Here is a 47,615-nt window from a genome sequence, read left to right on the forward strand (position 1 = left end):
ACAACAAGACGCCAAGAGCGCCGCGAGCTGATCAGGAAGGCGGTACGAGAAGGCCGAGGCCGCCCAGACTTGCCCAGAGCGTTCTTGAGCAGTACAAGGCTCAGCTCGCCGAGGCTCGGCACGAGGCCGCGCGGCTGCGCCAGAGGCGCAGAGCAGGGCGCCGTTTCATCGCCGAGATGCGCGCGGAAGCGCCAGCGGCAGCGTGAGAGATCACGCCGCCGGTCACTCGCAGACGAGGCCGACCGCAAGGCCGCCGCTCAGGCGCTGCGTCAGACGTGGGCCGCCAGCTGGCCACCGACCTGCCGGCAAGCTCGTCGGCGAGTCCTCGAGACCACGCCCGGCAGTCGTAAACATCGAATCGCTCTCCCTCGATGACTCGATGGCAGCGCAGAGGCCGTCTCGATGACCGCCCACGGCTTTGCCGCGAGGCCCTCGCCGCCGCGCGTGAGCGCCTGGACGCGCGACCGACAACACGTCGGCCGTGACGCCGCCCTCGCCGGCGACCTGGCCGCGGTGACCGCGCTGCCGACCGCGAGGTCGCTGCGTCGGGTCCTGACCGACCCGGCGCAGGCCGGCACGCCAAGGCCGAGCTTGCGGGCCGTCTACAGCGGCCAGATCGGCGGCGGTTCCGCCGACCTGGTGGCCGGCCTGGTCCGCTCCCGCGGTCGGCCCGCGCGACCCGGTCGACCCCCGGACGAAAGCCGGGCCACCGCGGACCCGACCGCGGCGCAGAAGTCCGGTGAACCGACGACGTCGAGGACGAGCCGTCCCGGTTCGACCGACGTCGGCCCACCACCCTGTGCCGCGCCGCCCCAACGATCGCGGTTTCGGCCCGGCTAGGTGTTTTAGGGGTAGAAGTTTCGGCGGTTGGGCTAAGTTTGGCATTGAAAGGGTTTGCCGGTGCTTTAGACGTGCCTGGGATAGCTTAGTGGGATTCTGCCCTTTCTAAGCTGCTGCTGAGTGCTGGGAGCGATGGCGGCCGCCACTACGGCGGGTCCTGCTGAGCGACTCAGTAGAAGTAGTGCTTGGCCAGTTCCTGGCGAAGCTCTACGAGCTGCCAGATGCACCTGAACCTGACGGACCCCGAGGTCCCTGCGGATCATGTGCAGGTGGGTGACGAGGTCAACGGCTCCATCGCGGACCGCATCGAGGACGCCAGCTGCCGCACGGTCGGCTGACGCCTCACCACGTACGAAGGTCTCTAGTTGGGCCGTGCAGAGATTCCTGGGCTGGACCCCAGACCCCAAGAACACTTCGGGCCCAAATACAGAGCAGGGAACCCAGATGGCGGAGCTTTACGATCCGGCCGGAGGAGATCCGGGACGTTGGAGAACTTTGCGGTCCAGGCGTATTGCCGACGCGGCCTCGCGCGAGTATAGCCTGGTACGGTCACCGTGGCCGGTCGGCATTGCCAAGGTGGAGGGTCTTCCTCGGCCATGAACGAGCTGCTGAAGTTCGAGGACGGCACCCTGGGTCTCGCCCTCAACCTCGAGGAGCGCGAGATCGGTGCGGTCGTCCCCGGCGAGTTCAGCGGCATCGAGGAGGGCCAGCCATCACGCGTACCGGTGAGGTCCCTCTCCGTCGGCGTCGGCGAGGGCTACCTCGGCTTGCGCTGTCGACCCGCTCGGCAACCCGATCGACGTCTCGGCGAGATCGAGACCAGCGGCCGACGCGCGCTTGAGCTGCAGGCCCCGCGTCATGGCCCGTAAGTCGGTGCATCGAGCCGATGGAGACGGGCTACAAGGCCGTCGACGGTGATGACCTGATCGGCCGTGGCCAGCGTCAGCTGATCATCGGTGACCGTCAGACCGGCAAGACCGCCCTGGCCGTCGACATCATCAACCAGCGACAACTGCGCACTGGCGACCCGTCGCTGAGGTCCGCTGCGCTCCACGTCGCCATCGGTCAGGACGCTCCACCATCGCTCGTGCGTGCGTGGTGCGCTCGAAGAGGCCGGTGCCCTGAGTAGCACGAGACCATCGTCGCTCGCCCCGGCGTCCGGACCCGGCCGAAGCTTCAAGTACCTGGCGCCGTACACCGGCCTCGGCCATCGGCCAGCAGTGGATGTAATGAGGGCACAGCACGTCCTCATCTTCGACGACCTTCCGAAGCAGGCCGACGCCTACCGCGCCGTGCTCCCTGCTGCTCCGCCGCATCTCGCCGGGGCGCGAGGCCTACCCGGCAGTGACGCCTTCTACCTCGCACTCGCGTCTCTCTCCTCGAGGCGCTGCGCGAAGCCTCTCGACGAGCTGGGCGCCGGTTCGATGACGGGTCTGCCGATCGTCGAGACGAAGGCCAACGACGTCTCCCGCGTTCATCCCGACCGCCAACGTCATCTCCATCACCGACGGTCAGTGCTTCCCGGAGTCCGACCTCTTCAACGCCGGTCAGCGCGCGCGCGCTGAACGTCGGTATCTCGGTCTCCTGGAGTCGCGGCTCCGCCCAGCACAGGCGATGCGTCAGGTTCCGGGCCGACTCATGTCTCGACCTGGCCCAGTACCGCGAGCTGGAGGCGTTCGCCGCCTTCGGTTCCGACCTGGACGCCGCGTCGAAGGTCCGTAGCTGGAGCGCGGTCAGCGCCTGGTCGAGCTGCTCAAGCAGGCTCAGTACCAGCCGATGGCCACCGAGGGACCAGGTCGTCTCCATCTGGGCCGGTACCAACGGCAAGATGGACGAGGCTCCGGTCGTCGACATCCGGTCGCTTCGAGCGTGAGCTGCCATGCTCGACTACCTGCAACCGCAAGCGAGCAGGGCCCTGATGACCTCCATCATGAGTGTGGCGCCAAGATGTCGAACGACACGATCCAGGCCATCGATCGACGCGGTCGCGGAGTTCAAGAAGCAGCCTCGAGACCTCGGACGCAGCGCTCTCGGCGAGGACGCCCGCCGCCGCCGGTAAGTGACGACGGAAGGGACCGACTCATGGGAGCCCAGCTCCGGTCTACAAAGCGTCGCATCCGGTCCGTCACGGCGACCAAGAAGATCACCGCGATGGAGATGATCGCCGCCTCGCGCGTCGTCAAGGCGCAGCGCGGGTGCGCACGCCGTACGCGACCGAGCTGACGCGCGCGGTCACGGCGGTGACCGGGTCGGAACACCGGGCACCCGCTCGACGACGGAGGCGGAGAACGCAGCGATCCGCGCCGCGTGCGCTGCTGCTCACCAGCGACCGCGGTCCCGGCCCGGCGCCTTCAACTCAAACGCGATCAAGGCCGCGGAGCAGCTCCTACCGAGCGGCTCCGGGCCGAGGGCAGGAGGTCGACACGTACATCGTCGGCCGCCGTGGCCCGGGCCCTACAACTTCCGCGAGACGCAGGTCGCGGAGTCATGGGTCGGGTTTCACCGACGAGCCCACGTACGCGACGCCAAGACGGTCGCGGGCCCGTTGATCGAGGTTATCGAGAAGGGAGACGGCGCGAGCGGCGTGGATGAACTCCACATCGTCTACACCGAGTTCGTCTCGATGGTGACGCAGACGGCGCATCGACGGCCGTCTGCTGCCGCTCAGCCTCCGGAGCCGAGTCGCGGAGAGAGTCCTCGTCCAAGGACGAGATCCTTCCGCTGTACGACTTCGAGCCGTCGGCGGAGGACGTCCTCGACGCCCTGCTGCCGCGCTACGTCGAGAGCCGTATCTACAACGCGATGCTCCAGTCGGCTGCCTCCAAGCACGCCGCCACGCGCCGCGCGATGAAGTCGGCGACCGACAACGCGGGAGAGCTGATCAACACGCTCTCCCGATCTTGCCAACGCGGCCCGCCAGGCCGAAATCACCCAGGAAATCAGCGAGATCGTCGGCGGCGCCAGCGCCCTGGCCGACGCGACCGCGGGAGTGACAAGTAATGACGACCACTGTTGAGACGGCCGCTGCCACGGGCCGCGTCGCCCGGGTGATCGGGCCCGGCCGCCGACGTGGAGTTCCCGTCGGCGCGATGCCGGACATCTACAACGCCCTGCACGTCGAGGTCAACGACCCGGCGGAGGATCGGCAAGAAGAAGACTCCTGACGCTCGAGGTCGCCCAGCACCTCGGTGACGGCTTCCTGGTCCGCGCGATCTCCCAGCGCGGCAGCCCACCGACGGTCTGGTCCCGCCGCCCCGGTCACCGACACGGGTGCCTCCATCACCAGCGCCGGTCGGCGACTTCACCAAGGGGCAAGGTGTTCAACACCCTCGGCGACGTGCTGAACGTCGACGAGCAGTACACCGGTGAGCTGCATCCACCATTCACCGCAAGGCGCCGAACTTCGACGAGCTCGAGTCGAAGACCGAGATGTTCGAGACCGGCGTCGCGTCATCGACCTTCACCCCGTACGTCAAGGGTGGAAAGATCGGCTCTTGTTCGGTGGTGCCGGGCGTCGGCAAGACGGTGCTCATCCAGGAGATGATCTACCGCGTCGCCAACAACCACGACGGTGTTCCGTGTTCGCCGGTGTCGGCGAGCGCACCCGTGAGGGCAACGACCTCATCGAGGAAATGGCCGACTCCGGGCGTCATCGACAAGACCGCGCTGGTTCGGTCAGATGGACGAGCCGCCGGGCACCCGTCTGCGCGTGGCCCTCGCGGGTCTGACCATGGCGGAGTACTTCCGCGATGTGCAGAAGCAGGACGTGCTGTTCTTCATCGACAACATCTTCCGCTTCACGCAGGCCGGTTCCGAGGTCTCGACCCTGCTGGGTCGCATGCCCTCGGCCGTGGGTTACCAGCCGAGTCCCGGGCCGGACGAGATGGGTCTCCCAGGGAGCGCATCACGTCGACCCGTGGTCACTCGATCACGTCGATGCAGGCCATTTACGTGCCCGCGGACGACCTGACCGACCCGGCCCCGGCGACGACCTTCGCCCACCTCGACGCGACGACGGTTCTCTCCCGTCCGATCTCCGAGAAGGGCATCTACCCGGCCGTGGACCCGCTGGACTCCACGTCCTGCATCCTGGACCCCGCTACATCGCGGCGGGACCACTACAACACGGCCATGTGTGTCAAGACGGTCCTGCAGAAGTACAAGGACCTTCAGGACATCATCGCGATCCTCGGTATCGACGAGCTCGGCGAGAGGACAAGCTCACCGTCCACCGCGCCCGTCGCGTGGAGCGCTTCCTCTCGCAGAACACCCACGTCGCCAAGCAGTTCACCGGCGTCGACGGGTCGGACGTCCCGCTGGACGAGTCGATCGCGGCCTTCAACGCGATCATCGACGGCGAGTACGACCACTTCCCGGAGCAGGCGTTCTTCCTGTGCGGTGGCATCGAGGACCTCAAGGCCAACGCCAACGGGAGCTCGGCGTCTCCTGAAGGCCGGTGACGCAGTCGCTGACTTGTGGCTGACTCTTTGACGGGGGCGGGTGTCCCGCCCCCGTCGTACGCCCACTAGACTTTGACTCCAACACCCGGCAGCGGAGTGCCGCCGGGTGGTGACCCGAGAGCCCACCTTGGCTGCTGAGCTGCACGTCGAGCTTCGTCGCCGCGGACCGCAGTGTCTGGTCCGGCGAGGCCACCCTGGTCGTCGCGCGCACCACGTCCGGCGACATCGGCGTCATGCCCGGTCACCAGCCGCTGCTCGGTGTGCTGGAGTCGGGCCCGGTGACGATCCGTACGACCGACGGCGAGACGGTCGTGGCTGCTGTCCACGGCGGTTTCATCTCCGTTCGCGGACAACAAGCTGTCGCTGCTGGCTGGGCGAGATCGCCGAGCTGTCGGACGAGATCGACGTCCAGCGTGCGGAGCGGGCACTGACCGCGCCGTCGGACGCGGACGCGTCCGCCGAGCGGCGCGCCGATGTCCGTCTGCGTGCGGTGGCGGCCCGCTGACCCCAGCGAGCCCTGCTGACGGGCCTCAGCCGCGGCCCAGGCCGGAGATGACCTCCGGACCGGGTCGCGGCTGAGGCGATCCATCACTGTTTTTGCTGTTCCGTTATCAGGCGTTTGAATCCGTCGCGAAGCGAGGAGGTCGGTGCAGATGGTCCTCGTTCTCGTGCTGTGCGTAGTCGCGGTCGTCGTACTCGTATTGCTGGGGCTCTTCGTCTTCAGCCTGCGGCGGCGGCTGATCCAGCGGGTCCGGCGGGACGTTCGACTGCTCCCTGCGGTGGGACGCGCCTGGGCCGGACGCGGAGGACACCTCCGGCAAGGGGCTGGTGGCGGGACGCCCGCTACAACGGTGACCGCATCGAGTGGTTCCGCGTCTTCTCCTACGCGCCCCGGCCGCGGCGGATCCCTCGAACGGGCCGCCATCGAGGTCACCGGGCGGCGGGCCCCGAGGCGAGGAGGAGCTGGCGCTGCTGTCCGACGCGATCGTCCTCGCCTGTACGCATCGTGGCTCCCGGCTCGAACTCGCGATGAGCGAGGATGCGCTGACCGGCTTTCCTGTGGCGTGGCTGGAGGCAGGCTCCGCCGGGGCAGCGGGTCAATGTGGCGGCGGAAGCTTCGGGTGCGTGCGCTTCTCTGGCAGCTCGCGCCCCTGAAAGGCATGCGCTTCGCGCAGCACTGCATCTCTTGCGCGGGGAACTGTGCGACCAGCACCGGACCCGCAGATCCCCTTGAGACATGAAGAAGCCGGGCTGGGTGGGGGCGTTCCACCAGCCCGGCTTTCGGCTTTGACGGGGTGAGCGTTACTTCAGGCCGGAGTCGATCGCCGAAACCAGCTCACCGTTGGCCGTGTCGCCGGAGAACTCCCAGAAGAACGCGCCGCCCAGGTTCTGCTGACTTCGCCCAGCTCATCTTCGCGCCGATCGTCGCCGGGGGTGTCGTAGCGCCACCAGTCGGACCGCAGTACGCGTACGCCGTGCCGGCCGACCGTGCCGTTCGGCGGGGCACTTTGGTCTTGAGTTCCTTGTAGTCGCTCGATGCCCTGCTCGTACGTGCCGGCGGCGGGACCCGTCGCCGTGCCGCCCGGGCTCCTTCTGCGTGACGCCCGTCCAGCCGCGGCCCGTAGAAGCCGATGCCCGAGCAGGAGCTTCGCGGCCGGGCACGCCCATGGGCCTTCAGCTTGGCGATCGCGTCGGCCGAGTCGAAGCCGGCCTGCGGGATGCCAGCGTACGAGGTGAGCGGGGAGTGCGGGGCGCGTCGGACCCCTGCGCGTCCCAGGCGCCGAAGAAGTCGTAGGTCATCGACGTTGTACCAGTCCAGGGACTGGGCGGCGCCCGCGTAGTCGGTCGTCGTCGAGTCTTGCCGCCCGCCGAGCCGTCGGCGGTGATGGCGGACGGTGACCAGCGTTGTTGGCGCCGAACTGGTCGAACGCAGCGCGCGCGTGAGCCCCTTGCAGCGCGGCGGGACCCGGAGGTGTCGCAGGTCAGGCCGCAGGCGTTCGGGTACTCCCAGTCGATGTCGATGCCGTCGAAGACGTCGGCCCAGCGCGGGTTCCTCGACCAGGTTGTAGCAGGGACTAGGGCGAACGCGGCCGGGTTCTGTCGCCGTCTCGACCGAAGCCGCCCGGACCAGGTCCAGCCGCCGAACGACCACAGGGATCTTGAGGTTGGGGTGTTGGCCTTCAGCTGGCGGAGCTGGTTGAACGCTGCCGCGCAGTTCCTGGTCCCAGGTGTCGGCGACGCCGGAGACGGGTTGGTCGCCGCGGTGTAGGCCATGTCCGTCGTCGGCGTAGGTGTCGCCCATCGTGCACTTGCCGCCCTGGACGTTGCCGAAGGCAGTAGTTGATGTGGGTGACCTTGGCCGCCGGGCCCGACGTCTCCAGGTTCTTCGGGAAGTACTGGCGGCCGTAGACGCCCCAGTCGGTGAAGTAGCCCAGCTTGACCTTGTCACCGGTGCCCGGGTTGCCCGGGGTCGGTGCCGCCGCCAGTGGTGTGGACCTTGACCGCGCCGGAGGCGGACCCGTCTGGTCGGCCGTGTCGCGGGCCTGGACCGTGTACGAGTAGTCGGTGCCCCGCGGTCGGCCCGAAGTGTCGGTGTGTACGTGGTGCCCGGTGACCGTGGCGACCTTGGCGCCGTCGCGCAGCACGTCGTAGTTCTTGATGCCCTTGTCGTCGGTGGCGGCCGGCCAGGAGGAGACTTCGCCGAGGTGTCGGTGATGGCGGACGCGGTCGGGAGTGCCCGGGCGCGGTGACCGCGTCGCCGGGCACGTCGCCGCCGTCGCAGGAAGGCGCCGTTGAGCTTGCAACCGCTGGGGGCGCGCCGGCGCGGAGCCGTTGAAGCCGAAAAGGAGACCGAGGCGCCGCGAAAACGTCCCGTTCCAGGAGAAGGTTCTTCGCGGTCAGTGGTCGGCGGAGTTGGTGACGGTCGCGTCCCAGGCCGACGTCACTGTCGTGCCGGACGGAAGTCACTCGACGGTCCACGAACTGACCGCCGTGGTACCGGAGTTCTTGATCGTCCACTTGCCCTCGAAGCCGCTGCCCCAGTCCTGGGTCTTGGCGTACGTGGCGGTGACGGCGGTGGCCTCGGCGGCCGCGTGGGAGGGAGTGGCGAGGCCGACCAGTGCGGCGGCGGGCAGCAGGAGGGTGGTCAGAGCGGCGGTGGTTCTGTGCCGAAGAGTCGCTGTCTGGGTACGTCGGTTGAGCGCATCGGGGTGCTCCTCAGTTCAGGGTCCCGTGATGGGGGTGGATCCCTGCGACGCCCATGAGCACCGGAGTGGGGAATGTGCTCACCGCAGTGCGGCGAGAATAGAAAGGTCTGGACCATCGGTCAAGGTCTAAACCAATTACGGGTTTCGGCCAGCCTTCGGGAACGCCTGGAGCCCCAACTCCTGGGCCAGCACCGCGGCTTGCGCTCGGCTGCGCAGATCGAGAGCTTGCCGAGGGGGCGGCTGACGTGGGTCTTCACCGTCGCCTCCCGCCATGTCGAGGCGCCCGGCGATCTCGGCGTTGGACAACCCTGCCCAGGCACGACAGGACCTCGCGCTCGCGGCGCGTGAGCGTCTCCAACTCCGGCGGAGCGGACGGTGGTTCGGGCTGCTGCGGGGACGCGGCGAACTCCGCGATCAGCCGGCGGGTCACGGCCGGCGCGATCAGGCCCTCGCCGCGCGCCACCGATCCGTACGCCCGCGATCAGGTCCTTCGCGTCCGGTGTTCTTGAGCAGGAACGGACGCCCCCGCCCGCAGCGCCCGAACGTACTCGTCGAGGTCGAAGGTGGTGATGCACCAGGACGTCCGCGAGACCCTCGCCGACCACCACGCGGGTGGCCGAAACGCCGTCCGGACGCGGCATCTGCATCCATCGCGGGACCACGTCGGGCCGGAGCTCGCGAGCCACGCGCCACCGCGCGCTCGCCGTCCTCCACCTCACCGACCACCTCGATGTCGGGCGCGCTGTTCGGGATGAGCGCCAGGGCCGGAGCGGACGGCGGCCTGGTCCTCGGCGACGAGCACACGGATCACGTGGACTCCCCTTTCCGGTACGGGGTTCTCCAGCGGCAGGACGGCGCACCCGCCACGCCTCTCCCCGGCCGCACCGCCGGGTTCCGCGCCCAGCGGGCCGCCTCGAAAGGTGCCGCCGAGCAGCGCCGTGCGCTCGCGCATGCCGACGAGCCCGGCGCCCAGGGCAGGTGCCCGCGGCGCCGTCCCGGTCACCGTACGGGCTGGTGACCCGGACCTCGATCCGGTCGTCCGAGCAGGCGACGACGACCGGGACCCGGCCCGCCGAGGCGTGCTTGAGGGCGTTCGTGAGCGACTCCTGCACGATGCGGTAGGCGGCGGCTCGACCGGCGCGGGCGAGGCCGGTGGCGGTCCCGGTCAGGGGTGAGGGCGGCGTCGAGCGCCGTTCGTGCAGGGCGTGCTCGACCAGCGCGGCGAGACCGTCCAGAGGTGGGCGCGGCGACCGGCTCCGATGTCGCCGCTCGAATCGCGCAGGATGCCACGATGAGCCGGCGCATCGGCCAACCCGTCGACGCTGTTCTCGCGGATCGTCTCCAGCGCGGTACGGGTCGTCGCCGCGTCGTCGATGGACAGCGCGGCGGTGGGTGGATCGCGATCGCGAAGGTGGTTCGCGACCATGTCACGTACAGCTCGCGCGCCATCCGGGCCCGCTCCGCCGTCACCGCCTGGAGTGCGGTCCATCTCGGCCAGCGGCGCGGTCTGCTCGGCCGTAGCCGCTCCGCCGCGGCCGCCTTTCCGGTGGTTGCGCACCAGGACGCCGGTGGTCGCGGGCGCGAACGTGATCAGTCCGACGGCGACCCCCGATCAGCAGCGCCTCGGGCTGCCGCCACGCGGCGAGGTGCCCAGCGTCGAGCCGACGGTCAGCCCAGCCCGCTGCCGACGGGATGCGGCGGGCCGCGGCCGGGGACCCGTACAGGACGGCCGCGTACACCAGGTCCGTGTACATCGGGACCGTCGCCAGACTGCCCTGGGTGCACTGGTCGGCGGCGAGCACGACGGTGCCGGCGCACAGCGCGAACCACGGCCGGGTCGCGCCGCAGCAGCTCCAGGCCCGCCATGGCGGCCAGCGGCACCAGCAGCCACGAGCCGTTGAACAGCCGCCCCGGGTTCGATGCCCGACGAGGCCCACAGGGACCAGGCCGCGCGGTCCGACCGCGCGGCGATCGGACGTCGTCGCGGTGCGGTGGGCGAGGCGGGGGCGGCTGCATGACTCCATCAACACGTCCGCGGTGCGCCGGGCGCGCAGTGCCCGCGGGACGAAACACACGGGTCCCCGCTACATCGAAGGATGCAGTCGGGTTCGTCTCCTGCGACGCGACGATCACGCGGCGTTCGGCGGGGACGCTGGAAGCGGAGAACGAGGAGCCCACCGTGATCGTCACGCTGATCGTCATCTGCGAGGTCGCCTTCACAGGTGCTGCTGGCGGGGGACTCGCGCTGCGCTACTGGGCGAAGATGCCGCGGGCGGGCGTCGCGGTGCTGCTGTGCGAAGCGCCTCCTGGAGGTGCTGCTCTTCGTCGTCACCGCCATCGACCTCAAGAACGGCGCCGAACCCGACTGGAAGCACGGCCTGGCCGCCGTCTACATCGGCTACTCCATCGCGCTCGGCCACTACACGATCAAGTGGGTCGACGTCCGCGTCGCCCACCGCTGGGCTGAGCGGCCCGCCCCGACGACGCCCCGGTACGCAGATCCCACGCGATCCATGCAAGTGATGGCATGGCCGCGCGCTGTGGATCGTCTGCGTCGGCCATCGCACCAATCGGGCTGCTGCAGCGCTCATCTGGTACGTCGAGCAGCGGCTCGACCGAAGCTCTCCATCGTGGCGATGGCAGCGATAAAGATGCTGTTCGTGATCGCCATCAACCTGGTCATCGCGCTGTCTACGCTGTTCATTACGAAAGAAAGAGACGCCGGCCGGGTAAAGCAGTCCGGACGCAGGATGAAGGTGCCTAGCGCTCCCGCCCGGCACCCGCAGCACGTCCCGACATCGCTCCTTGTTGTGCCGTGCGGGCCAGGATGAACAGGAGGGTCGGAGGCGGACGGTACGTCGCCGTGAGGGGTTCATCGTGTCGCCGTGGACCTCGAGCGCCGCCCGTGGAGCGCTCGGCCCGCCGGACCACCGTGCACGCCTGGTGCAGCGCCGCGCCGGCGGTGCCGCCCGGCAGGATGAAGGAGCGCAGCTTCTCCAGCTCGGCGTTGAAGCGGTCGCAGTCCGCCTCCAGCTTGTCGACGTAGAACTGCTCCACGCGCAGCGGCAGGTACTCGGGCTCGGCGACGACCGGGGTGGAGAGGTCGGCGCCGACGTCGAACAGGGTCGTTCTGGACGCGCGTCAGCACCGTCACGACCTCCTCCGCCAGGCCGCCGAGGGCGATCGCCGTGCCGAAGGGACCGCGTTGGCCCTCGTTGGCGTCCGCGTACGCCGAGATCCGCGAATCCGGTCTTGGCGGTTGCGGCTCGGTGTCGCCCAGGGCGGTGGTGCCCTTGTCTCCGGTACGGGTGTAGATGCGCGTCCAGGGTTGACCATGCAGCCAGCTGCAGCGCGCCCGCCTTGCGGAAGACACGTGTGCCCACTCGTCACGGCGCAGAAAGCGCCGCGAGCTGCGAGCGCGAACTCACGGAACCCGTAGAGCATGGTTGTTGCGGTCGCGCTCGCCCGCGTACGCGTCCCGCATCGCGTCGACGAGATAGCGCGGACCGGCATGACGTGCGAGAGGACGTCCAGCCAGCCGGGCGCGAGCGCGCCATCGGCAGCATCAGGCCCGACAGCAGCATCGACGGCACGCGATCGCGTTGATGACGGGACCGAACTCCTGCGGCGTGGCGACCCGGAGCGCCAGCGCGCTACGACAGCGAGGCGAGCGAGACCGTCAGCAGGGCGACGAAGCCGAAGCCGATCAGGATCCCCGGCGAGCGGCGCCTGCAGCCCCATCGCCAGCGCGGCCAGCACCAGCAGCACGGCCCTGGAAGAGGAGAGCGCGGTGGTCGCGCAGCACGGCCGAGCAGCAGCGCGAGCCGGCTGACCGGCGTGACGCGCATCCGCTCCACGACGCCGTTGTTCTTCCTCCAGGATCACCGAGAACCCGGCGAACGAGGCCTCGAACAGGCCGAGTTGGAGCAGCAGCCCGGGCACCAGGACCTGCCAGGAGCTGCCCGCGGCGCTCAGCGGCAGATCGGTCAGCAGCGGCCCGAAGAAGAGCAGGTACAGCAGCGGCATCAGATGCTGAAGAGGATCTGGAACTTGGAGGGAGAGGGTCTGCGGGCGTACCGCCCAAGATCAGCAGGGTGTCCGTGGTCAGGGTCCTCATGCCGCTCACACCGCCACCGGGGTCGTGGCGCGCAGGGTCCGCGGCCGGTGATCGCCAGGAAGGTCTCCTGTACGGCGTCGCGTCGATCGACCCGCCGCCGCGCGCGAGCTTAGAGGGCGCTCGGTGCCGGCCGGCGGCGACGACTGGTCCACGACTGACGATCCGGTCTCGCGAGGGCGTCCGCCTCGTCCAGGTAGTGCGTGGTCGGGAAGACCGTCGTGCCGTGCTCGTCGCGCAGCCAGGCGCAACCAGGTCCCACAGGGCGGCGCGGCTGCCGGGGGTCGAGCGCGCGCCGTCGGCTCAGTCCAGGAAGAGGACCCGCAGTGCGAGCCTGAGTGGCGATGTCGAGGCTGTGGCGCCGCCGGCCGCCGGAGAGCGCGGCCGATCCTGCGGTCCAGGAGGCCGGTCAGGAGGCTGAGGTCGGCCGCCAGCTCCCTCCGGCGCGGTCGGCCGACTGAGTCCGTGCCCCGGCTGGTAGAGGCGGCCCTGGGTGACCAGCTCCTGCGCGCACCGAGACAGCCTCGCCGACGCCGCCGGACTGGGCGACGTACCGACCGCGCGGCGCACCCTCGACCGGGGTCCGGTCGCGAGGTCGTGGCCCGCGACGGTGGCCGCGCCGCGCCGGTGACGCCAGCAGGGTCGTGAGCATCCGCAGGGTCGTGGTCTTGCCCGCGCCGTTCGGGCCGAGGAAGCCGCGAGGATCTCGCCGGCCCCGACGCGCAGGTCGATGCCGCGGACCGCCTCGACGGGGGCCGCGCCTGGTGGAAGGTCCCGCGAGCCCGGACGTGCTGATGACTGCCATGCGGACCAGAAAACAGAGTCACTTAAATCTTTGCAACGTCCCCAAAAACTAAGTGAAGCCAGCGAACGGCCAGGATCGACCCCATGGCAGAAGGGCTCAGGGAGCGGAAGAAGCGGGCAGACCAGGCAGTACATCTCGGACGTGGCGACCGGGGCTCTTCCTGGAGCGCGCTTCGACGCGGTGACCGTCGCGGAGGCGGTCGTGACGCCGCCGACGTCTCCGTGAACACCGTCTACAACTACTTCCCGGCCAAGTGAGGACCTGTTCCTCGACCAGCTCCGGCGTCGTCGACCGGATGTCGCGCTGGTCCGCGGCCGCGACGCGCGGAGTCCGCGGCGGCCGCGGTCCTGCGCGAACTGCGCGGCGAGGTCGAGGCGGTCCCCGCGCGTCGGCCTGATGGACGGCTACCAGCAGTTCATGCGGTGCTGCACGACGCGCCCCACGCTCAGGTCCCGGATGGGCGGCTGTCCCAGGAGGTCCTGGAGAACATCGAGGCGACCCTGCGCGAGGAGGTCGGCGCCGACCCGGCCGACACCCTGCCGGCCCTTGGTCGCCGGCCAGATCAACTGGGTGCACCAGACCGTCATGGGGAGAGATCGGGCTGCCGCATGATGGCGGGCGGCAGGCCCGCCGAGGTCTCCCGCGAGATGCTCGGCCTGCTCGACGAGATCGAGGGAACCCTGAGTGGCAGCAGGCTCAACTACGCCGTACGCGGCGCCTGATGACCCAACCCGGTGTGATGTCCGTCATTCGAGACGTGACGCGCGCATCTCTAAGCGGTCACACACGGCATCACGGACGCTAGGGTCCTCGCAAAAGAGCAACGTGTAGCGGGTAAGCGGTTAAGGGAGTCGCACGTGGCAGCGGAAGCTCGCCGTCATCGGAGCCGGTCCCATGGGATCCGGTACTCGCCCAGGTCTCTCCGCCCAGGCGGGCTGGGACGTCGTCCTGCGCGACGTCACCGACGAAGCCCTCCGGCGCGGTACCTGACGGGCATCCAGGCGCCGTACGACGTAGGATCGTTGAGCAAGGGAAGCTCGCCGCCGAGGACGCCGAGGCAGCACTCGCCCGCATCACGCGACCGCGGTCTGGGACCGCCAGTCGCCGACGCCCGACTTATCGTCGTCGAGGGCCGTCTTCGAGAAGCTCGAGGTCAAGCACGAATCTTCCGCACGCTCGGCAAGATCGTGCGGGACGACACGGTGCTCGCGTCGAACACCTCCGCCATCCCGATCACCAAGGTCGCGGCCGTCACCGAGCGCAGCCCGCGCGGTCCGTCGGCGCGCACTTCTTCTCGCCCGTGCCGATGATGCAGCTGTGCGAGCTGCGTCCGCGGGCTACAAGACGAGCGACGAAACCCTCGCCACCGCACGGGAGTTCGCCGAGTCCGTCGGCAGACACGCATCGCCGCCAGCCGCAGACGTGGCCGGCTTCGTCGCCCACCCGTCTCATCTCCGCCCTCGTCGTCGAGTGCGCCGCGAAGCGCTGTACGGAGTCGGGCGTCGCCGCACCGCCGAGGACATCGACATCGCCTGCAAGCTCGGCTTCGGACGCGCGATGGGCCCGCTGGCCACCGCCGACCCGCTGACCGGCGTCGACATCCCTGCTCCACGCGACCGGGAACGTCAACGGAGCCTGCAGGACGAGAAGTTCTGCGCCGCCGGAGCTGCGATGCACTTCGGATGGCTGACGCCAGCGACATCGGGCGCAAAAGAGCGGAAGCAAGGGTTCTGCCAAAGCACGGCTGAATCGTGCACGCCTGACGCCATGTCACCCGTGAATTCGCATCGGTTCGCTGACAGACGGCAACTTCTGGCCCCTCCACGGCCAGTCAGTTGCAGTGACATACCAGATCCACGCGGATACCTTCGTCACTATTTGATTGCACGAGCGCATATGCACATCAGGGGCGACCACGTCGGAGACTGCCGTCAGCCGCCTCGACGTCCGCAGCGCGGCGGACGCCCGTACGGTCCCTGCACACCGCCGTCGACGACTGGCACTCGGTGACCCTGGCGCTCGACCGCAATCCGAACTCGACTCTGTGGGACGCGACGGGGCTCGGCGTCATCATGGGCGCCCACCGGCGTGCCGGGCGCCTGCGGACGCCGGCTCGTGCTGCGCGGGGTGCCGCCCCAGATGCAGCGCCTCCTCGTGGCGACCCGGCTGCACCGGATCCTGGCCATCAGGCGGCATCGGCACGTCGAGTCGCTGCCACGCGTCCTGACCCGAGCCGCCGCGCGTCCGGCAAAAGGGTTCGCAACGGCGGAAGGGCAAAGCGGACCACAACGGCCCACAGGGGAATGAGCCGTTCATTCCTGTGGGAAGCGCTCACAATCCTCGCGAGACTGTGACGGCGGGCGGGGCGGTACCCCGGGTGTTCGTAGATACTTGGTGAAGGTCTTCCCAGGGGTTCGGTCGCCCGCGGTACGACACCCGATGCGCGGGCACGGACCAGAAGCGACAGCGCAGTGTGCACAGGCCCGGGAGGGGCAAAGCGGCACACCACGCTTTTTGGGGGCTTTGACCATGGACCCGGTGAACCGACCGGAAGATTTCAGCCAGGACCGGCACGACGACGTCGTCTGCCGCCGGTGGCCCTGCCAGCGTCCGCCGCGCGATCCGCTCACACCCGACTTCGGCACAGCGCGCGCCCGCGTCGCACGCACCGTGCGGCTCGTGTCCGGCGACTACCTCCCTGACCGTCAGCCTGTCGACGGCAGCGAGATCGAACCCTGCCCGCCGGGCGAGCGCGGCCGGCCCGTCAAGTACGACGCCACCGAGGCGCATCGAGGCGCGCGCGCGCCGCCCGCTTCGATGCCGCCCGGGCCGCTTCTGCCGACTCCCGCTCCTGGGCGGCAGGGAGGAACCGCGAGGCGGCTCGTCCGGCTCACTCGCGCGCGGCCGTTCCGTCCGGCTCACCGGCCGGCGTCCGGCTCCGGACGCACCGCGCTGCTCGACCAGATAGCAGAGGACTGCACTCGACGTCGCGCCCGACGGCGTGGTCCGGCTCTCCGGCCACCCGCCGCTCCGCGGCGGCGTCCTGTACGACCTCTTCCGGCGCGGTCTACAACGCACCACTGCACCGCCCGACCGCACCCTGCTGCTCGAACTCTCGTCCACGAGATCGGCGCCGTCGTCGACACCTGGACGACCTGGGTTCAGCGGCGCCGCTCGACGAACTCCTCGAAGCGACGCCCGGGTGCGCCCTTCCTGCTGTCCGCGACGCCCGACGTCGCCGCGCCGTCAAACTCCACGTGGAGGTCTTCCTCGGCGGGCTCGGCCGCGGCAGCAGCCTCGAACTCCTGGAGCGGGCCGTCGGCCGCGTCCTCACCGACGGAGGCGCAGTGGGCCGGCGACCTCTGGTTCGAGGTCAGGGGCTGCCGCTGCGCTTCGCCCAGGCCGGTGCCCTGCTGCGCCAGCGCGACCTGCTGCGCGCCGACCCGGGCGCCTTCGACGAGTACGGCTACTACGGGGCCTGAGGCGCACCGATCGACGCCCTTCGACGCCGCCGACGGGCACGACGTGCCGCTGCCCTCGCTCGCCGACGGGGCCGCGCCCCGCCGCGCTGCTCGCGTCCCGGCTGAGCAGGTCGGCCCGCCGCCTGCGGTTCGCCGTCGCGCTGGGCGGCGAGATCCCGCACCAGGCGCACCCTGCCCGCGCTCGTCGGCGACACGCACGCCGACGCGGCCCTCCGAGCTCGTCGCCGGCGCACTGGTCACCGCGGTCGGCGGCCGCTACCGGCTCGCCTCCCGGAGTGCAGACCCAACTGGGGCCGTGGGCTACGCCGACGACACGGTCGGGTACGCGGACGCCGCCCGGCACTACGCCTGGTGGGCCGGTCACCCGTCGGTCGGGCCCGAGCGGGTCGCCGCCGAGTCCGATGCCGTACTGGCCGCTCCTGGCCTCGTGCCGTCCACGACGCCGCCCGTCGACGGCAGGACCAGCGCGTCCGTGGAGCTGGCCAGGAGCGGCCGCGCCCGCCGCCGCCGGGCTCGCCTGGAGCGCCTGGGAGCAGGCGCTGCGGGCAGGAGGCCACCCGGCTGGCGGTGAGGTCCCCAGAGCCTATTTCCACCACGAGTTGGGCATCCTCCGCTGCTCGGCGGGCAGCTCGACGGGCCCCACTTGCGAGCTGGAGGCCTCCATCGGCCTGCACGCGCGGCGCCCTCGCCGACAAGCGCGGCACGATCGCCGGACGCCCGCGCGCTCGCCTGGTCGCGGACCCATCGGGCGCGCTGCCCGGCAGGCGCACGGCCGCAGGCGAGGAAGTCCCGGACGCGATGTACGAGGTGCAGTCGCCGCCCGGTGGCGTGCCCGCCGCGTACGCCCTGCCCGAACCGCCGCGCGAGCCGGACACGCTGGTGACCCGGCAGGCCCACCCAGGCCCCGCCGACCGTCGTCGGCGGCCGCGCCCTCGCACAAGTCGGTCGTCACCGGCGCAGCGTCGTCGCGGCCGGCGCCGGGCGCTGCTCGCCGCGGTGCTCGGCACGGTCGTCACGCTCGGCGCCGTCGAACAAACGACGGGCGATCGTCCGACAGGTCGGCACGAACCCGTCGGCGTCGGCGGGGGAGAACGGCGGGGGCTCGGCGCGGACAAGGCCGACCAGGGCGGTGGCGGCGGTTCGTCGTCGTCGAAGCCGACCGACCCCGGCCAGGACATCCCCGGCACGGCGGACGGTCGGCGCATCGACCGGCTCCAGCGGTGAGCCGTCGGACGACCCGAGCGGCTCGAAGTCGCCAGTTAAGCCGACAGAAGTCATGACCGACGACCAAACCGCCCACCACGAAGCCGCCCCACCACGAAGCCGCCGACGACCAAGCCGCCGACGGCAAGCCGCCGACGTCCGAGCCGCCGACGACCCGCCGACGTCCGAGCCGCCGACGACGCCGCCGGAGACGACCCCGGACACGTCCGACTCGGCGAGCGCGCGGTCTCCGACGGGGACCAGCGCCACCAGCACCGCCACCGTCATGTAGGAGGCCCCGTCCAGGGTGACAGGCTGTGTCGATCAGCGGCTCCGCCGCGGGGCGCAAGCAACCCACGAAATGCCGCAGACGCATCTGCTCATGGACCGAGCAGATGCGTCTGCGGCTGGCTCTAATGGCTGAGCGCGCAGTTCCCCCGCGCCCCTGACGGGGCGCGGCCGGCCGAATGGCCGGGAAACGGTACAGGTCAGAACAAGCGGGCTTGTCGTCCTCGATGCGCCATCTGTCGTAGTCGAGGACGGCGCGGCCAAATGCCCAGGGTCGGTGGCGAGGGACGCGTGCCTGCTGGCGATCTCCTGGGCGGCGAAGATGCCGCGGACCGGCGCGAGGTGCGGATCGCGGTTCAACAGCTCCAGGTAGCGCGTGAGTTGCTCGACGCCGTCGATCTCGCCCCGGCGCTTGATCTCGACGGCGACGGTCTGCCCGTCGGCGTCGCGGCTTTGAAGATGTCTGACCGGACCGATCGCCGTCATGTACTCGCGGCGGATCAGCAGTAGCCTCGCCGAACGTCTCGATGGTCGGCGAGCAGCTCCTGAGTGCGCTTCCCGCCGTCCTTGATGAGACCCGGATCGACGCCGAGTTCGTGCGAGGAATCGTGGAGGATTTCCTCCATCGTGATGATGAGTTTCTCGCCCCTTTGTTGATGACGGTCACGTGCCTCGTCGTCGCCGGCGCCCTCCTTCAAGGTGCACGGCGGGGACATCCAGTTGAGGGCTTGTAAGGCCCGGTCGTCCGCGTGGATGGAGACGCTGCCGTCCGCCTTCACGAGGATCAGGCGCGGGGCCGACGGCGAATGGGCGTTGAGGCGGCCCGCGTAGTCCACGGGCAACAGACGATGACAAGACGCATGGTCGGCAACGCTACTCGACACCCTCGGTCCACGCACTTCGCCCCAGTAGGCCCCCGTTCGTTATTGACGGTTGTGTGCGAACCATGCGCTCCACGCCCTATTTGCCGCCCGGACGCGTTGCATACCGTAGAGAAACGGGAGGTCGCGACGCGTGCACGCTGCACGTGTTCGATGGGCGGTGCGTTTCGCGGTCTCCCGGCCTGTCCCGTCAGCGCTTCCTGGCGGGGGTGCGAAGGAAGCATGTCGCTCGACGTCTCACCGGCACTGTTGGAACAGGCCGAGGCGAGGCGAAAGGTCGACGAAAGGTGACTTCTGTCGACTGCGTCCGGACACCTCCCTGCCCTTACGCCTGGGAGATGATCCGCTCCCTGAGAGTGGCGAAGCCCGGGCTGAGAAAGGTCGACGGCGGAGGGTTCGCCGACAACCAGACGCCGCCGCCGGACGAGCAGGCACGCGGGCGGTGCTGCGTGCGCTCGCGGCGACGCGATACGCGGCGCGCTGCGGCGCGGCACTTCGGTGTTCGGCTGGCGTTCAGAACTGCCACCCGGGTGGCGGTGCTTCCCGCTTCGACCCGGCGGTGGACGACGACACGCTGGCCCGCTTCACCTCGGTCCGCAACCAGCTGCTCAATCCAGTCGCCCGAGCTGCGCGACTGCTGACGGCTGATGCCGTGGTTCGGCTTGCCGGCCGCCCGTACGCGGGAGGTGCATCTGTACTGGCGGCAGGCACCGAATGGCGGCGCCGGAGCGGCCTCTCGGCGATCAGCGGAGTTGGGGCGGGACCTCGGCTCCCCAGGCGGCGCACGTTCTCCTCCGTCGCCGCGAGATCGCCGGGCCTTCGACGAGCAGCGCGAACCGCGTGATGCCGGTCCCGCTCCCGCCGTGGTGGCGAAGCCGATCCGCGCAGGGCAGTCACGACCGGGCTGGAGGCCGCACAGCGGCTCCGCGTGCGCGAGGGGTCCGCATCGCCCAGGGCGCGTCCGTCGACCGTGACGTGGGCCGTCCAGGCCCTGCTTCAGCTGGCCAGCCCGGCATCGCCTTCAGGAGCGCCTCCGGCCGCCTCCGCGTGCGGTCACCGATCTGGGCGACACCGGCGGACACGTGCGGCGCGGCGATGATCTCGTCCGGCGTGCGCCCGGCCTCCGCGCGCGCAGCGCGCGCCACAGAGGCGACCATCTCCCGCCTTCTCCGCGTCCCCGACGTGCATGCCGAGCGGCATCGGCGGGCCGCTCGGCGGCGAGGCCTGACGCTCTTCGGCGACGTGCGGGCGACGACGACCTCCAGGACCCTCTCGGTGTCGGTGCCGCCGTTCGCGCCTCGGCGGGGCGCGGCACGACCGGGTCCGTGCCGGAAGGCGAGCCGCTCAGCCCTCGGCTCGCCACGTAGTCGCGCAGCCAGCGCAGCGGCAGGTCGAAGCAGTTCGGGAACCTGCTCGTACACACTCCCGCCCGCGCCGAAGACCTCCAGGTCCACCCGGGGCGCCGCGCCCCCACGCCCAGCGAAGCGCCCGCCGGACGTCAGGTGCAGCAGCGCCGCCTGCTCGCGCGAGGGCCACCGGGTGCGCGGTCCGGCGGCACGCTGACCGCCGTGCCGACCCGGACGCGTGCGGGTGCGGCCGACGTAACGCGGCCAGCGTGATCGGCCGACGCACGTGCCCGTACGGCACGAAGTGATGCTCGGCGAGCCACACCGAGTCCAGGCCGGCCTCCTCGGCGACCTCCGCCGACCGCACCGCACGGTGCAGTGCCTCCCCCTGGCCCTGACCCTGAACTGGGCGGCCAGTACAAACGTCCCTACGCGCATCGCCTCCTGCCTTCCTTGAGGGCCCGACGCGGCACTTCCCGAAGGCATTAACGGCTGGCAAGTGCCAAGGACACGGCTGGGCATGCAGATTGGCAGACTTTTACGGAGAACACATGCCGGGTGCGCGCGCGATGACCGCGTCGGGTACAGTCGGCCTCGGCGTACGCTGGTGGTGACCCCTACCCCGTAGAGACACTCGTGAGGTGAGCCGTGTCCCCCAGCGTCGCAACCGCCCCCCAGGGCGGCGGATCGTCCAGCAGCGGCAGCGACGACGAGGGGCGGCGCTACGGCGGGGTTCCAGTCCGCCGAGAGCTGGCAGGGCGAGCAGTGGAGCGCGGCACGTGGCGGGCGCCAGCGCGGCCGGCAAGCACCTATCGCTGCCCCGGGCTGCGACCAGGAGATCGGCCCTGGGGGTCGCCCACGTCGTCGCCTGGCCCGAGTACGGCGGCGTGGACGACCGGCGGCACTGGCACAAGGCGTGCTGGAACGCGAAGGGACCGCCGCACCACGAAGGTGCAGCGGTCCAGGAACGCGCCCCGGTACTGACCGGGCAACCGCCCTACACGTCGCGGTTGTTGAGCGTGAGGAAGGCGCCGCCGAGCGCCACGCCCGTCACGGCGATCATGATCCACAGCGGGTCCCAGCCGGTCGGGCCCGAAACCGGCGGTGCCGAGTTGTCGTAGAGCACGGCGAGCTGGCTGGGCACCGAGTACTCCAGCAGGGCCTGCTGGAGGTCCTTGAGCGACCTGAGAACATGAAGATCGCGAGGACGAGCGGGCAGCAGCACCACGCCGATCATGATGGTGATCGCGCCCGCCGAGTGCCGCACCAGCGTGCCGACGGCCAGCCCGAGCAGGCCGAGCAGCGCCACGAACAGGCCGACGCCGACGGTCGCCTCTGAACCACTGGGAGCCGGCCGGCGAGTCCATCGCCCAGGATGCCCACTCTGGAGCGCGCTGACGAGCGCCGCGAACACGGTGGTCAGGACGAAGACCAGCGCGAAGAAGACGATCGCCTTCGCCGCGAGCACCCGGCTGCGGGCTGGAGCAGGCCGTCAGCGTCGTGCGGATCATGCCGGTGCCGTACTCCGACGCGATGGTCAGGACGCCGAGCGTGATCACGCAGATGGTGCCGAGGAGGACGCCGAAGAAGCCGAAGCTGAGCACCTCGTCGCCGCTCGGCGTCACGGTGTCGGCGGCGGAGACGACCGCGGCCGAGGCCAGGCCGATGCCGACCATGAGCACGATCATCACGCCGAGCGTCCACATCGTGGAGCGCACGGAACGGATCTTCGTCCACTTCGGAGGCGAGCGCGCGTCCTCGAGCGGGCGCGGCGCACCGGGATCGGCGAGGCGTACCTGGGGCCGGTGCCGCCGGTAGCCGGGCGCCGCCAGGGGCCGCTGCGGCGGCGTAGGGCGTGCGGCGTACCTATCGGGCGTCCTTGTCCATGGTCGTGCCGCCGCGCGCGGCGGCGGCGGCGCCGCGTACGTGGGTTCTGGTCCGCGGCCTGCGGCATCCGCGCCGTGGCTGAGGCATCGGGCCGCGGCTGCACTCTGGGGCGGCGGCGGGGCGTACCTTTCAGCCCGGCTGGCTCCCGACCCGGCACCGGGCGCATCCGCTGCGGCGGCATCATGCCCGGCGGCACCTGCTCGCGCAGACCCGCGCGCTGGTCGATGGTGGAGTGGTAGTCGACCGCGCCCTGCGTCATCCGCATGTACGCCTCCTCCAGCGAGGCCTGGTGCGAGAGCTCCCACAGGCGGACGTCCGACTCGTGCGCGAGGTCGCTGATCCGCGGCAGCGGCAGCCCGGTCACCCGCAGTGCGCCGTCCTGCTCGGGCAGCACCTGGCCGCCGGCCCGGTCAGCGCGACGCTCAGCTTCCGCGCTGCTGCGGCTCGGAGTCCGGGTGCGGACCCGGGCGAAGCCCGCCGAGTTGTGCGCGATGAAGTCCTCGACGCATCATGTCGGCGAGCAGCTGGCCGCGCCCGATGACGATCAGGTGCTCGGCGGTGAGGGCCATCTCGCTCATCAGGTGCGAGGAGACGAAGACCGTCCGGCCCTCGGCCGCGAGCGACTTCATCAGGTTCCTGACCCAGAGGATGCCCTCGGGGGTCGAGCCCGTTGACCGGCTCGTCGAAGAGCAGCACCTGCGGGTCGCCGAGGAGCGCGGCGGCGATGCCGAGCCGCTGCTCCCATGCCCAGCGAGAACCCCTTCGAGCGGCGTCTCGCGACCTCCTGCAGACCGACCACACCGAGCACTCCGTCGAGCCCGGCGGGCCGGGATGCCGGCGAGCTGGGCCAGGCTCAGCAGATGGCTGCGTGCGGTCCGCCCGCCGTGCACGGCCTTCGCGTCGAGCAGCGCGCCGACCTGGCGTCGGCGCGTTCGGGAGCTTGCTGTACGGGTAGCGCCACCGATGGTCACGTGACCGGAGGTCGGCTGGTCGAGGCCGAGGATCATGCGCACGTCGTCGACTTGCCCGGAACCGTTGGGTCCGAGGAAGCCGGTGACGGTCCCCGCCGCACCTGGAAGGAAAGCGTTGTACACGGCCGTCTTCGCGCCGTAGCGCTTCGTCAGGCCGACTGCCTCGATCATTCTCCGCACCCATCGGAAGTTCTGAACGGTTTCGAAAGGTTCGACAAGGTTCAGGACGTCGGGGGCACACGCCCCCGTAAGGGTTAGAGGGTATCCGAGCGCCGACGGTTCCGGCCAAGAGTGAGTAAAGGGTTCCGGTGCCCTACCGGGGCGGCGGCAGCGAGTCGTCCAGCGGCGGCAGGTCGTCGTACGGACGCGGCTGCGCGGAGTCGTCGGCGTACGGCAGGAACTCGGTCTGCGGCAGCACCCAGCCCTCTCGCCGAAGATCAGAGTGCCCCTGCTCGCGCAGCCGGCGGTCGGCGCCCGCGGCGGCGACCCAGCTCGTCGCGTCGGGGCCGAGCAGGTCCATCAGCCGCGGCGAGTCCTTTCCAGAGGGAGTCGAGCAGCCCGACTGGTCGCCCCGCCGGGCCGCGGCCGCTCGGTCACCGGGTCGGCGAGGACGCCGTGCGCTGAAGTAGATGTAATGCGCCGCTCAGCCGCTCCCCGGACGGCATGGTCATCTCGAAGTCGCCGCCGGGCAGTATCGCCCGCCGGTAGTCCGGGAACTCCGTGTCGTCGACCGCCTTGAGCTGCGTGGCGTCCAGCCACGTCACCACTCAGCTGCGTCTCCCGCCTCGCGGTCCACGTACAGGGGTGCCCGGGACGTAGCCGGCCGGGCTGATGTGCCCTGAGCAGCCGACCGCGATCCCGCGCACCCGCACCGGCACCATCGGCACCGCGGCCGGGATGCCGAGCCGGGTCAGCTTGTGCGTGACCTGGCCCGGGGGACGCGTTCGAGCCGACCGCGATCACCGGGTGGCGGCGGCCGGTGGCGGCCTGCCCGCGGTCCACGAGGGCCTCGTCGAGGCGGCGCTGGGCGGCCTCCTCGACGTACCACTCGCCGGAGCCGCTGGGGGGCGCACGTCCAGCTCAGGAGCTTCGTCGTCGACGAGCAGGACGGTACGGGTGCGGGACGTCCGGGATAGGTCAGGGGCTGCCTGGCCGGTACGTCGTCAAGGCCCAGCGCCGCCAGGCTTCGGTCCTCAGTCCTCACGATGGTGCCCTCCGGGGATGGTCACGCGGTGCGGGGACGGCCTTCCACGGGAACAGGTACCCGCGCGGCGCGTTCGTTGCCCTTCTCCTGGCGGGTTGATCGGTGCGGATCGGGGGAAAGTAGCCATTCACCCGTGGGGAGGCCGGGCAAGTCCGGTACGGGGAGGGAGTTGGGGCCGATGGTGAGGTGGCGACGGAGGGCGGGCGGGCACCCCAGGTACCGGACGTCCGTTCGCAGGTGGATCGCGGGCCGCACCGTCCACGCGCTGCTGCTGATGACGCTGACCGCCCTCGCGGCGCTGTCCGCCGTCATCGCGGTGGTCTGGACGCTGACCGAGCACCTCGCCGCGCTCGGTCGGCGAGCGGTTCGGGGACCAGGAGGCGCTGCTCGACCTGGGACTGTCGGTGCTGCGCGCAGCGTCGCACGGACAGCCTCAGCCCGAACCGGACAGCACCGCCCACCAGGTCCCTGGTTCACGGTCGTGCCTCGGTGACCGGCGCGCTCCGCGCCCGCCGTGCTCCCTCGGCTTCGTGCTGATCAAGATGTTCGCGCTGCGCCCGTTCGTCTGGCGGCGGCGCGCCTCCATCTCGCACGCCTGGTCCGCCGACTTCCCCGGGTACTCGCGCGCCCACGCGACCAGCAGCGACGCGATCATCGCGATCCGCTTCTACAACCGCTTCGACAACCTCTCCGTCGTCGACCTGCACGCCCGCGCCCATCTGCGCTACCTCGAACGCTCGCCGCACGACGGCAGCCTCGTCATCTACAAGAAGTGGCTCAAGGTCCTCGACGAGAAGGGCGAGGCGGCCGACGAGCGCTGCTGGCTCGCCGTCGAGCGCGGCGCGCCCTTCACCGTGTGGATCCCGGTCGAGGCGCCGGTGACCGAGCTGCCCTTCGACCGCATCCAGGGCAGGACCTGACGCGGTCGACCGGGAGTGGAGCTGATGGTGCGGCTGACGGCGCGCACGGTCGGGCTCGGCACGGAGGTCGCCGACGAGCGCTGGTTCACGGTCGGGCCCGAGGACTTCGAACTGGGCCGTTTCGTGCCCTGAGCCCGACCTGGACCGGGACGTGTGGGAGTGGGACGGCTGGCGATCGCTGACGAGCTGCTGCCCGACCCGGGCGTCAGGCGTCCCGCTTCTTCAGCAGCACGTACCCGACCAGCAGTGCCGCCGCCACCCACACCAGCAGGATCGCGAGGCCGCCCCACGGGCCGTACGGGGGCGTCGTCGTTGGGTGGGGAGACCACCTGCATGACCTGAGGCCCGCCTGGTCGGGAAGTACTGGGCCACCTTCTTCGTCGCCGAGACGCTGCCGAGGATCGGTGAGACGAGGAAGAAGAACGGCATGAGGATGCCGAGCGAGAGCATCGGGGGAGCGGAGCATCGCCGCGACGCCCATGGAGAACATCGCGATCAGCGTCATGTGATCGGCGGCGCCGAGGACCGCGCGCGCAGCACGCTCTGGGGCGCCGAGGTCGGTCCGGTGGTCGCCGAGCATCAGCTGGCCGAGGAAGAACGCCGCGAAGCTCGTGACCAGGGCCACGACGAGCGCGAGCAGCGCGGCGACCGCGACCTTCGAGGAAGAGGAACGTGGCGCGCTGCGGCACCGCGGCGAGCGAGGTGCGGATCATGCCCGTGCTGTACTCGCTCGCGACCACCAGGACCCCGAAGACGATCATCGCCAGCTGGCCGAGGGTGAGGCCGGAGAAGGAGATGAACGTCGGGTCGAAGGTCAGCTTGTCCGCGGTGGAGAGGTTCTTGAACTCGTTCTTCGACAGGGCGCTGATCAGCATGCCGAGCCCGACGGAGACGATCACGGCGAGGCTGAGCGTGAGGGCCGTCGAGTTCACCGACTTGATCTTGGTCCACTCGGACCGGAGGACCTGGGCCGCGGCCATCTCAGACGCCCCTCTTGTTGCCGTTGCTGCCGTTGTCGCCCTTGCCCTGCTGCCAGGAGGCTCCCCAGCCCTGCTGCGGCTGCTGTTGCGGTGGCGCCGCCGTCGGCGGAGAGCTGGCGTCCGAGTGTGCGTGGTACTCGACCGACTCCGCCGTCAGCTGCATGAACGCCTCCTCAGGGACGCCTGCTGAGGACTCAGCTCGTGCAGGACGAGCTGATGCCCCGCGGCCAGCTCGCCCAGTTCCTCGGGAGTGGCCGTCGATCTCCAGCGTGCCGTTCCCGGCCTCGACGACCGTGATCCCGGCCGTGTGCAGGGACGTCGAGCAGCCGCTCGCGCTGCGGCGAGCGCAGCCGTACGTAGCTCCGGGAGTTCTGCCGGATGAAGTCCGCCATCGAGGTGTCGGCGAGCAGCCGGCCCTGGCCGATGACGACCAGGTGGTCCGCGGTGAGGGCCATCTCGCTCATCAGGTGCGAGGACACGAAGACCGTGCGGCCGGCCGCCGCTAGGGACTTCATCAGATTGCGGATCCAGTGGATGCCCTCCGGGTCGAGTCTCCGTTGACCGGCTCGTCGAACATCAGGATCCGCGGGTCGCCGAGGAGCGCGCCCGCGATGCCGAGGCGCTGCCCCATGCCGAGCGAGAAGCTCTTGGCCTTCTTCCGGGACACCGCGGTGAGCCCCACCGTGTCCAGGACCTCGGTCACCCGGCCCCTGGGGGATCCCGTTCGACTGGGCCAGACAGAGGAGGTGGTTGTAGGCGCTGCGACCGCCGTGCATCGCCTTCGCGTCGAGGAGCGCGCCGATGTAGCGGAGGGGGTCCTTCAGCTGGGCGTAGTGCTTGCCGTCGATCCGCACCGAGCCCGCGGTCGGGCTATGAGGCCCAGCATCATCCGCATCGTGGTGGACTTGCCCGCGCCGTTCGGGCCCAGGAAGCCGGTCACGATGCCCGGCTGCACGGTGAACGTCAGATTGTTGACGGCCGTCTTCTCGCCGTACCGCTCGGTCAGCCCCTCGGAGCTCGATCATGCGGCAACGCTAAAACGGGCAAAAAGCCCCCCTGCCACTTGGGGCAGGGGGGCTTCGGGCCGCCGGGGAACGGGTGTCAGCGGGACTGCTGAGCCGGCACCCCGCGCGAGATCGGCTCGTCCTCGGCCGGCGCACCCGCGGCGGCGACCGCCGCACCGGTGAGCGTGGCCAGCATCTCGCGCACGTTCGTGAGCTGGGCGTTGATCGAGTCGCGCCGGTTCGTCAGCGCCGCCAGCTCGCGCTCGGACTCCGAGCGGATGCGGTCGGCCTTGGCGTTCGCGTCGGCCACGATGTCCCTCGGCCTGGCGCTGGGCCGTCTCCACCGTCTGGCGGGCGCGGCGCTCGGCGTCGGTGCGCAGCTTCTCGGCCTCCAGGCGGAGCTGCTCCGCACGGTGCTCGATCTCCGCGAGACGCTTCTCGGCCTTGGCCTGACGCGAGGCCAGGTCGCGCTCGGACTGCTCGCGGCGCTTGGGCCAGGTTCGTCTCGAAGTCCGCGGCGGCCTGGGCGGCCTTGGCGCGCGTCTCCTCGAAGAGCGCGTCCGCCTCCTCGCGCTTGGACTGCGCGTCCTTCTGCGCCTCGGTGCGCAGCGAGGTCGCCTCGCCCTTGGCCTTCTCGACGATCCGGACGCCCTCGTCCTCGGCCTTGGCCTTGCGCTCCCGCGGCGAACGACTCCGCGTCGTTGCGCACCTGCTGGGCCGCCGACTCGGCGAGCTCTCGGTGCTGCTCGGCGGCCCGGCGGGCCTCCTCGCGCAGGTCCTGGCCTCCTCGGCGAGGCGGAGGATCTTCTCGACGCTGCGCCCAGGCCGGCGTACGACGGCTCCGCGTCGTTCACCTGGGCCTGGGCGTTCTGCGTCTCGAGGTGGAGTTCCTCGATGCGCTTTTCCAGAGCAGTGATTCGAGCAAGAGCGCTGTCACGGTCGGAGACGAGCTTGGAGATTCGTTCGTCCACCTGAGCGCGGTCGTACCCACGCCGCACAAGCTCGAAGCCGTAGGGGAAGTGTCGCTCATGGGGTTCCTGTCGAATGAGACCGGTGAGGTGATAGGGGGAATCCTAGGGGGCCAAGCGGCGTGTCATCGAGCAGATGCCCGTTTGATCTGGAGAATGACACCCCTTTGAGTGGCGTAACGGCGGAGTGCTTGCCAGAAGAAGGGCCGAAGGTCCTAAACAAGCACGACAGTTGTCCTCCTGGCTAGCCCTCTGCCCCTTGCCACCCGAACGTGTGGCCCCCGCTGTGGCGCCCGCCTTGACGCCGCCGTCTTGCCCCCGCCACCGGACGGTGTCGAAAGACTCCAACGCCTCCAGCACGTCCTGGACACGGAGATCTCCGCGTTGATGTCCTCGCGACGCCTGACCAGGACGCCCAGCTCGCGCTGACCCTTTTCGATCATGGAACTGGCCTCGGCCTCCGCATCGGCCCTGAGCTTTTCCGCCTCGCGCGTGAGCTCGGCCTTTTTCTGCTCGGCTTCCTGAGCGCACCCTCGGCCTTTTTCACGGCGGCGATACGGACCTTGCCGGCCTCCGAATTGGCGCGTCGTTCAGCAGGTCCTTGGCCTTGGTCTGCGCCTCGGTGAAGCTGCTCCTCCGCGGCCTTGACCAGCGCGTCGCACCGCTCGCCCGCGTTCTTCATGGCCTCCGCCGATTCGCGGCGCGCGCGCTCGTGCAGTTCCTCGATCTCGCCGGTGATCCGGTCGCGCAGCTCCTCGGCCCGCTCCCTTATCTGCGTCGCGTCCCGGCGGGAGCGCCGACGAGCAGCCTCGTCCGCGTCCGTCCTGGCCTCTCTCCACCCGCGCGTTGCCCTCGACGGTGCCCTCGGCGACCAGGCGGTCCGCCTCGCTGCGGGCCGCACCGACCATGGTGTCGGCCTGCGCCTCCGCGTCCGCCGCGTCTTCTGTGCCGACTCCTGCGCCTGCGGGTCCGCTTGTCGGCCCGGCCGCGGACTCCGTGATCAGCTTGTCGACCTGCTCAGCGGCCTCCGTACGCGCGCTTGTTGGCGTCCTTGCGGGCTCTGTCCAGCGTGCGCTCCGCCTCGTCCCGCGCGCGTCGACGCGATCCGGTCGGCCTCCTGGGCGGCCTCCGCCTTGACCCGCTCGGACTCCGTGCGGATCCGCTCGGCGCGTTGCTGCGGCGGAGCCGACCGTCTCGGCGGCCTCGGCGCGCAGCCGCTCGCGTCCCCGGTCGCGTCCGAGATCAGCTTCTCGCCTTGGCCACGGACTCGGCACGGACCCGCTCCGCCTCGGTCCGGGTGTCGGTCGTCAACTGCTCGGCGGCGGCCGCCGATTCGGCGTCGCAGCCGCTCGGCCTCCGCGGTCGCGGCGGAGACCAGCTCCTCGGCCTTCGCGGTCGACTCGGCGCGGACCCGCTCCGCCTCGCGTTCGTCTCCGTCGTCAGCCGCTCGGCCTCGGACGTCGCCTCGGTGATCAGGGTGTCGGCCTGCGCCGCGGCGTCGGACCCGGATCCGGTTGGCGTCCTCGCGGGCCTCGGCACGGGTGCGCGAGGCGTCCTGGTCGGCGCCCGTGCGCAGGTCGGCGGCCTTCGGTGCGGACCCGCTGGGCGTGCTCGGACGCGTCGGTGCGCAGCCGCTCGGACTCGGCGATCGCCTCCGAAACGGTGCGCTCCGCACGGACTTGGCGGCCTCCGACTCGGCGGCGGCCTCACTCCCGTACGCGATTGGCGTCCTCGGTCGCCCGCTCGCGCTCCGCGTACGCGTCGGAGCGGACCCGGTCCGCCTCCCTCCTGCGCCTCCTGCGCTTGTGCGCTCCCGCCGCGTGCTCGGCGGCCGAGCGCAGCCCGGCGATCTCCTCCTGGGCCTGCTCCTGGAGCCCGGACACGGAGTCGCGGACCTGCTGCGCGGTCTGCTCGGCGGTGGCGACCATCTCGGTCGCCCGCCGGTCGGCCTCCTCGACCAGCCGCGTCGCCTCGGTCTGTGCCTCGTCGACCCGGGCGCGCGCCACGCGCGAGCAGCTCCTCGCTCTGCTCGCGGGCGCCCGCGCGCGCTCCTGGTCGGCCTCATGGCGCGCGGCTGCCCGAGCGTCTCCTCGGCCTCGCGACGGCGCCGGGTGGCCTCCTCCTGCGCGGCTGCCAGCTCCTCCGCGGCCTCCGCGTAGATCCGCTCGGCCGCGGCCTGCGCCTCGGCGCGGGATCCGGTCGGCGGACTCCTGCGCCTCCGTCTTGAGCCGCTCCGCCTCGGTGGCGGCCTCGGTCCGCAGCCGGATCGCGACGTTCTCCGCCTCGGAACGGGTCGTCGACGCGTCCGAAGCGGCCTCGTGCGCAGCCGCTCGCGCCTCCGTCTCGGCCTGCGCCTGCAGCGTCCGACGCGCTCGGCGGCCCGTGCGCAGCCGGTCGGCCTCGTCGGCCGCCTCGCGGCGCAGCCGCTCACCCTCGGCGCGCGCGTCGTCCAGCGTCGTCTCGGACGCCGTGAGCCGCTCCTCGGCCTCCGGGTGCAGCCGGGTCAGCTCGCGGCCGCCTCGTCCCGCCGGGCGCTTATGGCCCCGCTCGGTCTCCTCCCTGAGGGACTGCGCGGCACGCCCGCGTCGGCCTTGGTGGCCTCGGCCTGCTCCTCGGCCTCGGCGCGGTGCCGCTCGGCCTCCGCACGCGTGCGCTCCAGGGTCTCCTCGGCCTGCTTGCGCAGCGACGTGGCGCGCTCGATGGCCTCGGTGCGGACCCGCTCGACTCCGTCGACGCCGCACCGCGCAGCTCGTCGGCGTCCGACCCTTCGCCTTGGCGAGGAGCTGCTCGGCGGTGCTGGCCGCCTCCTCGATCTGCTGGACGGCTCGCGGCGGGCCTCGGCCCGGGATCCGCTCGCCCTCCTCGACGGCCTCGGCCCGCGCAGCTGCTCGGCCTCGCCGCGCAGCCGGCGCGCTCCTCCCTGCAGCTCGACCGTCTTGGCGCGGTAATTCTGGTGTCGTCGCTTCGCCGTGCCCGCGAGCTGCTCGGCGATGCCGGCGCCCCGGAGCGCAGCCGGTCGGCCTCCGCCTCGGCCTCGGCGCGGATCCGCTCGCCTCCTCGGCGGCGGCCCGCGTCGTCGACTGGGCCTCCTCCGGAGGCCTTGTTCAGCACGTCCTCGGCGCTGCGGGCGTCTGGGCGAGCTCGGGCCCGCGGTCTCCTCGGCCGGGACCGTGTACGGGCCTTCTCCGCGGCCTCCGCGATCACCTGTCGGCCTCGGCGCGCGTGCGTGGCGACGCCTGCTCGGCCTCCGACTTCGCGGCCTCGGCCTCCTGGTCGCCCCGCCGACCAGGCGGGCGACCTGCTCCTTGGCGGTCCGGCTGCGCTGCTCGTTCGCGGACTCGGCGCGCCGCAGCTGCTTGGCCGCGTCATCCTTGGCGGCCGCGAGCACCTTGTCGGCCTCGGCACGCGCTCGCGCAGCGCGGTCGTCCGCCTCGGCATGCGCTGCCCGGCGGCCCGGCTCGAGCTCGTGGACCGGCGGCGCGCGGCGTCCGGCTCGGCGGTGCGTCGACGTGCGGACCTGCTCCGCGTGGTCGGTGGCCTCCTGCGCCTGGGCGGACGCGGCGTTCAGCAGCCGCTCGGCGTCCTGTGCGCGCGCGCGGCAGGAGCGCCTCGGGCCTCGCGCGGGCGGCGCTCCGCCTCGGCGCCGACGCCGGCGGCTGGCCTCGGCGGCGACCCGGGCGGCCTCGCGCGCGGGCGGCGGCCAAGGCCTGGTCGGCCTCGGCACGGGACTCGCTCGAGCAGCCGGCGGGCCTGCTGCTCGGTGCGGGCGCGCAGCTGCTCGGCCCACTGCACGTTCTCGTTCACGTGCGTCTCGACCGTCGGCGGCGCTCGGCCAGCTCCTGGTCGAGCTGCTGGCGCCGGCTGGCCGCCCCGTGTGCAGCTCGGTCGGCCGCGATGCTGCTCGGCGTGCTCCTGGAGGATCCGCTGCGCCCGCGCACGGGCCTCGCGCAGCTCGCGCTCGGCGTCGGCGCGCAGCTGGTCGGCCTGGATCTGGGCGTTCCGCAGCAGCTGCTCGGCCTGGTAGCCGATGTCAGCCCCGTCACTAGGCAGGCCGGGACGCGAGGCTGCGGCGCGCCTCGTGCAGCTGGCGCGCAACACCTCCACCTGGTAGCCCAGGTCCTCGCGTGCCGACGCCTTCTGCCGGTCTTTCAGCCGGTCCATCTCGGCTTCGAACCGCGAGAGGTGGTCGGTCTCAGCCGGCCGCCGGCTCGTCCTGGCGTTCGTAGCCCCGCACTGCGCGGTCCCATCCGTCCCCTGGTCGCGAACTCTGCCTTACGAGCCCCGTCCGTCCGCCGAACGGGGCCCCCGGGGAATGGTGTCAGATCGGACACCCAGACGGCGCTGTCGGCACCTCCGCCGTTTGCCGTCCGACTGCCGCGGCGCGTCCCCGATCCCCGGCCCCCAGCCCACGACTGCCCGCTTGGAGGCGGGCAGTCGCGCCCCAACGCTACCGGCCCTGAGTATGTGGAGGTCAGTGCCCGCGAGCCCTGGGGTGCGACGGTGACGAGCTCGGTCAGCACGCCGTGGCAGTCGCGGGGTGCAGGAACGTGATCCGCGAGCCCATCGAGCCGCCGCGCTCGTCGTACCAGGACCCGCGCACGCCCTTGGTCGCGGACGGCCGCCGCGTCGCGCGTCGACGTCCGCGGTGCCGAAGGCGATGTGGTGCGACGCCCTCGCCGTTCTTGGCCAGCCACTTGCGCGACCGCGGAGTCCCCGCGGGTCGGGCTCGCAGCAGCTGGAGGTAGGAGGCGCCGCCGTCGCGACGTCTCGTTGATCTTGAGCATGGCTTCGCGACGCCCTGCTCCTCGTTGATCCTCGGTGAACACCTGGAAGCCGTAGGTGGTTGGGTAGATCTCGACGGTCTTGTCGAGGTCGAAGCAGGCGATCCCGATGTGGTCGATTCGCGTGAGCATGCTGACAGTGCAGCGCGATCCATCGAGTGAGTTACGCAACGTGCGCGCCGATCACACCATCGTGCCGATGACGTGCGAGGGGTACCGCTCAGTACGTGACGAGTAAACCCTCGTTCACTCCGCAGTCCCCCAGGCTGGAAGGGGCCGTGCCTCATGTCTAGGAACGACCGGTACCACCTCAGTGATCGTCGCTGGGGCGCGGACGCCCATGGGCCGTCTGCTCGGCTCGCTCAGAGTCTTCTCCGGAGCCGACCTCGGCGGCTTCGCCATCAAGGCCGCGCATCGACCGTGCGGGGATCGGCGGCGACCAGGTGCAGTACGTGATCATGGGCCAGGTGCTGCAGGCCGGGGCAGGGCAGATCCCCGGCACGTCAGGCCGCCGTCAAGGCCGGCATCGATGCACGTCCCGGCGCTCACCATCAACAAGGTGTGCCTGTCCGGCCTCGACGCCATCGCGCTCGCCGACCAGCTCATCCGTGCCGGCGAGTTCGACGTCGTCGTCGCCGGCGCCAGGGTCCATGACCAACGCCCCGCACCTGCTGCCGAAGTCCCGCGACGGCTTCAAGTACGGCGCGGTCGAGATGCTCGACGCGATGGCGTACGACGGGTCTGACCGACTCCTTCGAGGGACATCCCATGGGCGCCTCGACGGAGAAGCACAACACCCGCCTCGGGCATCGCCCGCCCCGAGCAGGACGAGAGTCGCCGCCCTCTCCCACCAGCGGGCCGCGGCCGCGCAGAAGAACGGCCTGTTCGAGGCCGAGGTCACGCCCGTCGAGATCCCGCAGCGCAAGGGCGATCCTGTCCTGCTTCAGCAAGGACGAGGGCATCCGCGCCGAGACGACCGCCGAGTCAGCTCGGCAAGCTGCGCCCGGCGTTCGCCAGCGCCGGCACGATCACCGCGGGCACCTCGTCGCAGATCTCGACGGCGCCGCCGCCGTGGTCGTGATGAGCAAGGCCAAGGCGCAGGAGCTCGGCCTTCGACTGATCGCCGAGATCGCGCGCGCACGGGAACGTGGCGGGCCCGGACAACTCCTCCAGTCCCAGCCGTCGAACGCGATCCAGCACGCCCTGAAGAAGGAGGGCATCGGCGTCGAGGACCTCGACCCTCATCGAGATCAACGAGGCCTTCGCGGCGGTCGCCGTGCAGTCGACGAAGCGACCCTCGGGTGTCCTCGGGAAAGGTGAACGTCAACGGCGGCGCCATTGCCCTGGGTCACCCGATCGGGATGTCCGGCGCCCGTATCATGCTGCACCTCGCTCTCGAACTGAAGCGGCGGGCGGCGGCATCGGCGCGGCCGCGCTGTGCAGGTGGCGGCGGCCAGTGACGCGCTCGTGGTGTGGCACCCGGCGTAGCCGACCCGCGGTGGCTGTGGATTGTGGCTTGAGCGAACGGAGCTGTGATGCAGTGACGTCCCCCACGCTGGTCGCCCAGGCGAGGGAGGGCAGGCCGCGGGCCGTGGCCCGGCTGATCTCGCCCGTGGAGGGGCGTCCCCGCAGCTGCGTGAGCGTCATGGCCGCGCTGGCGCCGCTGACGGAGAAGCGCGTGTACGTGGTCGGGCTCACCGGGTCGCCCGGCGTCGGCAAGTCGACGTCGACGTCGGCCCTGAGGAGCGCCACCGGCAGGCCGGGAAGCGGGTCGGCGTGCTCGCCGTCGACTCCGTCCTCGCCGTTCAGCGGCGGCGCCCTGCTGGCGACCGGGTGCGGATGTCGAGCACGCCTCCGACCCCGGCGTCTACATCCGCTCGATGGCCACCTGCGGCCACCTCGGCGGTCTCACCTGGGCCGCGCCGCAGGCGATCCGGGTGCTCGACGCGGCGGGCTGCGACGTCGTCCTCGTCGAGACCGTGGGCGTCGGCCAGTCCGAGGTCGAGATCGCCTCGCAGGCGGACACCAGCGTCGTGCTCCTCGCGCCCGGCATGGGCGACGGGATCCAGGCCGCCAAGGCGGGATCCTGGAGATCGGCGACGTGTAGCGTGGTCAACAAGGCGGGACCGGGACGGCGCGGACGCCACCGCCCTGCGAGCTCAACCACATGCTGGGGCTCGGCGAGTCCCGCGGCCCTCGGGCGACTGGCGGCCGCCGATCGTGAAGACCGTCGCGGCGCGCGGCGAGGGCATCGACGAGGTCGTCGAGGCGCTGGAGAAGCACCGCGCGTGGATGGAGGAGCGCGGCGTGCTCGCGGAGCGCCGGGCGGCGCAGGCGCCCGCGAGGTCGAGACGATCGCCGTGACCGCGCTGCGCGAGCGCATCGGCGACCTCCGGCGACCGCCGGCTCGGCGCGCTGGCCGAGCGGATCGTGGCCGGTGAGCTCGATCCCTACCGGGCGGCGTGACGAGCTGGTGGAGGGCCTCACCGGTTCCTGACCCCCTGTCCCCGGCCGCAACCCTGTTACGGTGTGGCTCATGTCTTTCTCCGTGCATAGAGAACTCCGGTGCGTCGACGCCCTGTTGAGCTCTCCACGCATGCTTCGTTCCGAGGAAACCCACCATGTACGCCGCCGTGTTAGCGGACCCTCGTACGCCCTGCGCACCTTTGGCGCCGCCCCGATCGGGCGCCTCTCGTACGGGACCGTCGCCCTCTTCCCTGATGCTCGCCGTGACCGCCGCCACCGCTTTCTACGCCGTCGCGGGCGCGGTCATGGCGCTCACGGCGCCGCCAGCGTGCTCCTGTCACCGCTGCGCGCCCTGTTCATCGACCGCTACGCGGCGCGCGCGCGCTGCCCCCGATGGCTTGTCGTACGCGCGCCGCTCGCGGTCTTCGCCACGGTCGCCTGGCGCCCTGGGGGCGCTGGGCTATGCTCGTGGCGCCTCGCCCTGCCGACCGGGGCGTTCACCCCGCTGCTCGGGCCCACGATGCGCACCCGTGTGGGGCCGGCTGCTGTCCGACCGGCGGCCGCTGCAGGGGTCTACAGCCTCGACGGGGTCGCCGAGGAACCGCTCCTGGTGTGGTCCGCTGCTCGTCGGGGTGCTGGTGCTGTGGGCGCCGGCCGCCTTCGGCGTCGCCCTGCGGGGCTCGTGGCCGTCGGCACGCTGGCGTTCGTCGCGTCGCCCGCGGTGGCGGGGGTGGCGCCGGTGCCGAGGTCCGGGCGGCGGCGGCGTCCGCGGAAGATCGCGTGACCTGCGCCAGCCCGTGGTCGTGACCCGCGTCCGGGACCGCGCTGGGGCGCGGCCGATCTGCCTTTCGTCCTCGCGTTCGCGGAGGGGCAGCGCGGCGCTCGGCGGCGGGATCCTGGCGGCGCTCTCGGCGGGCAGCGCGGTGGGCGGACTGCTCAGCGGCGCGCCGTCGACTGGCGCGGCCCGGGCCCAGTGCCCGGCTGCCGTTTCCTGGCCGCGGGTCTGGCGGCGCGCTCGGCGGCGCGGCGCTCGCGCGCCCGCTGCCCGCGCGCTGGCCCTGGCGGCGGCGTGCGTGGGCCATCTTCGTCGCCGCGCCGGCCCTGACCACGGCGTACCTGATCGCGGACGGAGTCGGTGGGACGGCGGCTTTCCGCAATGCAGGCTGCATGGTCCAACACGTCCCCGAACGCGGGCAGTTCGGCGAGGGCACGGCAGAGTGCGCCTGGTGGGCTTTCACGTACCCGGCTACCCGCTCTGCTTTCGCGGCGGCGGCCCTGGCCGCTGGCGACGGCACTGCTCGAAGGGCGGCGAAGATCACCGGCGGCAGCCGGCCCAAGGGCCAGCCGACCAAGCAGCCCGCCACTTCAAGCCCCTCCGGCGATTGAGGAGCGGGGTCGGGGGCGGTGCCCCGAGACCGCACCCGCACTTTGAGCCTCCGGCGATTGAGGAGCGGGGTCGCGCCAGCCGAGACCGCACCCCGGTGCGCGCGCCGCCGTCAGTCGTCGTCCGGAGTCCGGGTCCGAGGACGACGACCGGTCCACGGTCACCGCACCCGACCGGAGGTCCACTGCCAGTCGCGCTGCGTCCCGTCCGCCGAGGTCGCCCTCGACCTCCCAGACCCGGACCGCCCTCTGTCGTCGTCCGCGTCCACGGAGGTCACCGTGCCCTTGGCGGCGCGGCCGGCGGGCGGTCCGCGGCGGACGTCGACGCGTTCTGAGCGCGTCGGCGACCCGCGCCGCCTGGCCGGGGCGTCGTCGCCGTCGTCATCGTCGTCGGCCTTCTCGACGTGCGACCCGAGGACCTTGCCCGTACCGTCGACCTCGACGTGATGCCAGGTGCCGCCGGAGCCGATGACGTCGACGTCCCAGACGAGGCGGGCCGTCGTCGGAGTCGAGGTCGGCGCCGGCCGCGACGCCCGACGTGTGCTTCAGGGCGGCGGCGATCGCGTCCTCGGCCTTGATCTTCGCGCCCTTCGCCTCGTCCGCGTTCTCCCGGGCGTCGCCGACACCGTCGTCGGTGACCCCGCACGGTCGACCTCGACGGCTGGTCGTCGTCCGAGACGGTCACCGCAGGTGGCAGTGCCCCGCGCACCAGCAGGGCGACGGCGGCGATGGCGGAGATGACGGTCGTACAGCGCCATGAGGTCTCCCGTCGTTCTGCGGAGTTCGTGTCCGACGGGAACCAACTCCGCCCGAGTGATCCTGAGCCCCCGCTGAAGGAGCCTGAAGAAGGCTTCAGGTTCGACCTGCCACCCTGGCCGCACATGCGCTTGCCTGATTAGTCGAGGACGAAAAGCGGCTCGCCCTGTCGCTCGCCAAGGGGCTCACCGCCGAGGCTACGCCGTGGACGTGGTCCACGACGGCTCGAGGGGCTGCACCGCGCGAGCGAGGGGGCGTGCGACCTGGTCGTCCTCGACATCATGCTGCCCGGCATGGGAAACGGCTGCCAGCGTGCGCCGCCCTCGCGCCGCGAGCATCGACGTGCCGATCCTGATGCTGACCGCGAAGGACGGCGAGTACGACGAGGCGGGAGCTGGGCTCACCGGCGCGGACGACTACCTGACGAAGCCGTTCCTCGTACGTGGTGCCTCGTCGCGCGCGTGAAGGCGCTGCGGCGTCGCCGGGGAGCGCGCGCGTCCCCGGTGCACACGGTCGGGCCGTACGCGGTGGACACCGCCGCCCGCCAGGGTCACAGCACGCCGACGACGGTGAGGTCGCCCTGACGGCGAAGGAGTTCTCGGTCCTGGAGCAGCCTGTCGCGGGCCGGGGAGGTCGTGTCGAAGGGCGACATCCTGGAGCACGTGCGGGACTTCGCCTACGAGGGCGACCCGAACATCGTCGAGGTGTACGTCGGCGCGCTGCGCCGCAAGCTCGGCGCCTCCCTGATCAGGACCGCGCGCCGGCTACCGCCTGGAGGTCCCGCGATGGAACGGGTCTTCGGCTCCGTACGCTCCCGCGCCGCCCTCGCCGCGACCCTCGTCGTCGCGGTCGCCCTGGTCGCGGCCGGCACGGCCGTGCTGCTCGCGCTGCGCTCCAACCTCACCGGACAGGCGGGCAGCGCCGCTGACTCCCGGTGCGCGCAAGGTCGCCACCCAGCTGGCCACCGGCACAGCGCGCCGGACGCCCTCGACCTGGACAGCGACGACCGGGCCGGCGCAGGTCGTCGACGAGGACGGACGGCTGGTGGCCGCGTCCGGACGACCTGGAGGGATCACCGGCACCGGCACGGGCGCCGTACGCCCCGAGGCCGCCGTCACCGACGACGACCACGGCGGCCGCGGCGAGGACGATGACGACGCGGGTGACGACGACGGCGGCCGTGGCAAGGTCCGGACACGACGGGTACGCCGACGGCACCGCCACCGTCGACGGTGACAGCGCCGACTACCGGTTCGCCGCGGTCGAGGTCGAGGACACCGCGTACGGCACGCTGACCGTGTACGCGGGGCGCCCGCTGGCGGCCGAACAGAGCGCCGTGTCCACGGCGCTGACGTCGATGCTGATCGGCTTCCCGGTGCTGCTCGTGGTCGTCGGCGGCGTCACCTGGCTGGTGACCCGGCGCGCTGCGGCCGGTGGAGGGCATCCGTACTCGAGATGGCCGCCATCACCGCCTCCCCAGGGACCTGGGCCGCCGGTGCCCGAGCCGGACACACATGACGAGGTCGCCCGGCTGGCCCGGGACCACGAACGAGACGCTCGCGGCCCTGGAGGACTCGGTGGACCGTCAGCGGCGGTTCGTCGCGACGCCCCGCACGAGCTGCGCAGCCCGATCGCCAGCCTGCGCACGCAGCTGAGTCGGCGCCGCCCACCCGGAGTTGCTCGGATGTGGGACGGCGCCGTCGAGGACAACTGCGGCTGCAGGAGCTCGCCGCCGATCTGCTCCTGCTCGCCCGGCTGGACGCGGGCGAGCAGCCCGCGGCGGCGATGCCGACCTGGTCGCCCTGGTCCGCGAGAGCCGCTCGCGGCGCGTCGGCGACCAGGGTGCCAGGCCGACGGCACCGGGCCGGCGCACGTCGCCGGATCCCGCGGCCAGTTGGCGAGGGTGCTGGGGAATCTGGTGGACAACGCGCAGCGCCACGCCCGTACCGCGGTGGACGTCACCGTGGGCACCGACGGCGGTGGGTGACCTCGCGGTCGCCGACGACGGTGGCGGCGTGCCCGGGAGGGGAGCGGGGCGCGGGTCTTCGAGCGGTTCGTACGGCTCGACGACGCGCGGTCCTGGGACGGCGGCGGGGGCCGGTCTGGGAGCTCGCCATCGCCCGGGACGTGGCCGAAAGCGGCACGGCGGCATCGCTGACGGTGCGCACCGCGCCGCGGGGCGGGGGCCCTGTTCGAACTCGGGCTGCCCAGGCTCCAGTAGGGAGCGTCACGGAGGAGGTCGGCGGTCTCCCGGATGCTCAGGTCTTCGCAATGGTCACGGTTTTGCCGCGCTGCGAACGCAGGTGCTCGGCGATGGGTGTGAGCGCCTCGCGGAGGCTGCTCAGCGACTCCGCGGGGGACGAGGTCCATGAAGTGCTGACGCACGGACGCCACGTGGTGCAGGGGCGACCTTCTTCATGGTCTCGAAACCGAAGTCGGTGAGCACGGTGTACAGTCCGCGCCGGTCCGACTCGCAGTTCTCGCGGCGGACGAGGCCCGCGTTCTCCATCCGGGTGATCTGGTGCGAGAGCCGGCTCTTGGACTGCGTGTCGCCGCAGCCAGGTCGCTCATCGCATCCGGTGGTCCTCCCGCTTCGGAGAGGTTCACCAGGATCTCGTAGTCGTTCATCGTCGAGGCCAGGCAGCTGGAGGTCCTTCTCCAGCTGGTAGTTCAGCAGCCGGTTGACCTCCAGGTGGGTGCGCCAGGCGCACTGTTCCTCGTCGGTCAGCCACGGGGTGGCCGTCTCGGTCTCCCATGGAATCGATTCTACCTAAGAAGTTGAAAGGCGAACGAATGTGGGTGACGCCTCGCTGTACGCGCCCCGAACGCGCAATGGGGTCACGCGTTCGAGCGTCACACTCCGCAGACTACCGCTCACGGCCCGAAAGCGCTGGAGGTCGCCGAGCTGTCGAAGGCGCGGTGCCGTGTGACTGACCGGGCCCGGCCCCTGCCTGACCGCCGGGGACGCTGGGCTGGTGCGTACGTCACCCGTCGCCACCTCGGGCATCAGTGCCTCGCTGGACTGCAGCAGTACCGTCCCGGCGCCCACGAACTCGAACTGGTGCTCCCTCGCCGGAGACCCCGCCGATGCCTGTCATCGCACGTAGACCGCCGATCACGCCCGTCAGATACCGTGGTCGTAATGGTGGCAAGGTGACGGACAGTCAGCCCAGCCGACGAGGGCCTGTGGATCTACGCGGATCGGCGGTTCCATGAACACCACAGGACCGTTTGAAGCGGCGACGAATTTGCCGGTGCCAATGAGTGTCAGGGCCCGGCACGTCGACTGCTTCGGCGCGAGTTGGCTGAAAAGGCGAGCAGATTGCGGCCGGATGGTCAGGGTTGCCGTCATCAGGTCGTACGAGTTCACGTCGAAGGCCCGGTCGGCGAGCAGCATCTTCTGCCGCTCCTCCGCCACCACCCAGTCGCTCGCGTGCAGCAGGGAGTGGAACGCAGGTACCAGCCGGTCGAGCCGGCCGTGCCCGATGCCGTTGAAGTCGATCCGCCCGTAGTAGGCGATCATCTTGCCCTTCTGCAGGAACCACTGACCGCTCTTGGGTTCCACGCAGCAGGGTGTACGCGTTGACGTTGTCGTCCACCGGCAACGTCATAGGTCAGACCACGCCGGTCACGGTTTCTCCTCCGAGGCCTGGACGTACACCGCACCACCGCTCAGCTCCAGCTGGAACGCCTCGCCGCTGCGCCCGGCCCACCATGTCGCGCCAGCCGAGCGCCGTGGACACGCTTGTTGCGCATGCGCCGTGGTGCGCGACGTGCGCCTGCGGGTCGACGTGCACCGGGTTGTTCCCGGGTGATGGGCACCTCGATCACCCGCCGTGCGCCATGACGGCCCACCGCCAGTGCCCTTGAGCGTCGTCGTGAACAGGCCCTGGCCGGTCACCTGGCCGCGCACCATGCCCCTGACGCCCGCCCATGAACATGGTCTGCATCGCAGCGTCCCGTCGAAGGCGAGCAGCCGGTCGGCCTCCACGTACAAGGTGTCGCCGGACAGCGTGATCACCTGGACGTGGTGGCCGCCGTGCCCAGGCAGCACGGTCCGCTGCCCTCGACCGTCATCAGCGGCGTCGCCTCGTTCGCGACCCGCCGCCCGATCATGGACATCGCTTGCCCGCCGCTGCGTTGGGGGTGAGAGGGACCTCGCCCCGGTACGCGAGCATGGCGCCGCCGCTGGCTGTAGAGGCGCTGCGGGACGACGGTCGGCCTCGATCATCTTCGAGTTGATCTCGCGGAAGGGCATCAAACGTCCCCGGCGATCGTGTTGCGCTCGCTGGGCTGCACATAAACGAGCCCGTCGCCCTCGAGCCGGATCTGGAACGCCTCGCCGCCGCCTTCCCCCATGATCGTGCGGAAGGTGACGCCCGACTGGAACTGACTGGTGCAGGTTCCCCTGGTGCGCGATGTGCGCGCCCGGGTCGACCTGCGTCAGCGAGGTAGTCGCGGCTGACGCGCGCAGCACGACCGCCGGGCCGTCGCTCATGATCGCGACCTGGCCGTGGCCCTCCACGGTCGTCGTGAACAGGCCGTTGCCCTGGGAGGCGCCGCGCCTTGCCCGTGAACGGCGGGATGCCGGTACGCAGGGCCCGGCGTCCGTGCCAGCAGCAGATTGCTCGCCTCGACGTACAGCTTGTCGCCGGTCAGCCCGACCAGGTTGATCTCGCTCGCCCGGTCCGCGAGGCAGCAGGTCCCTGACCCTTCACCTCCATCACGGTCATCTGCTCGCCCGGTGATGCGGCGGGTGACCATGCCCACGTATCCCCTCGCCACCCCGCTCAGCTTCTTGAACGCCATCCGGCCGTCGTACGCGACCATCGACGCGTTCTTCGCCTTGACGCTGTCGCCGTCATGTCGGCGGCCAGCATCTTGCTGCCCTGGAGTCGGAACGTTGCCACGGGTCGAGGGTAGCCGCCCGGGAGGGGTGCCGACGGGTCCGAGGCACGGGTGCCACAATGGGCAAACGCTTGTGCGTACATTCACAAGATCATTGCCCGCCCCTAGTCGCCGCTTCTGCCGAAGGTTGCCCGTGGACATCAAGACCGCCTCCGCCCTCCGCCGCCTCCGCCTGGTCTCCGCGCGAGGCCCGTCTCCTTCATCCCTGCTGCTCGTCTGCTCGGTCCTGAAGCGGACCACCGACTTCAACGCGGTGCCGGTGATGGGCGCGATCGCGGCGCGTGCTCTTCGTGCTCTACGTGATCTTCTGGGCGGACGCCTGGAACCCGCGCGAAGTGGGGCATCGGCACGGCCGCGCTCTACTTCTGCTCCTGTCGCTGCCCACCGGCGGCTTCTTCGCCGACGCGCAAGCTCAAGCGCGGGAGGCCGACGACGGTGATCGCGTCCCGCGCGACCGGAAGGGGGTCGTGAACGCATGATCGTCGCCTTTTGCCGTGACGCCGCTCGGGGTCGGCGAGGACGTCGCGTGGGAGGGTACGTCGCCGACGCGGTGCGGGTCGTCCGCGAATCGGGTCTGCCCAGCCGCACCGACGCGATGTTCACCTCGATCGAGTGTGGTGAGTGGGACGAAGGTCATGGACGTCGTCCAAGCGTGCCGTCGCCGCGGTGGAGGCGCGGGCGCCTCGAGGTTTCGCTGGTGCTGAAGGCTGATGTCCGGCCTGTGACGGACGGTGCGGGCCTCGAAGGTGAGGACGGTGGGCGCCACCTCCGCGTAGAGGCGAGCGCTTTCCGGCTCCGTCCGCCTCGTTCCGCCGGTTCCCGGTCCTGCGGAGCCGGTGGGGGCTTCTCGCGCCGTTCGCGCCCCTGAGATGCAGGCCACTGCGCGCCATCTCCCCGATGAGGCTTGCGCGCAGCACCATGCCTTCAGGGGCGCAGAACGGCGATCGCTACCGGCCCGCAGATTCACACGATTCCCCCATACCTCACTCAGTACGCCGCTTCTGGTTCGGCCCGCCCACGAAAGTCACCTTTTTGTGAGGGTCGATACGCTCGATCACCAGAACCTGGAGGGCGCTATTGTGCGGCCTGAATACGACTACGACACCTTACAGCAGACTCGCCAGCGCTCACCAGCGCGACGGTAGTTACCAGGTGCAGTACATATCGCTCCTCTCCCGTGGCACCGAATACGATATCCTGGCTGATGACGCTCGCGCCTCTGCTCACCGGAGTGCTGCTCGCCTATCGTCTGGCCCACCCACTGGACCCGGCGCGAGGGCGGGGACCAGTGGCTCGTCGCCTTACACCGTGATCTCGTGTCGATCGGCTCATCTGCCTCTTCATGCTGGTCAACGTCGCCTCCATCGCCCACGCCACGCTGATGATCTGGGACCCCAGTGCCCGTACGCCCCAGGGCAGGGCACCCGCGTCGCCTTCCTCACGACGTACGTCCCGGCAAGGAGCCCCTCGCCATGGTGCGCGCCACCCTGGGAGGGCGCCGTGCGCATCAGCACGACGGGACCCTCCACGTGTGGCTCCTCCCGACAGGAGACGACGAGCAGTCCCAAGGCGCTCTGCGCCGAACTGGGCGTGCGCCGCTTCACCCGCAGAGGGCGTGCTCGACTGGAACCGCTGCAGGGCGTCCACAAGGCGAGACCAAGCACGGCAACTACAACGCCTGGCTCGCCGCGGCACGGCGACGACTACGACTACTTCGCCTCCGTCGACACCGACCACGTGCCCGCTCGCCGAACTTCCTGGAGCGGATGCTCGGCTTTACTTCCGCGACGGACGTGGCCTTCGTCGATCGGGCCCGCAGGTCTACGGCAACTGACACCTCGGCCGTCACCAAGGCCGCCGAGTCCCAGCAGTTCCTCTTCCACGCGCTGATCCAGCGCGCGGGCAGCCTACGGCGCCCCGATGTTCGTCGGCACCAACGAACGTCGTGCGCATCGCGGCCCGTGCACCAGATCGGCGGGTCTGTACGACTCCGATCACCGAGGACATGGCGACCGGCTTCGAGATGCACCGCGCAGCAAGAACCCAGGGCCACCGGGCACCACTGGCGGCTCCGTCTACACGCCCGGACGTCGCTCGCCGTCGGGGAGGGCCCGCGTCCTGGACCGACTTCTTCACGCAGCAGATGCGCTGGTCGCGCGGCACGTACGAGACGCTGTCTCAAGCAGGTACTGGAAGGCGCCGTTCAGCATGCCGCCCGGGCGGCTCTTCAACGTACTCGATCGATGCTCGTGTACTACCCGATGACGGCCGTCAACTGGTTCCTCGGCGTGCCCTCGAGTTGCGTGCTGTTCCTGTGGCTCGGCGCGCTCCGGGCACCCAGGTCTCCGCGTCCGTCTGGCTGATGCTGCTACAGCGACGCGGCGGCCCTGCAGATCGGCCTCTACCTCTGGAACCGGCGGCACAACGTCTCGCCCGCACGAGCCGGAGGGGCTCCGGCGGCGCCTGGCCGGCGATGGCGATGTCGGCGCTGTCCGCGCCCGTCTACCTGAAGTCGTTCGGCGCGGCCCTGCTGCGCCGCCCCAGCCGCTTCGTGGTCACCCCCAAGGGCGGCGAGCGCCAGCTCCCGACCGGCTGCTGACCTTCCGCATCCACCTCTGCTGGGCGGCCGTGCTCGCTGCGCGTCCCTCGCGGCGTCCGTCGCTCGTCCACACCCACGTCGCCATGCGCACCTGGGCGGTGCTCGCCCTGCTGCATCGCGCTCGCCCCGGTCGCCGTCTGGGCCGTCACCGGCGCCGCGCCGCCCGCGCCGCCCAGGCCCGGACCGGCCCAGGCGGGCCGTGGCCCCCGCGCCGCCCGCTCCCCCACCGCGGCCTCCAGCACGACGAGCACGGGAGAACTGATCCATGGCGCTCAAGGCGGCGGCCCTTCCAAACGCATGCAAGAAGACGGTCCTGGGAGGCGGGCGGCGTCGCCCTCCCGTGCGGTCTCAACGCCCCGGCCGCCTGGAACTTCGCGTCCAGGCAGTACTACGACTGGAAGATCGCCCAGCCAGCTACAAGGCCAGTACGGCTCGTGGTCGTCGGTCGACATCCGCAGCAGTTCCGCACCAACGCCATCCACGCGGCCCTGCTGCACACCGGCAAGGTGCTGGTCGTCGCGGGCTCGGGCAACGAGCAGAAGAAGTTCGAGCGCCGGGGTCCTTCGACACCATCCTGTGGGACCCGACGGCGAACACGTTCAAGAAGATCGCCACGCCCGTGGACTTCTTCTGCTCGGGCCACGCCCAGCTCCCCGACGGACGGCTCCTGGTGGCGGGCGGCACCGCCCGCTACGAGCTGCTCGACGGCGAGGTGAAGAAGGCCGGCGGCGGCAGTGCGGCGTCAAGAACGAGAACCCCGACAAAGCCGAGTCGTCCCTGAAAGAAGGGGACGAGTTCCGCTCGCCGTCGGGCGTCGAGTACGTGTCGAAGTTCGACGTCACCGTGCCCAAGGCCAAGCGCAGCTTCGACATCACGTACAACCGGGCCGGCGTCATGCAGCCGTGGAAGACGAAGATCAAGGCCAGCGAGGCCCGCGTCTTCGTCGAGGCGGCGACGGGAGCGGCAAAGCGGTTCGTCACCGACAAGCAGGCCCAGTACGAGATCGAGGGCCTCAAGGGCGATGACGCGGACAAAAGCACGTACGGGCTCTCCGAGAAGATCACCATGGACAAGCAGGACTTCCAGGGGATCAAGGCGGCCTACGAGTTCGATCCCGTCGCCGAGAAGTACGTGCCGGTCGACCCGATGGAGAAGGCCCGCTGGTACCCGACGCTCGTCGGTCTGCAGGACGGCAAGGTCCTCGCGGTCTCCGGGCTCGACGACGTCGGCGTCATCGACCCCGGCGACAACGAGATCTACGACCGAAGACCAAGAAGTGGACGATGGGGCCCAAGCGCTACTTCCCCACGTATCCCGCCCTCTTCCTCACCAAGGGCGGCAAGCTCTTCTACCCGGCGTCCAACGCCGGGCACGGGCCCGCCGACAAGGGCCGCGAGCCAGGGCCTGTGGGACCTGAAGACCAACAAGTTCCAGAAGGTGCCGGGCCTCGCCGACATGGACGAGACGGAGACGTCGGCGTCCCTGGCGCTGCTGCCGCCGGCCCAGGACCAGAAGGTCATGATCATGGGCGGCGGCGGGGTCGGCGAGTCCGGAGAAGGCCACGTCGCGCACCGCGGTCATCGACCTCAAGGAGGACAACCCGTCCTTCAAGACCGGTCCCCCGGCTGCCGCAGGGCACCCGCTACCTGAACAGCGTGATCATGCCGGACGACTCCGTCTTCACGTCGAACGGCTCCTCGGACTACCGCGGCCGCAGCGCCAGCAACATCCTCAAGCGCGCAGTTCTACGACCCCAAGGACAACGCCTTCCACGAGGCGGCGTCCCCGGGTCGGCCGCAGCTACCACTCCGAGCGGCGCTGCTGCCGCCCGACGGCCGCGTGGCCACCTTCGGCTCCGACCCGCTCTTCGACAACGAGCAGAACACCAAGCTCGGCCACTTCGAGCAGCGCATGGAGATCTTCACGCCGCCCGCCCTGCACCGGGGGCGGCGACAAACGCCCGGTCATCGGCGAGGGTCCCGAGACCCTGCCGGACGACCACCGGGCCACGTACCGGACGGCCCAGGCCGACCGGATCGTCAAAACGCACTGATGCGCCCGTCCGCCAGTGACGCACACGACGGACGTGGGCAGCAGTCCCGTCTGAGCCGCTGGCTGAGGAACCGGCGAACGATGTTGGGCTGGCAGTTTGCATTACCACTT

Annotated in this window: 29 protein-coding genes and 29 pseudogenes; 33 read left to right on the forward strand and 25 right to left on the reverse strand. The window is 70.9% G+C overall.

Annotated features, from left to right (window positions below; genetic code table 11):
* The 10 genes and pseudogenes from RBJ77_RS25395 to RBJ77_RS25440 all read left to right on the forward strand — a co-directional run.
* Positions 1-350: pseudogene (locus RBJ77_RS25395) on the forward strand (F0F1 ATP synthase subunit B); the annotation flags it as partial.
* A gap of 94 nt (positions 351-444) precedes the next feature.
* Positions 445-840 (forward strand): hypothetical protein, encoded by a 396-nt coding sequence (locus RBJ77_RS25400; RefSeq protein ID WP_372347163.1) that lies wholly within the window; start codon positions 445-447, stop codon positions 838-840.
* 596 nt (positions 841-1,436) lie between these two features.
* Positions 1,437-1,709, forward strand: coding sequence for a hypothetical protein (locus RBJ77_RS25405; protein ID WP_372347164.1), 273 nt, complete (start codon positions 1,437-1,439; stop codon positions 1,707-1,709).
* A gap of 17 nt (positions 1,710-1,726) precedes the next feature.
* Entirely contained in the window at positions 1,727-1,969 is a 243-nt protein-coding gene (locus RBJ77_RS25410; protein WP_372347165.1) for a hypothetical protein, read from the forward strand.
* Positions 1,970-2,069: 100 nt separating this feature from the next.
* Entirely contained in the window at positions 2,070-2,405 is a 336-nt protein-coding gene (locus RBJ77_RS25415; RefSeq protein WP_372347166.1) for a hypothetical protein, read from the forward strand.
* Between the two features lie 131 nt (positions 2,406-2,536).
* Positions 2,537-2,713: a hypothetical protein gene (locus tag RBJ77_RS25420; RefSeq protein ID WP_372347185.1), complete on the forward strand. Its 177-nt coding sequence runs from the start codon at positions 2,537-2,539 to the stop codon at positions 2,711-2,713.
* Between the two features lie 209 nt (positions 2,714-2,922).
* Positions 2,923-3,856, forward strand: a pseudogene (locus RBJ77_RS25425) (F0F1 ATP synthase subunit gamma).
* Positions 3,840-5,300 (forward strand): annotated as a pseudogene (atpD, locus tag RBJ77_RS25430) (F0F1 ATP synthase subunit beta). Before RBJ77_RS25425 ends, atpD begins: the two co-directional pseudogenes overlap by 17 nt.
* A gap of 127 nt (positions 5,301-5,427) precedes the next feature.
* Positions 5,428-5,805, forward strand: a pseudogene (locus RBJ77_RS25435) (F0F1 ATP synthase subunit epsilon).
* Between the two features lie 148 nt (positions 5,806-5,953).
* A pseudogene (locus tag RBJ77_RS25440) lies at positions 5,954-6,408 on the forward strand (DUF2550 domain-containing protein); the annotation flags it as partial.
* A 566-nt stretch (positions 6,409-6,974) separates the two neighbouring features.
* Here RBJ77_RS25440 and RBJ77_RS25445 read toward each other — a convergent pair.
* The 7 genes and pseudogenes from RBJ77_RS25445 to RBJ77_RS25475 form a co-directional block, all read right to left on the reverse strand.
* A complete protein-coding gene (locus RBJ77_RS25445; RefSeq protein ID WP_372347167.1) occupies positions 6,975-7,574 on the reverse strand; it encodes a glycosyl hydrolase family 18 protein in 600 nt (199 codons plus the stop codon).
* On the reverse strand, positions 7,481-8,104 hold the full coding sequence (locus tag RBJ77_RS25450; protein ID WP_372347188.1) for a hypothetical protein: 624 nt from the start codon (positions 8,102-8,104) through the stop codon (positions 7,481-7,483). The genes RBJ77_RS25445 and RBJ77_RS25450 overlap by 94 nt, the downstream gene beginning before the upstream one ends.
* 159 nt (positions 8,105-8,263) lie before the next feature.
* A complete protein-coding gene (locus RBJ77_RS25455; protein WP_372347186.1) occupies positions 8,264-8,449 on the reverse strand; it encodes a cellulose binding domain-containing protein in 186 nt (61 codons plus the stop codon).
* Positions 8,450-8,641: 192 nt separating this feature from the next.
* Positions 8,642-9,317 (reverse strand): annotated as a pseudogene (locus tag RBJ77_RS25460) (LuxR C-terminal-related transcriptional regulator).
* Between the two features lie 354 nt (positions 9,318-9,671).
* Positions 9,672-9,932 (reverse strand): hypothetical protein, encoded by a 261-nt coding sequence (locus RBJ77_RS25465; RefSeq protein WP_372347168.1) that lies wholly within the window; start codon positions 9,930-9,932, stop codon positions 9,672-9,674.
* A gap of 1,336 nt (positions 9,933-11,268) precedes the next feature.
* Positions 11,269-11,846 (reverse strand): annotated as a pseudogene (locus tag RBJ77_RS25470) (ATP:cob(I)alamin adenosyltransferase); the annotation flags it as partial.
* A gap of 10 nt (positions 11,847-11,856) precedes the next feature.
* Positions 11,857-12,588 (reverse strand): annotated as a pseudogene (locus RBJ77_RS25475) (ABC transporter permease); the annotation flags it as partial.
* Between the two features lie 920 nt (positions 12,589-13,508).
* On the opposite strand from RBJ77_RS25475, the pseudogene RBJ77_RS25480 reads away from it, so the two are divergent.
* The 7 genes and pseudogenes from RBJ77_RS25480 to RBJ77_RS25510 all read left to right on the forward strand — a co-directional run bounded on the left by RBJ77_RS25480 (position 13,509) and on the right by RBJ77_RS25510 (position 18,402).
* Positions 13,509-14,147: pseudogene (locus RBJ77_RS25480) on the forward strand (TetR/AcrR family transcriptional regulator).
* Positions 14,148-14,319: 172 nt separating this feature from the next.
* Positions 14,320-15,173, forward strand: a pseudogene (locus RBJ77_RS25485) (3-hydroxyacyl-CoA dehydrogenase family protein).
* Positions 15,174-15,321: 148 nt separating this feature from the next.
* Positions 15,322-15,732: pseudogene (locus tag RBJ77_RS25490) on the forward strand (STAS domain-containing protein).
* A 950-nt stretch (positions 15,733-16,682) separates the two neighbouring features.
* On the forward strand, positions 16,683-16,907 hold the full coding sequence (locus RBJ77_RS25495; RefSeq protein ID WP_372347169.1) for a hypothetical protein: 225 nt from the start codon (positions 16,683-16,685) through the stop codon (positions 16,905-16,907).
* Positions 16,908-17,202: 295 nt separating this feature from the next.
* A complete protein-coding gene (locus RBJ77_RS25500; protein ID WP_372347170.1) occupies positions 17,203-17,478 on the forward strand; it encodes a hypothetical protein in 276 nt (91 codons plus the stop codon).
* A 227-nt stretch (positions 17,479-17,705) separates the two neighbouring features.
* The gene (locus RBJ77_RS25505) at positions 17,706-18,131 is read left to right on the forward strand and encodes a hypothetical protein (RefSeq protein ID WP_372347189.1); all 426 of its coding nucleotides are present in this window, start codon (positions 17,706-17,708) and stop codon (positions 18,129-18,131) included.
* Between the two features lie 52 nt (positions 18,132-18,183).
* Positions 18,184-18,402 (forward strand): hypothetical protein, encoded by a 219-nt coding sequence (locus RBJ77_RS25510; protein ID WP_372347190.1) that lies wholly within the window; start codon positions 18,184-18,186, stop codon positions 18,400-18,402.
* Positions 18,403-18,612: 210 nt separating this feature from the next.
* Here RBJ77_RS25510 and nucS read toward each other — a convergent pair.
* Positions 18,613-19,260, reverse strand: a pseudogene (nucS, locus tag RBJ77_RS25515) (endonuclease NucS); the annotation flags it as partial.
* Positions 19,261-19,617: 357 nt separating this feature from the next.
* Between nucS and RBJ77_RS25520 the strand changes: the two are divergent.
* Entirely contained in the window at positions 19,618-19,920 is a 303-nt protein-coding gene (locus RBJ77_RS25520; RefSeq protein ID WP_372347171.1) for a hypothetical protein, read from the forward strand.
* 703 nt (positions 19,921-20,623) lie between these two features.
* Here RBJ77_RS25520 and RBJ77_RS25525 read toward each other — a convergent pair.
* Positions 20,624-20,992 (reverse strand): LLM class flavin-dependent oxidoreductase, encoded by a 369-nt coding sequence (locus RBJ77_RS25525; RefSeq protein WP_372347172.1) that lies wholly within the window; start codon positions 20,990-20,992, stop codon positions 20,624-20,626.
* Positions 20,993-21,266: 274 nt separating this feature from the next.
* Between RBJ77_RS25525 and RBJ77_RS25530 the strand changes: the two are divergent.
* Positions 21,267-21,609, forward strand: a pseudogene (locus RBJ77_RS25530) (ATP/GTP-binding protein).
* A 13-nt stretch (positions 21,610-21,622) separates the two neighbouring features.
* Here RBJ77_RS25530 and RBJ77_RS25535 read toward each other — a convergent pair.
* Entirely contained in the window at positions 21,623-22,093 is a 471-nt protein-coding gene (locus RBJ77_RS25535) for a hypothetical protein (protein ID WP_372347173.1), read from the reverse strand.
* Positions 22,094-22,140: 47 nt separating this feature from the next.
* Between RBJ77_RS25535 and RBJ77_RS25540 the strand changes: the two genes are divergently transcribed.
* Positions 22,141-22,443 carry a hypothetical protein gene (locus tag RBJ77_RS25540; RefSeq protein WP_372347174.1) on the forward strand — a complete coding sequence of 101 codons (303 nt, stop codon included), beginning with the start codon at positions 22,141-22,143 and terminating at the stop codon, positions 22,441-22,443.
* Between the two features lie 491 nt (positions 22,444-22,934).
* On the opposite strand, the gene RBJ77_RS25545 is transcribed toward RBJ77_RS25540, so the two are convergent.
* The 3 genes from RBJ77_RS25545 to RBJ77_RS25555 all read right to left on the reverse strand — a co-directional run bounded on the left by RBJ77_RS25545 (position 22,935) and on the right by RBJ77_RS25555 (position 24,247).
* The gene (locus tag RBJ77_RS25545) at positions 22,935-23,654 is read right to left on the reverse strand and encodes an ATP-binding cassette domain-containing protein (protein ID WP_372347175.1); all 720 of its coding nucleotides are present in this window, start codon (positions 23,652-23,654) and stop codon (positions 22,935-22,937) included.
* Positions 23,655-23,796: 142 nt separating this feature from the next.
* Complete coding sequence (locus tag RBJ77_RS25550; RefSeq protein ID WP_372347176.1) at positions 23,797-24,003, reverse strand: hypothetical protein; 207 nt, start codon at positions 24,001-24,003, stop codon at positions 23,797-23,799.
* 73 nt (positions 24,004-24,076) lie between these two features.
* The gene (locus RBJ77_RS25555; protein ID WP_372347177.1) at positions 24,077-24,247 is read right to left on the reverse strand and encodes a hypothetical protein; all 171 of its coding nucleotides are present in this window, start codon (positions 24,245-24,247) and stop codon (positions 24,077-24,079) included.
* A 970-nt stretch (positions 24,248-25,217) separates the two neighbouring features.
* Between RBJ77_RS25555 and RBJ77_RS25560 the strand changes: the two genes are divergently transcribed.
* Positions 25,218-25,607, forward strand: a complete 390-nt coding sequence (locus RBJ77_RS25560; RefSeq protein WP_372347178.1) for a hypothetical protein — start codon at positions 25,218-25,220, stop codon at positions 25,605-25,607.
* A 205-nt stretch (positions 25,608-25,812) separates the two neighbouring features.
* On the opposite strand, the pseudogene RBJ77_RS25565 reads toward RBJ77_RS25560, so the two are convergent.
* From RBJ77_RS25565 to RBJ77_RS25595, 7 genes and pseudogenes are all read right to left on the reverse strand, one after another.
* Positions 25,813-26,587 (reverse strand): annotated as a pseudogene (locus tag RBJ77_RS25565) (ABC transporter permease subunit).
* A 1-nt stretch (position 26,588) separates the two neighbouring features.
* Positions 26,589-26,750, reverse strand: coding sequence for a hypothetical protein (locus tag RBJ77_RS25570; RefSeq protein ID WP_372347179.1), 162 nt, complete (start codon positions 26,748-26,750; stop codon positions 26,589-26,591).
* Between the two features lie 31 nt (positions 26,751-26,781).
* Positions 26,782-27,102 (reverse strand): hypothetical protein, encoded by a 321-nt coding sequence (locus RBJ77_RS25575; RefSeq protein WP_372347180.1) that lies wholly within the window; start codon positions 27,100-27,102, stop codon positions 26,782-26,784.
* Positions 27,102-27,542, reverse strand: a pseudogene (locus tag RBJ77_RS25580) (ATP-binding cassette domain-containing protein). Before RBJ77_RS25580 ends, RBJ77_RS25575 begins: the two are co-directional and overlap by 1 nt.
* A 146-nt stretch (positions 27,543-27,688) precedes the next feature.
* Positions 27,689-28,621 (reverse strand): annotated as a pseudogene (locus RBJ77_RS25585) (cellulose-binding protein).
* Positions 28,622-28,817: 196 nt separating this feature from the next.
* Positions 28,818-32,793 (reverse strand): annotated as a pseudogene (scy, locus tag RBJ77_RS25590) (polarized growth protein Scy); the annotation flags it as partial.
* A gap of 253 nt (positions 32,794-33,046) precedes the next feature.
* Positions 33,047-33,472: pseudogene (locus RBJ77_RS25595) on the reverse strand (VOC family protein); the annotation flags it as partial.
* A gap of 208 nt (positions 33,473-33,680) precedes the next feature.
* On the opposite strand from RBJ77_RS25595, the gene RBJ77_RS25600 reads away from it, so the two are divergent.
* Together RBJ77_RS25600 and RBJ77_RS25605 are read left to right on the forward strand one after the other, a co-directional pair.
* Positions 33,681-34,085, forward strand: a complete 405-nt coding sequence (locus RBJ77_RS25600) for a hypothetical protein (RefSeq protein WP_372347181.1) — start codon at positions 33,681-33,683, stop codon at positions 34,083-34,085.
* Positions 33,991-34,221: pseudogene (locus RBJ77_RS25605) on the forward strand (acetyl-CoA C-acyltransferase); the annotation flags it as partial. The gene RBJ77_RS25600 and the pseudogene RBJ77_RS25605, both read left to right, overlap by 95 nt.
* Positions 34,222-34,324: 103 nt before the next feature.
* Here the strand turns inward: RBJ77_RS25605 and RBJ77_RS25610 are convergent.
* The gene (locus RBJ77_RS25610; RefSeq protein ID WP_372347191.1) at positions 34,325-34,585 is read right to left on the reverse strand and encodes a hypothetical protein; all 261 of its coding nucleotides are present in this window, start codon (positions 34,583-34,585) and stop codon (positions 34,325-34,327) included.
* Positions 34,586-34,656: 71 nt separating this feature from the next.
* Between RBJ77_RS25610 and RBJ77_RS25615 the strand changes: the two genes are divergently transcribed.
* The 6 genes and pseudogenes from RBJ77_RS25615 (at position 34,657) to RBJ77_RS25640 (ending at position 39,932) form a co-directional block, all read left to right on the forward strand.
* Positions 34,657-34,800, forward strand: coding sequence for a hypothetical protein (locus RBJ77_RS25615; protein WP_372347187.1), 144 nt, complete (start codon positions 34,657-34,659; stop codon positions 34,798-34,800).
* Between the two features lie 185 nt (positions 34,801-34,985).
* A pseudogene (locus tag RBJ77_RS25620) lies at positions 34,986-35,108 on the forward strand (methylmalonyl Co-A mutase-associated GTPase MeaB); the annotation flags it as partial.
* Between the two features lie 112 nt (positions 35,109-35,220).
* A pseudogene (locus RBJ77_RS25625) lies at positions 35,221-35,409 on the forward strand (methylmalonyl Co-A mutase-associated GTPase MeaB); the annotation flags it as partial.
* A gap of 151 nt (positions 35,410-35,560) precedes the next feature.
* Positions 35,561-35,704, forward strand: coding sequence for a hypothetical protein (locus RBJ77_RS25630; RefSeq protein ID WP_372347182.1), 144 nt, complete (start codon positions 35,561-35,563; stop codon positions 35,702-35,704).
* 2,407 nt (positions 35,705-38,111) lie between these two features.
* A pseudogene (locus RBJ77_RS25635) lies at positions 38,112-38,706 on the forward strand (response regulator transcription factor); the annotation flags it as partial.
* 419 nt (positions 38,707-39,125) lie between these two features.
* Positions 39,126-39,932, forward strand: a complete 807-nt coding sequence (locus RBJ77_RS25640) for a hypothetical protein (RefSeq protein ID WP_372347183.1) — start codon at positions 39,126-39,128, stop codon at positions 39,930-39,932.
* A 271-nt stretch (positions 39,933-40,203) separates the two neighbouring features.
* Here RBJ77_RS25640 and RBJ77_RS25645 read toward each other — a convergent pair.
* From RBJ77_RS25645 to RBJ77_RS25660, 4 pseudogenes are all read right to left on the reverse strand, one after another.
* A pseudogene (locus RBJ77_RS25645) lies at positions 40,204-40,706 on the reverse strand (MarR family winged helix-turn-helix transcriptional regulator).
* Positions 40,707-40,832: 126 nt separating this feature from the next.
* Positions 40,833-41,556, reverse strand: a pseudogene (locus RBJ77_RS25650) (AIM24 family protein); the annotation flags it as partial.
* A gap of 17 nt (positions 41,557-41,573) precedes the next feature.
* A pseudogene (locus RBJ77_RS25655) lies at positions 41,574-42,203 on the reverse strand (AIM24 family protein).
* Positions 42,203-42,825 (reverse strand): annotated as a pseudogene (locus RBJ77_RS25660) (AIM24 family protein). The pseudogenes RBJ77_RS25655 and RBJ77_RS25660 overlap by 1 nt, the downstream one beginning before the upstream one ends.
* A gap of 161 nt (positions 42,826-42,986) precedes the next feature.
* Here RBJ77_RS25660 and RBJ77_RS25665 point away from each other — a divergent pair.
* From RBJ77_RS25665 to RBJ77_RS25680, 4 genes and pseudogenes are all read left to right on the forward strand, one after another.
* A pseudogene (locus RBJ77_RS25665) lies at positions 42,987-43,332 on the forward strand (DUF3817 domain-containing protein).
* The gene (locus tag RBJ77_RS25670; RefSeq protein WP_372347184.1) at positions 43,329-43,721 is read left to right on the forward strand and encodes an MTH1187 family thiamine-binding protein; all 393 of its coding nucleotides are present in this window, start codon (positions 43,329-43,331) and stop codon (positions 43,719-43,721) included. Before RBJ77_RS25665 ends, RBJ77_RS25670 begins: the two are co-directional and overlap by 4 nt.
* A gap of 211 nt (positions 43,722-43,932) precedes the next feature.
* A pseudogene (locus RBJ77_RS25675) lies at positions 43,933-45,725 on the forward strand (glycosyltransferase family 2 protein); the annotation flags it as partial.
* Positions 45,718-47,541 (forward strand): annotated as a pseudogene (locus tag RBJ77_RS25680) (galactose oxidase); the annotation flags it as partial. The pseudogenes RBJ77_RS25675 and RBJ77_RS25680, both read left to right, overlap by 8 nt.
* Positions 47,542-47,615 lie beyond the last annotated feature (74 nt).

This window comes from Streptomyces sp. KL116D (assembly GCF_030766975.1).
In the GTDB taxonomy this organism is placed as follows: Bacteria; Actinomycetota; Actinomycetes; order Streptomycetales; family Streptomycetaceae; genus Streptomyces; species Streptomyces longispororuber_A.

Bases quoted from the DNA above. Each gene is read 5' to 3' on its own strand.
- RBJ77_RS25405 (WP_372347164.1), top strand. From the start codon at position 1,437: ATGAACGAGCTGCTGAAGTTCGAGGACGGCACCCTGGGTCTCGCCCTC.
- RBJ77_RS25410 (WP_372347165.1), top strand. From the start codon at position 1,727: ATGGAGACGGGCTACAAGGCCGTCGACGGTGATGACCTGATCGGCCGT.
- RBJ77_RS25415 (WP_372347166.1), top strand. From the start codon at position 2,070: ATGAGGGCACAGCACGTCCTCATCTTCGACGACCTTCCGAAGCAGGCC.
- RBJ77_RS25445 (WP_372347167.1), bottom strand. From the start codon at position 7,574: ATGGCCTACACCGCGGCGACCAACCCGTCTCCGGCGTCGCCGACACCT.
- RBJ77_RS25465 (WP_372347168.1), bottom strand. From the start codon at position 9,932: ATGGTCGCGAACCACCTTCGCGATCGCGATCCACCCACCGCCGCGCTG.
- RBJ77_RS25505 (WP_372347189.1), top strand. From the start codon at position 17,706: ATGTACGAGGTGCAGTCGCCGCCCGGTGGCGTGCCCGCCGCGTACGCC.
- RBJ77_RS25510 (WP_372347190.1), top strand. From the start codon at position 18,184: ATGACCGACGACCAAACCGCCCACCACGAAGCCGCCCCACCACGAAGC.
- RBJ77_RS25520 (WP_372347171.1), top strand. From the start codon at position 19,618: ATGATCCGCTCCCTGAGAGTGGCGAAGCCCGGGCTGAGAAAGGTCGAC.
- RBJ77_RS25545 (WP_372347175.1), bottom strand. From the start codon at position 23,654: ATGATCGAGGCAGTCGGCCTGACGAAGCGCTACGGCGCGAAGACGGCC.
- RBJ77_RS25550 (WP_372347176.1), bottom strand. From the start codon at position 24,003: ATGGACCTGCTCGGCCCCGACGCGACGAGCTGGGTCGCCGCCGCGGGC.
- RBJ77_RS25570 (WP_372347179.1), bottom strand. From the start codon at position 26,750: ATGCAGCTGACGGCGGAGTCGGTCGAGTACCACGCACACTCGGACGCC.
- RBJ77_RS25575 (WP_372347180.1), bottom strand. From the start codon at position 27,102: ATGAAGTCCCTAGCGGCGGCCGGCCGCACGGTCTTCGTGTCCTCGCAC.
- RBJ77_RS25600 (WP_372347181.1), top strand. From the start codon at position 33,681: ATGGGCCGTCTGCTCGGCTCGCTCAGAGTCTTCTCCGGAGCCGACCTC.
- RBJ77_RS25610 (WP_372347191.1), bottom strand. From the start codon at position 34,585: ATGAGGGTCGAGGTCCTCGACGCCGATGCCCTCCTTCTTCAGGGCGTG.
- RBJ77_RS25670 (WP_372347184.1), top strand. From the start codon at position 43,329: ATGATCGTCGCCTTTTGCCGTGACGCCGCTCGGGGTCGGCGAGGACGT.